Origin of the sequence: Caballeronia sp. AZ7_KS35 (assembly GCF_023631045.1) — a bacterium.
Classification (GTDB): domain Bacteria; phylum Pseudomonadota; class Gammaproteobacteria; order Burkholderiales; family Burkholderiaceae; genus Caballeronia; species Caballeronia zhejiangensis.
Map to the genome: position 1 here is coordinate 1 of NZ_JALQDV010000002.1, position 57,474 is coordinate 57,474.

At 63.8% G+C, this 57,474-nt stretch carries 49 protein-coding genes, 1 tRNA gene and 1 riboswitch (1 of these 51 only partly in view); of the genes, 18 read left to right on the forward strand and 32 right to left on the reverse strand.

Going from position 1 to position 57,474, the window contains the following annotated elements; all coding sequences use genetic code 11:
- Positions 1-262 precede the first annotated feature (262 nt).
- The 6 genes from NCT05_RS05640 to NCT05_RS05665 all read right to left on the reverse strand — a co-directional run bounded on the left by NCT05_RS05640 (position 263) and on the right by NCT05_RS05665 (position 10,844).
- Positions 263-3,598: an efflux RND transporter permease subunit gene (locus tag NCT05_RS05640; RefSeq protein ID WP_250456494.1), complete on the reverse strand. Its 3,336-nt coding sequence runs from the start codon at positions 3,596-3,598 to the stop codon at positions 263-265.
- Positions 3,599-3,601: 3 nt separating this feature from the next.
- Entirely contained in the window at positions 3,602-6,721 is a 3,120-nt protein-coding gene (locus NCT05_RS05645; RefSeq protein ID WP_008350610.1) for an MdtB/MuxB family multidrug efflux RND transporter permease subunit, read from the reverse strand.
- A gap of 15 nt (positions 6,722-6,736) precedes the next feature.
- On the reverse strand, positions 6,737-8,092 hold the full coding sequence (locus tag NCT05_RS05650) for an MdtA/MuxA family multidrug efflux RND transporter periplasmic adaptor subunit (RefSeq protein ID WP_250456493.1): 1,356 nt from the start codon (positions 8,090-8,092) through the stop codon (positions 6,737-6,739).
- Between the two features lie 321 nt (positions 8,093-8,413).
- Complete coding sequence (locus NCT05_RS05655; RefSeq protein WP_008350606.1) at positions 8,414-9,247, reverse strand: IclR family transcriptional regulator; 834 nt, start codon at positions 9,245-9,247, stop codon at positions 8,414-8,416.
- A gap of 512 nt (positions 9,248-9,759) precedes the next feature.
- A complete protein-coding gene (locus NCT05_RS05660; RefSeq protein WP_144403775.1) occupies positions 9,760-10,068 on the reverse strand; it encodes a hypothetical protein in 309 nt (102 codons plus the stop codon).
- Positions 10,069-10,262: 194 nt separating this feature from the next.
- Positions 10,263-10,844 carry a DJ-1/PfpI family protein gene (locus tag NCT05_RS05665; RefSeq protein ID WP_250501876.1) on the reverse strand — a complete coding sequence of 194 codons (582 nt, stop codon included), beginning with the start codon at positions 10,842-10,844 and terminating at the stop codon, positions 10,263-10,265.
- Positions 10,845-11,021: 177 nt separating this feature from the next.
- Between NCT05_RS05665 and NCT05_RS05670 the strand changes: the two genes are divergently transcribed.
- Positions 11,022-11,495: a BCAL1086 family glycoprotein gene (locus NCT05_RS05670; RefSeq protein ID WP_051079045.1), complete on the forward strand. Its 474-nt coding sequence runs from the start codon at positions 11,022-11,024 to the stop codon at positions 11,493-11,495.
- 115 nt (positions 11,496-11,610) lie between these two features.
- The gene (locus NCT05_RS05675) at positions 11,611-14,283 is read left to right on the forward strand and encodes a mechanosensitive ion channel family protein (protein ID WP_250501877.1); all 2,673 of its coding nucleotides are present in this window, start codon (positions 11,611-11,613) and stop codon (positions 14,281-14,283) included.
- A gap of 7 nt (positions 14,284-14,290) precedes the next feature.
- Here NCT05_RS05675 and NCT05_RS05680 read toward each other — a convergent pair whose 3' ends face one another.
- Entirely contained in the window at positions 14,291-14,899 is a 609-nt protein-coding gene (locus NCT05_RS05680) for a cysteine dioxygenase family protein (protein ID WP_051079032.1), read from the reverse strand.
- A 127-nt stretch (positions 14,900-15,026) separates the two neighbouring features.
- Between NCT05_RS05680 and NCT05_RS05685 the strand changes: the two genes are divergently transcribed.
- Both NCT05_RS05685 and NCT05_RS05690 read left to right on the forward strand, forming a co-directional pair.
- The gene (locus NCT05_RS05685) at positions 15,027-15,500 is read left to right on the forward strand and encodes an Lrp/AsnC family transcriptional regulator (RefSeq protein WP_033536869.1); all 474 of its coding nucleotides are present in this window, start codon (positions 15,027-15,029) and stop codon (positions 15,498-15,500) included.
- 281 nt (positions 15,501-15,781) lie between these two features.
- On the forward strand, positions 15,782-16,003 hold the full coding sequence (locus NCT05_RS05690; protein ID WP_008350594.1) for a hypothetical protein: 222 nt from the start codon (positions 15,782-15,784) through the stop codon (positions 16,001-16,003).
- 7 nt (positions 16,004-16,010) lie between these two features.
- Here the strand turns inward: NCT05_RS05690 and NCT05_RS05695 are convergent, their stop codons facing one another.
- A complete protein-coding gene (locus tag NCT05_RS05695; RefSeq protein WP_250501878.1) occupies positions 16,011-18,557 on the reverse strand; it encodes an FUSC family membrane protein in 2,547 nt (848 codons plus the stop codon).
- A 203-nt stretch (positions 18,558-18,760) separates the two neighbouring features.
- Here NCT05_RS05695 and recC point away from each other — a divergent pair, with 203 nt between their 5' ends.
- The 4 genes from recC to arfB are packed head-to-tail and all read left to right on the forward strand — an operon-like array spanning position 18,761 to position 28,219.
- A complete protein-coding gene (gene recC, locus NCT05_RS05700) occupies positions 18,761-22,159 on the forward strand; it encodes an exodeoxyribonuclease V subunit gamma (RefSeq protein ID WP_250501879.1) in 3,399 nt (1,132 codons plus the stop codon).
- A complete protein-coding gene (recB, locus tag NCT05_RS05705) occupies positions 22,156-25,860 on the forward strand; it encodes an exodeoxyribonuclease V subunit beta (protein WP_250501880.1) in 3,705 nt (1,234 codons plus the stop codon). The genes recC and recB overlap by 4 nt, the downstream gene beginning before the upstream one ends.
- Positions 25,857-27,809, forward strand: coding sequence for an exodeoxyribonuclease V subunit alpha (gene recD / locus NCT05_RS05710; protein WP_250501881.1), 1,953 nt, complete (start codon positions 25,857-25,859; stop codon positions 27,807-27,809). The genes recB and recD overlap by 4 nt, the downstream gene beginning before the upstream one ends.
- Positions 27,806-28,219, forward strand: a complete 414-nt coding sequence (gene arfB, locus NCT05_RS05715; RefSeq protein ID WP_034474228.1) for an alternative ribosome rescue aminoacyl-tRNA hydrolase ArfB — start codon at positions 27,806-27,808, stop codon at positions 28,217-28,219. Before recD ends, arfB begins: the two co-directional genes overlap by 4 nt.
- Before the next feature lies 1 nt (position 28,220).
- Here the strand turns inward: arfB and NCT05_RS05720 are convergent, their stop codons facing one another.
- From NCT05_RS05720 to thiC, 7 genes are all read right to left on the reverse strand, one after another.
- Positions 28,221-28,745, reverse strand: a complete 525-nt coding sequence (locus tag NCT05_RS05720; RefSeq protein WP_008350584.1) for a hypothetical protein — start codon at positions 28,743-28,745, stop codon at positions 28,221-28,223.
- A gap of 124 nt (positions 28,746-28,869) precedes the next feature.
- Positions 28,870-29,802, reverse strand: a complete 933-nt coding sequence (locus NCT05_RS05725; protein WP_175979897.1) for a DMT family transporter — start codon at positions 29,800-29,802, stop codon at positions 28,870-28,872.
- A 119-nt stretch (positions 29,803-29,921) separates the two neighbouring features.
- On the reverse strand, positions 29,922-31,523 hold the full coding sequence (locus NCT05_RS05730; RefSeq protein WP_034474233.1) for an L-lactate permease: 1,602 nt from the start codon (positions 31,521-31,523) through the stop codon (positions 29,922-29,924).
- Between the two features lie 257 nt (positions 31,524-31,780).
- Positions 31,781-31,909, reverse strand: a complete 129-nt coding sequence (locus NCT05_RS36745; protein WP_268811669.1) for a hypothetical protein — start codon at positions 31,907-31,909, stop codon at positions 31,781-31,783.
- 260 nt (positions 31,910-32,169) lie between these two features.
- The gene (locus NCT05_RS05735) at positions 32,170-32,694 is read right to left on the reverse strand and encodes a hypothetical protein (protein WP_051996818.1); all 525 of its coding nucleotides are present in this window, start codon (positions 32,692-32,694) and stop codon (positions 32,170-32,172) included.
- A gap of 204 nt (positions 32,695-32,898) precedes the next feature.
- Complete coding sequence (locus tag NCT05_RS05740; RefSeq protein WP_372492622.1) at positions 32,899-33,078, reverse strand: YMGG-like glycine zipper-containing protein; 180 nt, start codon at positions 33,076-33,078, stop codon at positions 32,899-32,901.
- Between the two features lie 240 nt (positions 33,079-33,318).
- Positions 33,319-35,250, reverse strand: a complete 1,932-nt coding sequence (gene thiC / locus NCT05_RS05745) for a phosphomethylpyrimidine synthase ThiC (RefSeq protein ID WP_008350573.1) — start codon at positions 35,248-35,250, stop codon at positions 33,319-33,321.
- A 129-nt stretch (positions 35,251-35,379) separates the two neighbouring features.
- A riboswitch (TPP riboswitch) is annotated at positions 35,380-35,520 on the reverse strand.
- A gap of 220 nt (positions 35,521-35,740) precedes the next feature.
- Here thiC and NCT05_RS05750 point away from each other — a divergent pair.
- Together NCT05_RS05750 and NCT05_RS05755 are read left to right on the forward strand one after the other, a co-directional pair.
- Positions 35,741-36,682, forward strand: coding sequence for an EamA family transporter (locus NCT05_RS05750; protein ID WP_008350571.1), 942 nt, complete (start codon positions 35,741-35,743; stop codon positions 36,680-36,682).
- Between the two features lie 350 nt (positions 36,683-37,032).
- The gene (locus tag NCT05_RS05755; protein WP_008350569.1) at positions 37,033-37,815 is read left to right on the forward strand and encodes a DUF4397 domain-containing protein; all 783 of its coding nucleotides are present in this window, start codon (positions 37,033-37,035) and stop codon (positions 37,813-37,815) included.
- A gap of 59 nt (positions 37,816-37,874) precedes the next feature.
- Here NCT05_RS05755 and NCT05_RS05760 read toward each other — a convergent pair whose 3' ends face one another.
- The 3 genes from NCT05_RS05760 to NCT05_RS05770 form a co-directional block, all read right to left on the reverse strand.
- On the reverse strand, positions 37,875-38,516 hold the full coding sequence (locus NCT05_RS05760) for a dihydrofolate reductase family protein (protein WP_250501882.1): 642 nt from the start codon (positions 38,514-38,516) through the stop codon (positions 37,875-37,877).
- Between the two features lie 293 nt (positions 38,517-38,809).
- Positions 38,810-38,944: an entericidin A/B family lipoprotein gene (locus NCT05_RS05765; protein ID WP_008350566.1), complete on the reverse strand. Its 135-nt coding sequence runs from the start codon at positions 38,942-38,944 to the stop codon at positions 38,810-38,812.
- Positions 38,945-39,132: 188 nt separating this feature from the next.
- On the reverse strand, positions 39,133-40,596 hold the full coding sequence (locus tag NCT05_RS05770; protein WP_250456477.1) for a sensor histidine kinase: 1,464 nt from the start codon (positions 40,594-40,596) through the stop codon (positions 39,133-39,135).
- 149 nt (positions 40,597-40,745) lie between these two features.
- On the opposite strand from NCT05_RS05770, the gene NCT05_RS05775 reads away from it, so the two are divergent.
- From NCT05_RS05775 to NCT05_RS05795, 5 genes are all read left to right on the forward strand, one after another.
- On the forward strand, positions 40,746-40,922 hold the full coding sequence (locus NCT05_RS05775) for a DUF1328 domain-containing protein (protein ID WP_250501883.1): 177 nt from the start codon (positions 40,746-40,748) through the stop codon (positions 40,920-40,922).
- A gap of 54 nt (positions 40,923-40,976) precedes the next feature.
- Positions 40,977-41,138 carry a DUF1328 family protein gene (locus NCT05_RS05780; RefSeq protein ID WP_008350559.1) on the forward strand — a complete coding sequence of 54 codons (162 nt, stop codon included), beginning with the start codon at positions 40,977-40,979 and terminating at the stop codon, positions 41,136-41,138.
- A 195-nt stretch (positions 41,139-41,333) separates the two neighbouring features.
- Positions 41,334-41,909, forward strand: a complete 576-nt coding sequence (locus tag NCT05_RS05785) for a ferritin-like domain-containing protein (protein WP_008350558.1) — start codon at positions 41,334-41,336, stop codon at positions 41,907-41,909.
- Positions 41,910-42,003: 94 nt separating this feature from the next.
- A complete protein-coding gene (locus NCT05_RS05790) occupies positions 42,004-42,636 on the forward strand; it encodes a response regulator (RefSeq protein WP_008350556.1) in 633 nt (210 codons plus the stop codon).
- Between the two features lie 49 nt (positions 42,637-42,685).
- Entirely contained in the window at positions 42,686-43,126 is a 441-nt protein-coding gene (locus NCT05_RS05795; protein WP_239295414.1) for a response regulator, read from the forward strand.
- Between the two features lie 9 nt (positions 43,127-43,135).
- Here NCT05_RS05795 and NCT05_RS05800 read toward each other — a convergent pair whose 3' ends face one another.
- Together NCT05_RS05800 and NCT05_RS05805 are read right to left on the reverse strand one after the other, a co-directional pair.
- Positions 43,136-43,936 (reverse strand): phosphodiesterase, encoded by an 801-nt coding sequence (locus NCT05_RS05800; RefSeq protein ID WP_008350552.1) that lies wholly within the window; start codon positions 43,934-43,936, stop codon positions 43,136-43,138.
- A 59-nt stretch (positions 43,937-43,995) separates the two neighbouring features.
- Positions 43,996-44,352 carry a hypothetical protein gene (locus NCT05_RS05805; RefSeq protein WP_008350549.1) on the reverse strand — a complete coding sequence of 119 codons (357 nt, stop codon included), beginning with the start codon at positions 44,350-44,352 and terminating at the stop codon, positions 43,996-43,998.
- A 199-nt stretch (positions 44,353-44,551) separates the two neighbouring features.
- Between NCT05_RS05805 and NCT05_RS05810 the strand changes: the two genes are divergently transcribed.
- Complete coding sequence (locus NCT05_RS05810) at positions 44,552-44,836, forward strand: hypothetical protein (RefSeq protein WP_008350548.1); 285 nt, start codon at positions 44,552-44,554, stop codon at positions 44,834-44,836.
- Positions 44,837-44,947: 111 nt separating this feature from the next.
- A complete protein-coding gene (locus NCT05_RS05815) occupies positions 44,948-45,160 on the forward strand; it encodes a hypothetical protein (RefSeq protein WP_008350546.1) in 213 nt (70 codons plus the stop codon).
- Positions 45,161-45,503: 343 nt separating this feature from the next.
- On the opposite strand, the gene NCT05_RS05820 is transcribed toward NCT05_RS05815, so the two are convergent.
- The 12 genes from NCT05_RS05820 to NCT05_RS05875 all read right to left on the reverse strand — a co-directional run bounded on the left by NCT05_RS05820 (position 45,504) and on the right by NCT05_RS05875 (position 56,937).
- Entirely contained in the window at positions 45,504-46,175 is a 672-nt protein-coding gene (locus NCT05_RS05820; RefSeq protein WP_250501884.1) for a hypothetical protein, read from the reverse strand.
- 659 nt (positions 46,176-46,834) lie between these two features.
- A complete protein-coding gene (locus NCT05_RS05825) occupies positions 46,835-47,347 on the reverse strand; it encodes a hypothetical protein (RefSeq protein ID WP_250501885.1) in 513 nt (170 codons plus the stop codon).
- Positions 47,348-47,647: 300 nt separating this feature from the next.
- Positions 47,648-48,076: a hypothetical protein gene (locus tag NCT05_RS05830; RefSeq protein WP_250501886.1), complete on the reverse strand. Its 429-nt coding sequence runs from the start codon at positions 48,074-48,076 to the stop codon at positions 47,648-47,650.
- 301 nt (positions 48,077-48,377) lie between these two features.
- Positions 48,378-48,551, reverse strand: coding sequence for a hypothetical protein (locus NCT05_RS05835; RefSeq protein ID WP_250501887.1), 174 nt, complete (start codon positions 48,549-48,551; stop codon positions 48,378-48,380).
- A 52-nt stretch (positions 48,552-48,603) separates the two neighbouring features.
- Entirely contained in the window at positions 48,604-48,894 is a 291-nt protein-coding gene (locus NCT05_RS05840; protein WP_250501888.1) for a hypothetical protein, read from the reverse strand.
- Positions 48,895-49,060: 166 nt separating this feature from the next.
- Positions 49,061-49,504 (reverse strand): hypothetical protein, encoded by a 444-nt coding sequence (locus NCT05_RS05845; protein ID WP_250501889.1) that lies wholly within the window; start codon positions 49,502-49,504, stop codon positions 49,061-49,063.
- A gap of 53 nt (positions 49,505-49,557) precedes the next feature.
- Positions 49,558-50,643: a hypothetical protein gene (locus tag NCT05_RS05850; RefSeq protein ID WP_250501890.1), complete on the reverse strand. Its 1,086-nt coding sequence runs from the start codon at positions 50,641-50,643 to the stop codon at positions 49,558-49,560.
- A gap of 424 nt (positions 50,644-51,067) precedes the next feature.
- Positions 51,068-51,361 carry a hypothetical protein gene (locus NCT05_RS05855; RefSeq protein WP_250501891.1) on the reverse strand — a complete coding sequence of 98 codons (294 nt, stop codon included), beginning with the start codon at positions 51,359-51,361 and terminating at the stop codon, positions 51,068-51,070.
- Between the two features lie 11 nt (positions 51,362-51,372).
- Entirely contained in the window at positions 51,373-54,153 is a 2,781-nt protein-coding gene (locus NCT05_RS05860; protein ID WP_250501892.1) for a phage tail length tape measure family protein, read from the reverse strand.
- 1,058 nt (positions 54,154-55,211) lie between these two features.
- Positions 55,212-55,589, reverse strand: a complete 378-nt coding sequence (locus NCT05_RS05865) for a hypothetical protein (protein WP_250501893.1) — start codon at positions 55,587-55,589, stop codon at positions 55,212-55,214.
- 53 nt (positions 55,590-55,642) lie between these two features.
- Positions 55,643-56,689 (reverse strand): site-specific integrase, encoded by a 1,047-nt coding sequence (locus NCT05_RS05870; protein WP_250501894.1) that lies wholly within the window; start codon positions 56,687-56,689, stop codon positions 55,643-55,645.
- A 163-nt stretch (positions 56,690-56,852) separates the two neighbouring features.
- Positions 56,853-56,937 (reverse strand) — tRNA-Leu (locus tag NCT05_RS05875).
- Between the two features lie 203 nt (positions 56,938-57,140).
- On the opposite strand from NCT05_RS05875, the gene NCT05_RS05880 reads away from it, so the two are divergent.
- Positions 57,141-57,474: the 5' portion of a metallophosphoesterase family protein gene (locus NCT05_RS05880; protein ID WP_175979903.1), read on the forward strand. Its footprint extends 119 nt past the window's final position; the window shows 334 of its 453 coding nt (coding positions 1-334); it begins with the start codon at positions 57,141-57,143; its stop codon lies beyond the right edge, outside the window.

Consider the following 57,474-nt stretch of genomic DNA (forward strand, 5'->3'; position numbering starts at 1 on the left):
CCCAAAACCATGATCCTTACCAACTCAACCCTTGACGCTCAATACAGTTGCTTTCTTTGCAGCAGCAAAGAAAGTGACTGCCGCCCCGCACAGGGGCAGTGCTAATAGACCGACGCGAAAGCGGGATCCGGCGAAGGAGCAAGAACAAATGCCCACTTCGGGATCCGGCGACGGACCAAGAACAAACGCCCACTCCGGGATCCGGCGAAGGACCAACAACAAACGCCCACTCCGCGATCCGGAGAAAACAAAGAGCAAAACCTCACTCCGCCGCGCCAGCCGGCCCCGCCCCGCGCTGCCGCCGAGCGCGCCGTTCTTCCGCGCGAATCCGAAACCGATCCATATAAAGATAGACCACAGGCGTCGTATAGAGCGTGAGCATTTGACTCACGATCAACCCGCCAACGATCGCGATCCCGAGCGGCGCACGCATCTCCGAACCTTCGCCGCTGCCGAACGCCAGCGGCAGCGCACCGAGCAGGGCGGCGGCGGTCGTCATCATGATCGGGCGAAAGCGCAACAGACACGCCTCGCGGATCGCGTCCTGCGGCGTCTGCGCGCCGTGGCGCGTCGCCTCGATCGCGAAATCGACCATCATGATCGCGTTCTTCTTCACGATGCCGATCAGCAAAATAACCGCGATCAGCGCGATGATGCTGAACTCCGTCTTGAACAACAGCAACGCGAGCAGCGCACCTATGCCCGCCGACGGCAAAGTAGAAAGAATCGTGATCGGATGGATGTAGCTCTCGTACAGAATCCCGAGCACGATGTAAACCGCTGCGAGCGCCGCCAGAATAAGGAGCGGCTGGTCGTTGAGCGATTGCTGGAACGCCTGCGCCGTGCCCTGGAAGCTGCCGTGAATGGTCTGCGGCACGCCGATCGTGGCCATGGTCTCGTAGATCGCCGCGGTCGCGTCGGAGAGCGACTTGCCCGGCGGCAAATTGAACGAGATCGTCGATGCGACGAACTGGCTCTGGTGATTCACCGAAAGCGGCGTGTTGCCCGGCCCGAACTTCGCAATCGCGGAAAGCGGCACCATCGTTTCCTTCGATGTCGACACCGCCGCGCCCGACGACGACCCGTTCTTGCCCGTCGCGGCGATCGCGTTGGTCGCCGAGTTCTTCACGGCGGCCAGCGCAAGGGCAGCGGTTGTGTCGGACGTGCTCGTCGAGGAACCGCCCGCGCCCGTCGATCCCGTCGCCGAAGTGGACGCGGTCGTCGTCGTGCCGGACGTGGTCGTCGATTGCGTCGATGCCGAACCGCTCGCCGTGCCGCCCGACGTGCTGATGTAAATCTGCTTGAGCATCTCCGGGTCCTGCCAGTATTTCGGCGCGAGCTCCATCACGACGTGATACTGCGACAGCGGGTTGTAGATGGTCGATACCTGCCGCTGGCCGAATGCGTCGTAGAGCGTGTTGTCGATCTGCGCGGGCTTGATGCCGAGGCGCGCGGCCGTCGCGCGGTCGAACGTGACCATCGCTTCGAGGCCGCCTTGCTGCTGGTCGGAATTGACATCGGCGAGTTCGGGGCGCTTTTGCAGCGCCTCGGTGAGAAGCGGCCCCCACTTGTACAAGTCCGCCGTGGAGTCGGACAGCAGCGTGAACTGATATTGCGCGTTCGATTGCCGCCCGCCCACGCGAATGTCCTGCACCGCCTGAAGGAAGGTGCGCGCGCCGGCGACCTCCGCGAGCGGCTTGCGCAGGCGGTTGATGACCTGATCGGCGGACACCTTGCGCACGCTCTTCGGTTTGAGCGAGATGAACATGAAGCCCGAATTGGTCGAGCGCCCTCCCGTGAAGCCCGCGACGCTGTCGACGGCCGGGTCCGCTTCGACGATCTTCATCATCTCGGCGAACTTGAGTTTCATCGCCTGGAACGACGTGCTCTGGTCCGCCTGAATGCCGCCGATGATGCGGCCCGTGTCCTGCTGCGGGAAAAAGCCCTTCGGCACGATGACGTACAGATAAACGTTCAGCCCGATGGTCGCCAGCAGGATCAGGAGAATCGTGCGCGGATGCGTGAGCGCCCAGCCGAGCGTGCGCGCATAGCCGCGCTGCATGCGATCGAACTGGCGCTCCAGCCAGCGCGCGACGCGGCCTTCCTGCTTGCGCTCGTGCGGCTCTTCGAGCAGGCGCGAGCACATCATTGGCGTGACGGTCAGCGAGACGACGAGCGACACCGCGATCGCGAGCGACAGCGTGAGCGCGAATTCGCGGAACAGCCGCCCGACGATGCCGCCCATCAGCAAAATGGGCAGGAACACGGCGACGAGCGACACGCTGATCGACAGCACCGTAAAGCCGACTTCGCGCGCGCCGAGTATGGCGGCCTGCATCCGCGGCACGCCTTTTTCCACATGCCGAGTGATGTTCTCGAGCACGACGATCGCGTCGTCGACGACGAAGCCCGTCGCGATGGTCAGCGCCATCAGCGAGAGATTGTCGAGCGAGAAGCCGAGCAGATACATCGCCGCGAACGTGCCGATGATCGAGATCGGCACGGCGACGCTCGGTATCAGCGTCGCGCGCCAGTTGCGCAGGAACAGGAACACGACCATCACGACGAGCGCCACGGCGATCACGAGCGTGAGCTCGGTATCGTGCAGCGATGCGCGGATGGTCGTGGAGCGGTCGGCGGTCGGCGTGATCTGCACGTCGGCGGGAAGCGCGGCCTGCAACTGCGGCAGCATCGACTTCACGCGGTCGATCGTCTCGATGATGTTCGCGCCCGGCTGGCGATACAGGATCACGAGCACCGCGCGCTTGTTGTTGATGAGGCCGAGATTGCGCAAGTCTTCGACGGAATCGACCACTTCGCCGACATCCGAAAGCTTCACCGCCGCGCCGTTGCGGTACGCGACCACGAGGTCCTTGTACTGCGCGGCCTTGCTCGCCTGATCGTTGGTGTAGAGCTGGACGCGCGTGCCCTTGAACTCGATCGCGCCCTTCGGACTGTTCGCGTTCGCCGACGCCAGCGCGGCGCGCACGTCCTCCAGCCCGATGCCGTAGTGAAAGAGCGCACCCGGCTCGAGCTCGACGCGCACGGCCGGATTCGCCGAGCCGCTCACGTCCACTTCGCCGACGCCCGGCACGGTCGAGAGCGTCTGCTGCAGCACGGTCGCCGCGGAATCGTAGAGCGAGCCCGCCGTGCGCGTGGGCGAGGAGAGCGCGAGCACGAGAATCGGCGCGTCGGCGGGGTTGACCTTGTGGTACGTCGGATTCTGGCGCAGCGCGGTCGGCAGGTCGGCGCGCGCGGCGTTGATCGCGGCCTGCACGTCGCGCGCGGCGCCGTCGATATCGCGATTCAGGCCGAATTGCAGCGTGATGCGCGTCGTGCCGACAGAGCTCATCGAGGTCATTTCGCTGACATCGGCGATGGTGCCCAGATGTCGCTCCAGCGGACTCGCGACGCTCGTCGCCACCGTCTCCGGACTCGCGCCGGGCAAGGACGCCTGCACGGAGATGGTCGGAAAATCGACTTGCGGCAACGGCGCCACCGGCAAGCGCACGAACGCGAACATGCCCGCGAGCGCGATGCCGACCGCGAGCAGCGTCGTGGCGACGGGCCGGGCGATGAAGATGCGCGACAGGTTCATGACTCAGCGGCCCTCGCTGGCCGGGGCCGGCGGCGCGTCGCGATGAAAGCGCGCGCGCAGCTTGCGGGCGAGCGAATCGAAGCCGAGATAGATGACGGGCGTCGTGAACAGCGTGAGCAACTGCGACACGATCAGGCCGCCGACGATCGCCACGCCGAGCGGACGCCGCAGCTCCGAGCCCGCGCCCCAACCGAGCATCAGCGGCAGTGCGCCGAGGAGCGCGGCCATCGTGGTCATCAGAATCGGGCGGAAGCGCAGCAGACACGCCTGGAAGATCGCTTCGCGCGGGGGCTTGCCCTGATCGCGCTCCGCTTCGAGCGCGAAGTCGATCATCATGATCGCGTTTTTCTTCACGATGCCGATCAGAAGCACGATGCCGATGATGCCGATGATGTCCAGATCGTGCCCGGTGATCATCAGCGAGAGCAAGGCGCCGACGCCTGCGGACGGCAGCGTCGAGAGAATCGTGATCGGATGGATGAAGCTCTCGTACAGCACGCCGAGCACGATATACATCGTGACGATGGCCGCGAGAATCAGGAATAGCTCGTTCGACAGCGACGCCTGGAACGCGAGCGCGGCGCCCTGATAGCGGATCTGGAACGACGCGGGCAAGCCGATTTCCTCCTTGGCCTGCTCGATTGCTTTCACGGCCTCGCCGAGCGACGCGCCCTTCGCGAGATTGAAGGAAACGGTCGTCGCCGGGAACTGGCCGAGGTGCGTGACGAGCAAGGGCGCCGCGCGTTCGTGGAACTTCGCGATGGCCGAGAGCGGCACCTGACCGTTGGTCGCGGTGGAAGAGGGCAGATAGATGCCGTTCAGCGTTTCGCTGTAATGCGCGTCGGACGGTTCGGCTTCGAGAATCACTCGGTACTGGTTCGATTGCGTGAAAATCGTCGAGATGATGCGCTGGCCGAATGCATCGTAGAGCGCATTGTCGACGGTCGCGGGCGTGATGCCGAAGCGCGCGGCTGTCTCGCGGTCGATCTCGATATAAACCGACTGGCCGTTCTGCTGCAGATCGGTGGCGACGTCCGTCAGCACGGACGTGTGTTGCAGCCGCTCGACGAGCTTTGGCACCCATTCCGCGAACTCCGACGCGTTCGGGTCCGTCAGCATGAACTGATACTGCGTCGGGCTGACGGTCGAATCGATCGTCAAATCCTGCACCGGCTGCATGTACAGCTTGATGCCGGGAATATCGGCGACTTCGCTCTGAATCTCGCGGATGACATCGCTCGACGTATTGCTGCGGTCGTCGCGCGGCTTCAGGTTGATGAGCATGCGCCCGCTGTTCAGCGTGATGTTCGAGCCGTCCACGCCGACGAACGAGGTGAGGCTTTCGACGTCCGGGTTCTGCAGAATCTTCTTCGCGAGCGCCTGCTGCTGGTCCGCGACAGCCTGATACGACGCGGCCTGCGGCGCCTGCGTAATCGCCTGGATCACGCCGGTGTCCTGCGTCGGGAAAAAGCCCTTCGGAATGTACACGTACAGCACGGCGGTCAGAATGAGCGTGAGCACGAAGACGAACAGCGTCGCGCGTTGGCGCGCGAGCACCCATTCCAGCGCGACCGCGTAACGCCCGATCACGTAATCGATGAACTGATGCGCGCGCGCCTCGAAGCGCTTGCTTTCCTTCGGCGGCGTGTGGCGCAGGAGTTTTGCGCACATCATCGGCACGAGCGTGAGCGAGACGATTGCCGAGATGACGATGGTCACCGCGAGCGTGATCGCGAACTCGTGGAAGAGGCGGCCGACGACATCGCCCATGAAGAGCAGCGGAATCAGCACGGCGATGAGCGAGACCGTCAGCGAGATGATGGTGAAGCCGATCTGCTTCGAACCCTTCAGCGCCGCTTCGAGCGGCGGATCGCCTTCCTCGACGTAACGCGCGATGTTCTCGATCATCACGATGGCGTCGTCGACCACGAAGCCGGTCGCGATGGTCAGCGCCATCAGCGAGAGATTGTCGAGCGAGAAGCCGCACAGGTACATGATCGCGAGTGTGCCGACGAGCGACAGCGGCACCGACAAGCTCGGAATGATGGTCGCGTAGACGTTCGCGAGGAACAGATAGATGACGAGCACGACCAGCACGACGGACAGCGCGAGTTCGAACTGCACGTCGCGCACCGAAGCGCGGATGGTCGTCGTGCGGTCCGTGACGACGCGCACGTCGAGCGCGGCCGGCAGCGATTGCTGCAATTGCGGCAGGATTTTCTTGATGCCGTCGACCACCGCAATCACGTTCGCGCCCGGCTGACGCTGCACGTTCAGGATGATCGCGGGCGTCGAATCGACCCATGCGCCGAGCTTCGTGTTCTCCGGCCCCTCGACGATGCTCGCGACGTCCGTCAGCATCACCGGACGGCCGTTGCGATACGCGACGACCGCGCTCTTGTACGCGTTCGCGTCGGTGAGCTGGTCGTTCGCGTTGATGGTGTAGGCGCGCGTCGGGCCGTCGAAGTTGCCCTTCGGCGTGTTGACGTTGAGGTTCGAGATCGTCGTGCGCAGATCGTCGATGTTCAGGCCATACGACGCCAGCGCGCGCGTGTTCGCGCGAATCCGCACGGCAGGGCGATTGCCGCCGCTCACCGATACGAGGCCGACGCCCGCGACCTGCGAGATCTTCTGCGCGAGACGCGTGTCGGCGAGGTCTTGCACTTGTGTCAGCGGCAAGGTTTTGGAGCTGACCGCGAGCGTCATGATCGGCGCGTCGGCGGGGTTCACCTTTGCGTAGATCGGGGGCGCGGGCAGGTCGGACGGCAGCAGGTTGCCCGCTGCGTTGATCGCCGCCTGCACTTCCTGTTCGGCGATATCGAGCGGCAAATCAAGGCTGAACTGCAGCGTGATGACCGATGCGCCCGCCGAGCTTTGCGACGACATCTGGTTCAGGCTCGCCATCTGCCCGAACTGCTTTTCGAGCGGCGCCGTGACGCTCGACGTCATCACGTCGGGCGACGCGCCCGGATAGAACGTCTGGACCTGGATCGTCGGATAGTCGACGGCGGGCAGCGCCGAGAGCGGCAAAAAGCGCAACGCGACGAGGCCGACCAGCATGATCGCCGCCATCAGGAGCGCCGTGCCGACCGGACGCAGAATAAAAATGCGGGATGGATTCATGCTTTCGAATTGCGCTTACTGCTGCGATTGCTGACGCCGATGACCGCCGTGGCGCGCACCCGACGCCGCCGAAGCCGGCGCCGCAGCCGACGCGCCCGATGCACCCGACGCGCCCGATGCCGCTTTCGCCTTTTCAGCCGGAATCGTGATTTTCGCGCCTTCCTTCAGGCGGTCCGAGCCGTCGATGACCACGCGCTCGCCGACTTGCAGTCCGGATTTGATGCTGGTGCGCTCGCCGTCGACCGGGCCGGTTTTCACGTTGCGCACGGTGACGGTGTTGTCCGGCTTCACGACGTACACGAACGCGCCCGACGAACCGTTGAGCACCGCCGGCGTCGGCACGATGGTCGCGTTCTTGATGACATCGACGAGCAGCTTCGTGTTCACGAACTGATTCGGGAAAAGCATGCCTTCCTTGTTGTCGAAGGTAGCGCGCAGCTTGACGGTGCCGGTCGTCGTGTCGATCTGGTTGTCGACGGTCTCGAGATAGCCCGCTTCGAGCGACGTGGTATTGGCGCGGTCATACGCCGTGACCGACATCTTCGTGCCCGCGTGCAGCGGCTTGAGAATCGCGGCGAGATTGTCTTCGGACGTGGTGAAGATCACGCTGATCGGCTGCAACTGCGTGATGACGACGAGGCCGTTCGTGTCGCCCGTCGTCACGTAGTTGCCCGGATCGACCTGACGCAAGCCGACGCGCCCCGACACCGGCGCCGTGATGCGCGCGTAGGTCAGATCGAGCTTGTAGGTATCGACGTTGGCCTGATCCGACTTCACCGCGCCTTCGTACTGCTTGACGAGCGACGCCTGCGTGTCGACCTGCTGTTTCGCGATGGAATCCTGCGAGAGCAGCGTCTGATAGCGCTGCAGGTCGAGGCGCGCGGTCTGCAGCAGCGCCTGGTCTTTCGCGAGCGTGCCCTCGGCGTTGCGCAGCGAGATTTCATACGGACGCGGATCGATCTGCGCGAGCACGTCGCCCTTCTTGACCATCTGGCCTTCCTTGAACGCGACATCGACGAGCGTGCCGTTCAACTGCGTCTTGACCGTGACGTTCGCGAGCGGCGTCACGGTGCCGAGCGAATTGATGACCACGGGCATTTCGCCTTGGGTGACGGTCGCGACATGCACCGGCTGCGGCTGATTCATCGGATTCGGCATGCCGCGCCTTCCGCCTTGACGGGCTTCCGGCGCGCCGCTCGTGCCGCCGCTCTCGCCGCGATTCCACGGATGCCACCACGCAACTGCGCCGGCGACGATCAGGATCGCGACGATGAGCGGCACGACCCGGCGCCGCCGCGGCGCGGGTTCGATGGCGGCAGGCGTCGGAGGCGTCGGGCGCGAGTGCCCTGGGGGATTCTTTTGGTCGTCCATCGGTTCGGAGGCTGGTCTTTCAAATCTGTTCGGAGCGCGGACGGGCGGCGGTCACGGTTCAAGCGCCAGACGATGCGCCGCGCGCATGAACCGAGACCGAAGCGGAGGCCGTGAATGACGCGGGGCCGTTGAAAGCGGCTGGAAAGGCTGCCTGTCGAGCCAGGCGAGCGATCCGGCGCGACCCCGGTGCGCGCGAAGCATGATGCTACGTCCCGCACCCGAGGGCGTCCACCGGCCTTTCTTTCTGTTGATTACGAGTGTTACACGCGCAACCGGCCGCGCTTTCGAAGGCGTTCGGCCGCGCAGCGGCCGTCGCGTAGTCTAACTGGCGGCGCGCAATAGGTTCGGGGCGTGCGTTCCGCCGATCTCGCGTGTGATCTGCTCGACGCAATCGAGCAGGGCGGGCGCGACCTCGTCGATCAATATGTCGCGCGGACACTGATGCGCGGCGCCGCCGCAATTGACCGAATAGCGTTCTTCGGACGGCCCGACGAAGCCCGCCGCGACCGCATTCAATCCGTGATGCCATTCGCCGATGGAGATCGCGAAGCCGAGGCGCAACGCATCGTCGAGGCCGCGTTGCAAGCCGCCCGCGATGGCCGGCCAGTCGTCGCCGGATGCGATCTGCAAGCTGCCGATCAGCGCACGCCGATCCGCGTCGGACAACACCGCGAGATACGCGCGTCCGACAGCGGTGCGGCTCAGGTCCATCCTGCCGCCGACTTCCAGCCGCGACACCAGGACAGCGGACCGTGGCCGAATGGCATCGATTACAACCATCTCCAAACGATCGCGCACGGCGAGGTGCACCGAGAGACCAGTGCGCTCGGCGAGACGGATAAGAAACGGGCGCGCTCGAGCGCGAATATCGAAATTACGTAAGAATCCGTTGCTCAGTTCGAGAACGGACGCCGTCAGCACGAAGCGCTCGCTGTCGGGCAAGCGGTGCAGCAATCCGGCGCCGACGAGCGTCGCGGTGATCCGGGATATCGTGGGCTTCGGAATTCCCGTCCAGTCGGTCAGTTCGCGATTGCTCACCGGCGCGTCCGCGGCGGCGATCCGGCGCAGCACATCGAGCCCGCGGGCGAGCGCGGTGACTTCCTCGCCGTCCTTCTCCCGGGCGCGTTCGCGGCCCACCGACGGTTCGTTTTGCATAGGCATTCGTTAAGTGAAACATCGTTTTGTTTGATGACCTGGCGCAATTCTACAAGGCCAGCACGAGAAACTTGCAAACGATGCAAACCTTCAGAATAAGCTGTACCCGCAATGAAACTTTTATGTGTTTCGGTGCATGTTGAACGAAACTTGGGCAGTTGCCCGGACCGCGAGATTTTGCTTGACTTGAGCAGCGATCCCGGAAAAAATGGAACCGAATTTCGAAACCCGGGGTGACGTGCGCTTCAGCGCTTACCGCCCGAGCTTCGGAGACAGGCTCTCAGGTTCTAGCACGGCCCTCGGAATGGCTAGAACTTTTAAGGCGCTACGGAAACGTAGCGCCTTTTTTTTCGTCCGTGCGTTCGTCGAAAGTCTTGGCGCGAATATACCGGAAAGCGCGGGGGAGCCGGGTCTCGTCGTTCGGACGTCGAAAGGAAATGATGGGGAGAGAAGCGGCAGTCATCTTCGCTGCCGAAAGCAAAACGCGGCGCAATGTGCGCCGCGCTGGGAGATCAATACATGTTCGCAAACACGCGTGGCTGCCGAAGCAAGCGTTTGCCGCGCCCGATCCAGTAGACCGCTGCGCACACCAGCAATAGCGCGACCGAGTACACGACGAGCGGCGAAATTCGTTCGGGCGCGGGCGGGCTCGTCGCGATGAGCAGAGCCGCGAAGAATGCAGCGCCCGCCTGACAGAAAGCGCGGTGAGCGAGACTGCGACGCATGCGTGGAGTGGTGAAGCGGGAGACAGGGGCGCGAGTGAACGGCTCGAAGAGCATCAACCCTGCGACAAGGGCGACGGCGACATTCATGAAGAGCATGGTGCGAGACTTCGTGGGAGGCGGGACGGCGGCAAATATATGCCAACCGTATAGGGTGCCAAAACCAGAAGTCTCCGAAATGTAGAGGGAAAATTCTATTCGCCGCTCACCGCGGGTAAATCGTTTGCGCCAGCTATATGTAAGGCTGGCGCACCCCGTTGACCAGAGGCGAGGTTCCCCTGCGATGCAAGGTTTCAAGGTTCGATTCGAGTGCCGAGCAGCGCCAGGAATTGCCCGATCCACGCCGGATGCGCGGGCCATGCGGGCGCGGTGACGAAATTCGCATCGGTGATGGCCTCATCGACGGCGATATCGGCGTAAGTCGCGCCCGCGAGCCGCACTTCGGGCGCGCACGCCGGGTACGCGGAAATGCGCCGCCCTTCGATCACGCCCGCCGCCGCGAGCAATTGCGCGCCGTGGCAGACCGCGGCGATCGGCTTGTTCGCCTGCGCGAAGTGCCGCACGAGTTCGAGCACGCGATCGTTCAGGCGCAGATATTCCGGCGCGCGGCCGCCTGCGATCGCGAGCGCGTCGTAACGGGCCGGATCGATGTCGTCGAAGCTCGCATTCAGCGTGAAGCGATGTCCCGGCTTCTCCGTATAAGTCTGATCGCCTTCGAAATCGTGGATCGCCGTCTTCACGGAGTCGCCGCGCTTTTTACCGGGGCACACCGCATCCACCGTATGGCCGACGGCCTGCAACGCCTGAAACGGAACCATCGTTTCATAGTCCTCGGCGAAATCGCCGGTGAGAAACAGAATCTTCTTGGCAGCCATCGCTAACCTCGTCAGGGAATGGGTTGTCGGATGCTCGATGCCGCGCGCCGCTCCATCGCGCTCGCGCCGCGCGGATCAGTCTACTATTCGCGCCGCGCTTCGCATGTGACAGCGCGAAGCGACGCGCACCGACAGCGTATGATGTGCGCGAGTTTCGAGACGAAGGAAGGTATCACCATGCAGATGACTCCCATGACCCGCATCGCCGTGACGCTCGCCGCGCTGGGCGTGCTGGCCGCGTGCGAGAAGCACGACGCAACCGCGGGGCAGGCCGCGAGCGCTCTCAACAATCTGGCGAGCCAGACGAGCCAGAAGTTCGACCAGGCGGCGAGCTACGTCGGCCAGAAGGTCGATGCCGCGAAACAATCGGCGCAGCAGAACATCGACAGCGCCGGATCGATGCCCGATGTCTCCGCGAGCAGCGTCGCCGCGACGGCGCGATCGAACTTCGACAGCGCGGCGAGCGCGACGAACGCCGCGATCAACAATGCCGCGAGCGCGACGGGCGCGGGCTTGCAATCGGCGGGGCGCAAGCTGCAGGAATGGTCCGCGCAGTCGGGCGGCGCGTCGAATCCGCAAGCGAGCGCGCAAGGCTCGGTCGCCGGCCCCACGTCCGAGTCCAGCGGCGCGCGCACCGAGATGGATAAATAGAGCTGTTTCGTCTGAAAAATCAACGCAGAAGCGCTTAACATTCGGTTACGTCCGCTTTGGGCGGCCTCCCTGTTATAGCCGCTAAACTGGCGGACTTTCAGAAATCGAGACCGTTATGAAGTCACGCAAGCTCGCGCCGCGAAGCGCGGCGGCGTCTGGCGCGATCTCCTGGATGGCGGCGTGCGTGCTGTTGCGCGCCGCACTCGCGCGCCACGCTGCGCGCGCGTTTTCGCTTGCAATGTCGTCGATGCTCGCCGCGCTGGCCGCGTCGATCGTGTTCGCCTCGCCTGCCGTCCAGGCCGCACAGGCCCTCACGCTGCCCACGTTCCAGGAACTGATCACGCCGGCCGCGCCCGCATCCGCACCGGATGCCGCGTCGGCGCCCGCGATGTCCGACGCCGAGATGCTGCGCTCGCTCGACAACATCATCGCCACCCTCGATAGCGACAAGCAGCGCACGGCGCTCGTCGCGCAGCTCAAGCATCTGCGCGATGCGAAGCGCGCCGCCGATTCCACCGCTCCGGCATCCGGCGCGGCGGCGGCCTCCGCGACGGCGGACACCGCCGCGAGCGGCACGGCAGCGGGCGCACAGCCGACTTCGGGAACGACGGCATCGTCGGTCGTGGCGACCATCGCGCAGAACGCGGGCTTGCTGGGCGCGATCGCGTCGGCGCTCACGAACATCGAGGCCGACGTGAAGCGCGGCAAGACGCCTATCGCCTATTGGGTCGGACGCTTCAACGCCGCCGGCAACGAGCTTTTCACGATCGTCACGAGCCAGAGCCGCGAATCGTTCGGCCGCACGCTCTTCAACTATTTCGCGACGCTCGCGGGCTGGGGCGCATGCGCGATGGCGCTCGTCTATCTGCAGCGGCGCGTGCGGGCGCGATTCGGCATCGACAGCGGCCTGCATTCGAACCCGACGACGCGCGAACTGCTGCTCTTCACGCTGCGCCGCGTCGCGCCGTACCTGTTCGCGTTCCTCGCGGCGCTCACGTTCACGCACTACATGCCGCTGTCGCTCGGCCGCACGCTCGCGATGGTCACCGCTTACGCAATCGTCGCGGGCGCGGTGTTCTCCGCAATCTGTCTCATCATGTTCTCGCTGTTCGGCTCGGCGCACCGGCGCGTCGCGGTGAACCTGCTCATCGGCCGCGCGCGGCGGCTTCTCTTTCTGATCGGCACGCTCGGCGCGCTCGGCGACGCCGCCGCGAATTACGACGTCGCGCAGCAGCTCGGCACCAATCTCTCCGCGCTGATCTCGACGTGCGCGAACATGGGCGCCGCGGCGCTCACCGCGTATTTCGCGCTCGCGTTCCAGCGGCCCGTCGCGCATCTGATCCGCAGCCGCACGTACGAGCAGCGCAACACGCGCAAGGCCGCGACCGAGACGTTCGAAGTGGTCGCGTCGCTTTGGCAGTTGCCGCTGCTCCTGCTCGCGTCGGCGTCGGTCGTGGCGACGCTCATGGGCATCGGTACGTCGGAGAACGTGCTGCAGATGGCGATCGCCACCGCGGGCCTGCTCGTCGTCGCGTTCTTTCTCTCGGCGATCGTCGTGCGTATCACGCGGCCCAAGTCGAGAAAACCGCGCCGCCAGTCGGCGTATGTGCGCAGGCTCGTCAAGTTCGTCGGCACGATGATCGTGGTCGGCGTCTGGCTCGTGTTCCTCGAATTGTCGTCGCGTTTCTGGGGATTCTCGCTCGCGCACATGGCCGAGGAGAGCGTCGCCGCGCGCGGCATCACGCACGCGGTCGGGATGATCGTGCTGACGTTCTTCGTCGTCTGGCTGATCTGGATTCTGATCGACACGGGCATTCAGGAAGCGCTCAGGCCCGACGCGGCGCGGCGCGGCGGACGCGGCCCGAGCATGCGCGCCCGCACGATGCTGCCGCTCGTGCGCAACGTGGTGTTCGTGTTCCTGCTGACGGTCGCCGCGATCGTCACCGCCGCGAATCTCGGCCTGAACGTGACGCCGCTGCTCGCGGGCGCGGGCGTGATCGGCCTCGCGGTGGGTTTCGGCGCGCAATCGCTCGTGGCGGATCTGATCACCGGGCTTTTCATCATCATCGAGGACACGATTTCGGTCGGCGATTCGATCGAGGTCGAAGGCGGTCACGCGGGCATCGTCGAAAGCCTGACGATCCGCACCGTGCGCCTGCGCGACGGCCAGGGCGCGATCCACGCGATTCCGTTCTCGCAGATCAAGACGGTGAAGAATCTGTCGCGCGATTTCGCGTACGCGGTGTTCGAGGTGCGCGTGCCGTTTTCGGCGGACGTCGACCAGGTCACGCAGATGATTCGCGAAGTCGGCGCGGATCTGCTGGACGATTTCCGCTATCGGCTCGAAATGCTCGGGCCGGTCGAAGTGTGGGGACTCGACCGCTTCGATCCGAACTGGATGGTCGTGAAAGGGCAGATCAAGACGCGCCCGTTGCAGCAATGGAGCGTCGCGCGGGCGTTCAATCTGCGTATCAAGCGCAAGATGGACGAAGCCGGCATCGAGATTCCGGTTCCGCAGATGCACGTGCAAATGACGCGCGACGCGATGTCGGGCGCCGACGCCGAAGGACGCGAGCGCGCGCGGCGCATCTGGACGGGCGAGGCGCCGGCGCCGGTGGAAGAGGAAGAAGAACTCGCGGCCGGGCCGGCCTTTGTGCGCGAGACGAAGATCGCCGCAGCCGCGGCCCGCGACGTTTCGCACGAACCCCAGCCGGCGCCGCCGCGGACCGATCAATCCGTGCAGATTCCGCCGCAGATTCCGACCGCGTCCGAGCCGGGGAAGGGCTGAGCTTTTTTCAGGCGGCGAGCAGATCGTTGACGTGTGTGGCGATCTGCTCGCCCGCGACGCCGTAGACATGCAGCGATACGGCGCGCGCGGCGGCATCGGCGGGATTGCCGAGCTGATGAATCGCGCCGCGTCCCGCATCCACATAGGACACCGCGCCCGGCGCGCGCGGATGACGCCGCGTCTCGATCGCGCGATGGGCGACTGCATCCCAGCGATAAAGCGTTTCTTCGAGCGCGCCATCGATCACCGCATAGCCGCACCATGTCCGATGACCATGCACCGGGCTCGCTTGCCCCGGCTCCCAGACGAGCGCGGCGATCGCGTAACGGTTGAGCGGGTCGGCGGCGAGCAGATGACGGCAATAGTTCCGCGGATCGCTCACGCGCTGATCGGGGCGCAGCAGACCCGGATCGGCGATCGCGCGTTGCAGCGCGAGGCGCACGCGCTCGCCGAACGACGCGCGCGAATCCGCTTCGGCGGCGGCGAATGCGGCGTCGATTTCGCGGCACAGTCGTTCGAGCGCGGGGTTTCGGAACGCGGCACAATCGGCGGCCGGGGAAGCCGCCAAAGCCGATGAAGAGGGCCGCGCCAGGCGGCTGACATGTTCGAGTCGCATAGTGGATGAGCCGTCGCGTCGTTGTTGTTCGATCCGCTCATTTATACCGGCTTGCCTCCAGAATTAGTTTCCATATAATTCCGCTCGACCATCAAGAAATAGAATAATTTCCTATAAGGGGTGCAGCATGGGAATGGACCTCATCGACCGCAAGCTGCTCGAATTGCTTCAGCAGGATGTGACGATGCCCATCGCGGAACTCGCGCAGCGCGTGAACCTTTCGCAGACGCCGTGCTGGAAACGCGTGCAGCGTCTGAAAGAGACGGGCGTGATCCGCGCGCAGGTTGCGTTGTGCGATCCGAAGAAGCTGGGCGTCGGGACGACGGTGTTCGTCGCGGTACGCACCAACCAGCACACGCAGACCTGGGCCGACGATTTCACGCGCGCCGTGCGCGATATTCCGGAAGTGGTCGAGGTGTACCGGATGAGCGGCGAGACCGATTATCTGTTGCGCGTCGTGGTGTCGGATATCGACGACTACGATCGCGTCTACAAGCAACTCATTCGCGCCGTGCCGCTGTATGACGTGAGCTCGAGTTTCGCGATGGAGCAGATCAAGTATTCGACGGCGTTGCCGGTGCGCCCCACGCTCGAACCCTGAACCGCCGACACATAAGAAAAGCCGCCCGGGCGGGCGGCTCAACACGTCCGGTCACTAGGTATCCCGGGATTGCCCCTTTAGCCCTTCCCGGGATCGGACGCGCATGGAATCGTGACTAGTATCGTCAATCGGACGGGCCGCGTTCAAGCGCGCGCGTGCAGCAGAGAATTTCGCGATGGCGGCGCGGGTTGCGAAACGACGATGGGCGCCCCGCAATCCAACTGAAACCCAACCCGAGTACCATAGCGGGTTCTTCCCGACACGCCGCCACGAATCCATTCATGAGCCACGACCCCCGCGATCCGCGCCGCCCGGACGGTACGCCGAAAAAGAATCCGACCCGCGCCGTCAGCGTGTTCATCGTCGTCGTGGTGCTGATCGTGATCGGCACGATCCTGTTCAACGCGATCCGCGAGAAGCGCGAGTTCGACGAGGAAAACGCGCAGCCATCCGCGGCGAGCGACGTGCGCCCCGCCGTGCCGGCGGTCGGCGCGTCGCAGTAGGCACGCGTCAAACCGGCAGGCGAATCTGCGCGGCGTCCTTCTCGATCAGCGATGACGCCGTCAGCATCTGCTTGCATTGATGCGCGAGCAGCTTGAGATCGTGAAGCGCATCGGCGGGCAGCGACTGCGCGCGCTCTGCATCGACGACCATCTTGTCCAGATCGCGCCGCAGTTGCTTGAGCGCGTCCGCGTGAGCGGGCGGCGCATCGGGCTTGGCGGCGCCGGGCAGTTCGCCCTCGGCCTCGGCGAGATTGTCGCGCACGATCCCGAAGGTGCGCTGCACCGGCTCGAACGGCTGACCGCCCACCTCGTTGAGCGATTGAAGCAGCGGCGCGGCGGCGGTGATCTGCGAGGCGAGCACATGGCTCTGCACGAGCAGATCGTTCAATTCGGCGGCATACCTTTGCTGCGCCTTGGGCTCCAGCATCATGCGCTGGAACGCCTGCGCGAGATTGGCGAACGCGATATGCACGTTCTTGCGCGCGAGCCGGTAGCGGAAGTCGCGGTCGAGCGCCGTGGCGGTCACCGTCGCCGCGGCGGATGCGCCCTTGCTCGCCGTGGCCGCCGTGCTCTCGCCGATGCTCACCGACGATAAACGCTGCGCCGTCGCGCTCGCGGCTTTCATCGCGGAATCGGCGGCGGGCGGCGGCGTGGCGGCCATCGGCTCGACCGGTTCGCTGACCGCTTCCGCCGTGATCGTCACCGTTTGCGCGGGCGTCGCCACGGCCGACGACGTCGCCGCCACCGCACCCGCATTCGCATCGGCGAACACGGCGCGATCGACCGGCGTTTCGGCCGCCGGCGCGTGAACCGCAGCCGCGCGCGCCTTGTCGGTCTGCGTCCCGCGCCACCACCAGCTCGCTTCGAGATAATTGCGCGTCGCGGCGAGCAGATCCTTCACGGGCTTGCCCATCAGCCGATATTCCCAGTACGGAAACAGATGACTCGCCGCGATCGCGATCGCGCAGCCGACGACGGTGTCGATCGCGCGCTCGCCGATGATCCGCATGTTGCCCGGCGCGAGCAGATGGAACATCAGCAGCACATACGACGACGTGAACACGACGCTCGCCGCATAGTTGAAAAGCAGGAGGCTGTAGCTCATCACCATCGACGCGAACATCACGACGAGCAGGATGTGCGGCTCCTTGAAGAACAGGATCAGCGCGATGGTCACCGCGCAGCCGATCGCCGTGCCGATGATCCGCTGCGTGTTGCGCTGCTTGGTGAGCGAGTAGCCGGGCTTCAGAATGATGACGGTCGTCATCACGATCCAGTACGCGTTCGTGAGCGGCAAGAGACGCCCGAGCCAGAAGCCGATACCCACGGCGATCGTCACGCGCAGCGCATGCCGGAAACTCGGCGACGACATCGTGAGGTTCGAGAATATCTGCATGAACGGCACGCGCCGGCTCGATATGAAGCGCGACAGCGCGTGGTCGATCTGCACTTCGGTTTCGGTGACGCTCGGTTCGTCGCGCGTGCGGCGGCGCATCTTGTCGATGAGACGCGTCGCGCTCCACAGACGCCTGAACACGGCGGCCGCCGCCGCGTACGCTTCGGGATTCTTCTCCGGCAGCCCGTGCTTGCGCATCAGTTCCAGTTCGTATTCGATCGCGCGCAGTTCGGCCTTCATGCTGATCTGCCGGCCGGCCGCCTTGTTCTGCAGCACCGCGAGCCCGATTTCCTCGAGATCCGCGCTCGCCTTGCGCATCAGGTCGCGATAGAAGATCAGCACGTCGGAGCCGGCGAACGTCTTTCTCACGAGCGGATAGTCCGTATGCGCGCCGACGAAGAACTCGTGCAGATCGACCACGTTGATGAACAGATTGAAGAGCCGCGCGCGCCGCGCGTTGAGCTTGCCGCTCTTCACCTTCGGCAAGTTGCGCAGCACGATGTCGCGCGCCGCTTCCTGCCGCTCGACGGCCGCAATCTGCTTTTCGATGAGCACGCGATAACACTCGTCGAGATCGGCGTCGCTGTCGTAGAACTCGGCGCGCGCGAGCAGATACTCCGCGCAACTGAAGATGCTTTCGGCCAGCGCCTGCTGCTCGATGCGATAGACGAGCAGCCGTGAGACCAGCGTCGCCCAATACGTGTACCAGAGGCCGCCCAGCAAAATCCACGATGCGTTGATGAGCGCCTGCATCGGCGTGAAATGCTCTTCCAGCGTGACGACCATCATGAAGAGCGTCGCGAAGCTGATCTGCGGCCAGCGATTGCCGTACACGACGATCAGCGACAGCACGAAGGTCAGCGGCACGATGGTCAGCCAGAGCGTGATCGGATTCGCGGTCGCGATGCCCGTTGCGAGCGCCGCAAGAAAGCCGATCACCGTGCACGCGAGCATCTCGTTGTGCTTGTGCCTGAGCGGGCCGGGCATGTCGACGACGCACGCACCGAGCGCGCCGGTCGCGATCGTGAAACCAAGCTCGCGATTGTGAAAGACGGTGAGCATCAGGACGGCGGGCAGCGATACGCCGAGCGCGATGCGCAACCCGCCAAAGAAATACTGGCTGTAAATGAACTTCCTGATTTCGAACGAATAGCGCATCGACTTCCTGTTTTACGCTCGTTGACGTCATGGGGACGAAGCGAGAATCGAGTCTAACCCAACTCACCCGGGCTTCGACCCTCGGCCATTCGGCCAGGTTCTCGGCGGCACGTCCGCTTTGTTATGCTGGCGCATTAGCTGACAAAGCTTTTCAAATCGCGCGCCGGTGAAGCTTTCACAGACCGCATAGCAAGCCGCTTTCCATGCTCGAACTCTTCTATTCGAATCGTCACGAGACGCTCGCCGCAGCGCTCTTCGAAGACCTCGACGCGTTTGCGATGCGCGAGGGCGATCCCTTCGCGCGCGAGTCCGTCATCGTGCCGAGCGCGGCGTTGCGGCGCCGGCTCGAACTCGATATGGCGGAGCGCTTCGGCATCTGCGCGAACGTCGACTTCTGTTATCTCGCGCAATGGCTGTGGGCGCAGATCGGGCGCGTGCTGCCGGTGCCCGCGCATTCGCCGTTTTCGCCGGACCGGCTCGCGTGGCGTTGCTATCGGCTCTTCGAAGATCCATCGTTCGGCGATTCGGCGCGGCTATCGACGTATCTGAACGCCGCCGACGATTCCATGCGCTACGAACTCGCGCGGCGCATCGCGACAGTCTTCGATCACTATCTGACGTATCGGCCCGAGTGGCTCACGCATTGGCAGGCGGGCGGCTCGATTCTCACGGGAAGCAATGCCGAAATCGACGCGCGCGGCCCGCGTCTTTCTGGCGCGAACGACATCCAGCGCGAGGACGAGCGCTGGCAACGAGCGCTCTGGCGCGCACTGCTCGAAGACCTGTCCCGCGATGAGAACGGCGACGAGAAAGACCCGACGCCGCCCGCATACCGCTTCCTCGCCGGTTCCCCCGGCTTCGATCTCGATACGGTGATGCGCGCGCAATGGCCGAGCCGCATCAGCGTGTTCGCCTTGCCGACGATGCCGCCGCTGCACATCGCGCTCTTGCGCGAGCTGTCGCGCTGGATCGACGTGCGCGTCTACGCGCAGAATCCTTGCCGCGAGTTCTGGTTCGACATCGTGAGCGAGGCGCGCGTCGAGCAACTCGAATTGAAGGGCGAGGCGGACTATCAGGAAGTCGGTCATCCGCTGCTCGCGGAGTGGGGCCGGCAGACGCAGGCGCAACTGCACATGCTGCACGAATTGACCGAGAGCGCGGCGTCGAGCGAGCGGCAACTGTACGAGAACAATCCCGCGCCTACGTGGCTCGCGCGTCTGCAAAACGGCATCCTCGCGCTCGATGAAGACAGCGCCGAGCCGCAGCCCGAGGACATCGTCGAGAACGGCATCGAAGTGCATGTTTGTCACAGCCTGTCGCGCCAGCTCGAAGTGCTGCACGATCGCTTGCTCGACTGGTTCGACGATATCGAAGGGCTGGAGCCTTCGGACGTGCTCGTCGCGTTTCCGGATCTCGCGGTCGCCGGGCCGCTCATCGACGGCATCTTCGGCACCGCGCCCGCGGGCGCGAGCAACGAGCGCCGGCGCATTCCGTATCGGATTACCGGCCTGCCGCCGTCGCAGGCGAATCCCGTCGCGCGCGCGCTCATCGACTGGCTCGCGCTCACCGAACGTAGCGTCGGCGCGCCCGAGCTCGTCGAATGGCTGCGCGTGGATGCGATCGCGGCGCGCTACGGCATCGACGCCGCCGCGCTCGAAACGGCGCAGGCGTGGCTCGCGGCGGCAGGCGCGCGGCGCGGCCTGCGTCCCGACGACGTGACGGCGGACGACGTGCCCGCCGCGCGTCACACATTCGCCGATGCGCTCACGCGGCTCTATCTCGGCTATGCGCTGCCGGGCGGCGGCGCGCCGGTCGCGGATTGGCTGCCGATCGAAGGGGCGAACGGGTCGGAGGCCGAATTGCTCGGCCGTCTCACGCGCTTCGTCGACGACATCGACGCGTTCGCCGAACGCATCGCGAGAGCGCGCACCGCGCGCGCCTGGGGCGATCTGCTGCTCGACGCGCTGGAGCGTTTTTTCGATGCGGGCGTCGCGTTCGCCGACGCCGTCGGCGACGTGCGCCGCGCGATCGATTCGCTGATCGCCGCAATGGACGAGGGCGCGGGCGAGACCGAAGTATCGGCCGCCGTGATCCGCACCGCGCTCACCGATACGCTCGACGATCCAGCGCGCGGCGGCGTGCCCTGGGGCGGCGTCACGTTCTCGTCGCTGACGAGCTTGCGCGGGCTGCCGTATCGCGTCGTGTGTCTGCTCGGCATGGACGACGGCATGCTGCCGAGCCTCGCGCGCGCCGACGAGTTCGATCTGATGGCGCGCTTCGGCAAGCTCGGCGACCGTCAGCGCCGCGACGACGAGCGCAATCTGTTTCTCGATCTCACGCTCGCGGCGCGCGACCGGCTGATGATCGCGTACACGGGCCGCAGCATCCGCGACAACGCCGTGCTGCCGCCCGCCGCGCTCATCGACGAACTGCTCGACTACCTCGCGCAGTCCGTCGCGGGCAAGCACGCGGCGCCGGACGAACTCGCGAACGCGCGCGCGCGCTTCGTGTTCGAGCATCCGCTGCAGCCGTATGCGTCCGAGTATTTTCGCGACGATGGCAGGCTCTTCACTTACGAACCCGAGCGCGCCGAACTCGCTCGCGCTTTGGAGTCGGGCAAGTCGCAGCCCGTCGCGCGATTCTTCAGCGCGCCGTTGCCGCCGGAAGACGACGCGCAGACCGTCGCGTTCGACGACTTCGTGCGCTTCTGGCGGCATCCGGCGCGCTCGCTGTTGCGCGACCGCCTGGGCATTGCGCTCGTCGATGCCGAGTCCGAACTCGACGACACCGAGCCGTTCGAGCTCGGCTTCGCGGGCCGCGATGCGCTCGCCGCGCGCGTGCTGCCCGCGCTGCTCGACGCCGCCGACGATGGCGAGCGCGCCGCGCGGGAACTCGCAAGACGCGTCGCGCGCGCGAGTCCCGAAATGCCGGGTGGCGCGACGGGCGGCGTGTGGCAGGCGCGCGAACTGCACGCGCTCGGGCAACTGGCGGAGCGCGTGCGGGCATCGACGTCGGCGGGCGTCGAACGTCTGCCGTTCTCGCTGGACGTGAGGCCACGCTGGCCCGACACCGCGGGCATCGCGCTATTCGGCGCGCACGACGATTCGCTCGTCGACGTCCGTCCGATGGCGCTCGTCGGCACGTTGAACGCGCTGACGCCGCAAGGCCAGGTGATCTATCGCTACGACGCGCCGCGCGCGCGCGATTATCTGTCCGCGTGGCTCGCGCATCTCGCGTACTGCGCGGCGCTGCCCGACGGACCGCGCCGCACGATCTGGCACGGGCGCGGCGCACAATCGGCGGATTTCGAACTGATGCCCGTCGCCGATCCGCTCGCGCATCTCGCCGCGCTCGCGTCGCTCTATCGCGCGGGACGCCGCATGCCGCTGCGCTTCTTTCCGAAGAGCGCGTGGCTCAAGGTGAAGGAGGGCGATTCGAAAGCGCAGGCGGCGTGGGAATCCGAGCGCACGCACGCCGAATCCGACGATCCGGTGTTTCGCATCGCCTTTCGCGGCGCGGACCTCGCACTCGACGACGCCTTCGCCGCGCTCGCGCGCATCGTGTTCGAACCGCTCGTGCAACATCTGCGGAGCGGCGCATGACCAACCTGACTTCATCTCTGGACAACATCGGCGTGCAGGAACTCGACGTCTTCTCTTGCGCGCTCGACGGCGTCAATCAGATCGAGGCTTCCGCCGGCACCGGCAAGACCTGGAACATCTGCGCGCTCTACGTGCGGCTGCTGCTCGAAAAGCGCCTGTCCGTCGAGCAGATTCTCGTCGTCACGTTCACGAAGGCGGCGACCGCCGAGCTGCACGAGCGCATCCGCTCGCGGCTCGCGGGCGTTGCCCATGCGATCGAAAACGGCGATGCGGCGGGCGATCCGTTCATCGAGCAACTGTTCGACACGACGCTCGCCGGCATCGACGCAGACGAAGCCGCGAAGCGCCTGCGCATCGCGGTGTCGACCTTCGATCAGGCCGCGATCCACACGATTCACGCGTTCTGCCAGCGCGCGCTGCAGGAAGCGCCGTTCGCCGCGGCGATGCCGTTCGCGTTCGAAATGGAAGCCGACGACAGCGCGTTGCGCTTCGAACTCGCCGCCGACTTCTGGCGCGAGCGCGTCGAGCCGGTGGCGGCGCGCGTGCCGTCTTTCGCGTCGTGGCTCGTCGCGAAGGGCGCGGGTCCGGCATCGCTCGATGCGCAACTCGCGCGGCGTCTGAAGAAGCCGCTCGCGGCGCTGCGTTTCGGTGACTTCGGCGCCGCGCAAACCGCCGACATGCAGGCGCTCTTCGACCAAGCCTGCACGTTGTGGCACGCCGAGCGCGACGGCATCGTCAAGCTGCTCTCCGACGCGAAGGATGCGCTGAAAGCGAACAGCTACAGCACGAAGATCGTCGGCGAGGCCATCGAGGCATGGAGCGCCTACTTCGCGGAAGGCGATTGCCACGCGCCGCCGCCCGAGCGGGCGCTCAAGCTCACGGCGACCGCGCTCGCCAAGGGCACCAAGGTCAAGAACACGCCGCCCGCGCACGCCTTCTTCGATCAGGCCGATGTGCTCGCCGCGTCCGCCGCCGCCGCCGAGGCATCGCAGCGCGCGATGTGGCTCGACATCGTGCGTGAATGGCTCGATCACGCGCCTTCGGAACTCGCCGCGCGCAAGCGCGCGCGCCGCGTCGTGTCGTTCGACGATCTGCTGTCGAACCTGCATCACGCGCTCGTGAAGCACGCGTGGCTCGCCGAGGCGTTGCGCGCGCGTTATCCAGCCGCGCTCATCGACGAATTTCAGGACACGGACCCGCTGCAGTTCGCGATCTTCGATCGCGTATTCGCGCCGCACGGGCCGCTCTTTCTCGTCGGCGACCCGAAGCAGGCGATCTACAGCTTCCGCGCCGCCGACCTGCACACGTATCTCGCCGCGCGCGACGGCGCGAGCGCGCGCTACACGCTCGCGGTCAACCAGCGCTCCACGCCGCCGATCATCGAGGCGTGCAACCGTTTGTTCGAGGCGAATCCGTCGGCGTTCATCCTGGATGGGCTCGACTATCAGCCGGTGCGCGCGGGCACGCGCCAGCGCGGACCGTTCGTCGACAACACGCCTGCCGCCGCGTATTCGGACATCGCGGATTTCTGCGTGTGGATGCTGCCGCACGGCGAATCGGTGCTTGTGAAAGCGAATGCGCAGCGCGATGCCGCAGAGGCCTGCGCCGCCGAGATCGCGCGGCTGTTGCGCGGTGCGCAGCGCGGCGAAGTGACCATCGGGAAAGCGCCGCTGTCGGCGGGCGATATCGCCGTGCTCGTGCGGACGCATCGGCAGGGCAGTCTCGTGAAGCGCGTGCTCGCGGCATGGGGCATCGGCAGCGTGGAGCTCGCGCAGGCGTCCGTGTTCGGCTCGCTCGATGCCGAGCAGATCGAGCGCGTGCTCGCCGCCATCGACACGCCGGGCGATCTGCGCCGCCTGCGCGCCGCGCTCGCTACCGACTGGTTCGGGCTCGACGCCGCCGCGCTCTGGCGGCTCGAACACGCGGACGCCGCCGATCCGCACGGCGAGCCGATCGATTCGACGAGCTGGGTCGAGCGCTTCTCGCGCTATCGCACGATCTGGCACGAGCGCGGCTTCGCGGTGATGTGGCGCACGCTCGCGCGCGAGCTGTCGATCGCGACGCGTCTCGTCGCACGGCCCGACGGCGAGCGCCGGCTCACGAACGTGAATCATCTGGCGGAGCTGCTGCAGGCGCGCTCGGCCGAACAGCCCGGCATCGCGCCGACGCTGCGCTGGCTCGCGGCGCAACGCGAACAGCAGGGCGGCGGCGAGGAAGCGCAACTGCGTCTCGAATCGGACCGCAATCTCGTGCAGATCGTGACCGTGCACAAGTCGAAAGGGCTTGAGTATGCGGTCGTGTTCTGTCCGTTCCTGAACGACGGCGCGTCGCGCGAGGCGTCGAAATCCGGTTTGCCCGATGCGCGCGAGTATCACGACGACGCGGGCGTGGCGGTGCTGCATTACGGCATGGAAGGCGACGAAGACGATCTCGCGAGTGCGGCCATTGCGCGCGAGCAGGCGGCCGAGAGCGCGCGTCTCGTGTATGTCGCGCTGACGCGCGCGGTGTTCCGCTGCTATGTCGTCGCGGGTTCTTATCTGTCGAGCCGGTCGACGAAGGAGTCGCGCCGAAGCGTCCTCAACTGGCTCGTCGCGGGTGGCGGAAAAGACTTCGATGCGTTCTGCGATGCGCCGCCCGAGGAAGCGGAAATCGTCGCGGCGTGGCATGCGGTTGCGGCGCGGTCGCAGGGCGCGATCGGCGTCGCGCCGCTGCCGGTGATCGACACGCGCGAGCCGCTCGAAGCCGACGCGTCCCACGAACACGACATCGCCGCGCGCACGAACCGGCGCATCCTGCGCGATCGCTGGCGCATGGCGAGCTTCAGTTCGCTGATCGCGGCGGGCGCGCGCGACGAGGCGAATCAGGCGCAGCCGGTGGAAGCGCGTCCGGATCACGACGAACTCGCCGCGCTCGATGACACCGCGCGCACGGACGCCGCTTCAAGTGACGAATCGCCGCTCGATCCCGACGACATTCTCGCGTTTCCGCGCGGCGCGGCGGCGGGCGAATGCCTGCATCGCATGTTCGAGCTGGCGGATTTCACCGATGAGTCGAGCTGGCCGGCCGCCGTCGAGCGCGCGCTGCACGAGCATCCGACGCCCGCGCCGGAAGCGCTCGCGCCGCGCCTGCGTCCGATGATGCTGCGTCTCATCGGCGACACCGTGAGGAGCGAAATCGCGCCCGGCATGCGGCTCGCGACCATCCCGACGACGCGCCGCATGAACGAACTGGAGTTCCTGTTCCCGGCGGATTCGCTCGATTTCAGCGCGTTGCGGCGTCTGCTCGCGGCGCACGGTTTTCCCGACGTCGCGCTGGAGGCGGGCGCGTTGCGCGGATTCATCAAGGGTTTCATCGACATGATCGTCGAGCACGAAGGCCGTTTCTGGATCATCGACTGGAAGTCGAATCACCTGGGCGATGCCGCTTCCGACTACGCCGCCGCGCCGCTCGCCACGGCAATGGCGGAGCACGCGTATCACCTTCAGGCGCTCATTTACGTGGTCGCGCTGCATCGATATTTGCGCGCGCGGCTCGCGGGCTATGCGTACGACACGCATGTCGGCGGCTATCTGTATCTGTTCGTGCGCGGCGTGCGCCCGGACTGGCGCGACGGTGAAGAAGCGTGCGGCGTGCATCGCGGACGGCCGTCGCTGGAACTGGTCGAGGCGCTCGATCGTTTGATGTCGGGAGGCGCGGCATGAGCACGCTCGATGCAGTGCAGGCGACGCGCCCCGTGCCCGCGCCCGCCGATGAAAGCGCGGCGCTCGCCGAAGGTTTCGCGCGGCGCATGAGCGCGCTCGCGGCGCGCCTGAACGCAGACGAACGCAGCGTGCTGTGGGCCGAACGCGCCGCGCTCGCGATGAGCCGCGCGACCGCGCAAGGCCACGTGTGCCTGCCGCTCGCCGCGCTCGCGCGCCGTCACGACGCGCGTTTCGACGAGGCGCGCGACGCGCTGCTTGCAAGCGGTGTCGCGTGCCTCGTGCGCGGCGGCGCGCGCGCGGACGCGGCCGACCTGCTGCCGCTCGTCATCGACGAGGACGGGCGGCTTTATCTCGCGCGCTACTTCGACTACGAGCGCAGGCTCGCGTGCTCGCTCGTCGAACGTTCGCGCGATACGCGCATGACCGCTTCGCGAGAGGACATCGCGCGACAGGCCGAACGCATCGCGCGCTATTTCGGCCCGCGCGCGGATGACGACATCGACTGGCAGCGGGTCGCGGCGTTCGTCGCGCTGGCGGGACGGCTGACGATCGTGAGCGGCGGGCCGGGCACCGGCAAGACGACGACCGTCGTCGGCGTGCTCGCGTGTCTGCTCGACGCGGATCCGGACTTGCGGATCGCGCTCGCCGCGCCGACCGGCAAGGCGGCGCAGCGCATGCAGGAGGCGCTCATCGAACGCGCGGACAAGCTGCCGCCCGAACTCGCCGAACGCCTGCCGCGCACGTCGTTCACGTTGCAGCGATTGCTCGGCGTGCAGTCGGACGGGCGCTTCCGGCATCATCGCGACAATCCGTTGCCGTATGACGTGATCGTCGTCGACGAAGCCTCGATGATCGACGTCGCGCTCGCCGCCCATCTGCTCGAAGCCGTCGCGCCGGCGAGCCGTCTCGTGATGCTCGGCGACAAGGATCAACTGTCGGCGGTGGAAGCGGGCGCGGTGTTCGCGGAACTGAGCGCGGAGCCGTCGTTCAGCCATGCGGGCGTGGCGCGCATCGCGGCGGCGCTTTCGGTCGATGCGAAGCGCCTCGAAGCCGCATTGCCGAACGCCGCGCCCATCGACGATTCCGAGGGCTACGGCGATCTCTTCGACGCGAAGGCCGAGCCCGCGCTCACCGATTGCGTCGTGTGGCTGCAGAAGAACTATCGCTTCGGGCTCGATTCGGACATCGGGCGTCTGTCGATCGCAATCCGCAATGGCGACGAACGGGCCGCGCTCGATGCGCTCGATCCATCGGGCGAGCGCGCGGCCGTGCTCTTCGACGATGGCGACGCGACGCTGTCCGAGCGCACCCTCGCGCGTCTCGCGAAAGGCTTCGCGCCGTACGCGGACGCGCTATCGGCCGTGCTCGACGGCGAGCAAGCGGATCACGCCCGACTCTTCGATGCGCTGAATCGCTTCCGCGTGCTGTGCGCGACGCGCAAGGGGCCGCGCGGCGTCGACGAAGTGAACGCGCGCATCGCGGCGGAAGTGCGCGAGCAAGCGGGCATTGCGCTTGCACTCGGTGCACAGTGGTTCGCCGGACGGCCGGTGATCGTCACGCGCAACGACTACGCGCTCGGGCTTTTCAACGGCGATATCGGCATCGCGCTGCCGGGCGCCGACGGCCTGTTGCGCGTCGCGTTCCGCCTGGCCGATGGCGCGCTGCGCTACGTGTCGCCCGCTGCGCTGCCGCCGCACGACACCGCGTTCGCGCTCACCGTGCACAAGTCGCAAGGCTCGGAGTTCGAGCACGCGGCGCTCGTGTTGCCCGGCGCGTTCGTGCGCGTGTTGTCGCGCGAGCTGGTGTACACGGCGATCACGCGGGCGAAGCGCAGAGTCGAAGTGATCGGCTCGGCGGCGATCTTCGCGCAAGCCGTCCGGGAGCCGACGCGCCGCGACTCCGGGCTGGCCGCGAGAATGCGGCGCCTATCCAGGGAATTCGACCGATGACCATCACCGACAGCCTCGCCGTCCCGCCCAACGAAATCGAGCTGACGGCCGTGCGCGCGCAAGGCGCGGGCGGTCAGAACGTCAACAAGGTGTCGAGCGCGATCCATCTGCGCTTCGACATCCGCGGGTCTTCGTTGCCGGAGCACATCAAGGCGCGTCTGCTCGCGCTTTCCGACAGCCGCGTCACGCGCGAGGGCGTGATCGTCATCAAGGCGCAGGAGCATCGCACGCAGGACATGAATCGCGCGGCGGCGCTCGCGCGTCTCGACGAACTCATCCGCAGCGTGTCAATCACGCGCCGCAAGCGAATCGCGACGAAGCCGACGCGCGCATCGCAGTTGCGGCGCGTCGAAGGCAAGGTGAAACGCGGCGCGATCAAGGCGGGACGCGGGCCGGTGCGCGGCGAATGACTCAGCTTTGCCACTTCGGCGGCATGTCGACGCGCGGCCCGAAGAACCACGACTTGAGCACGTCGCGTCCGATCACGCGGCCCAGTTCGGCGAACGCACAGTAGTTGCCGATCATCAGCACGAGAAGGATCTGGACGGCCCAGAACTGCGGCCAGTTGATATGCGCGATGAGCGCCTGATTCGCGGCAGCAAGGCCGTGGGTCTCCTTCCAGAAGTCCAGCAGCCGCTCGAGATAGTGCAGGATGCCAGCGATGGCCGTGTAGATCAGCGTTTTCCAGGCGGCGTTCCAGACCAGCGGACGGTCCGGATAGCGGTTGATGAACGGCAGCATGTTGGCGATCAGCACGGACTTGCCGAGAATCAGCGAAGCGACGAGCACCGACATCGACGAGGTCAGCGAAATGCCGGTGCCCATTACCATCAACGCGCGCACGATGGCGACGGCATGCAGGAGGATGAAAAAGAAAACGGTCGGCGGGACCATTTTCATCATTTCGTGCTTGAGCTTGGCGAACAGATCGTGCATGACGGCTCCCGGCAAAAGCGCGAAGGATGACGCGGCGCCGCACGGCGTGCAACGGCATCCAAACAATTTCACCCTTGCGGACGATGCCGCCCGCACACCGCCGCTTTTCCCGAAAGCAGTATAGTCAGCGCGCGAATTTTCGCCGTCCGACGAACGGCACGCGTTTCACAACGCCCGTCGCGAGCGCGGTGCCCGCGAGCACGATCGCGCAGCCCGCCATCATGACGAGCGAGACGTGCTCGCCGAGAAAGAGCGCGCCCCACAGAATGCCGAACAGCGGAATCACGAACGTGACGGTCATCGCGCGCGCCGGGCCCGCGACCGCGACCAGATGGAAGTAGATGAAATACGCGATCCCCGTGCAGCCGATGCCGAGCGCGAGCACCGCGCCCCATGCGTGCGCGGAAACCGGCGCGGCGGGCCACGTAAAGAGCGCGATCGGTGCGAGCGTGAGCGTTGCGCCGATCATGCTGCCGGCCGCGTTGGTCATCGCGTCGACGTCCATCAGATACTTTTTCGCGAAGTTGCCCGCGACGCCGTAAAGCGCCGACGCCGCCAGCGCCGCCGCCGCCGCGAGCATGCCTTGCACCGGCAGCGCGGCGGCTTGCCCGGCGTGCTCCGGCGCGATCTGGTTCCACACCAGCACGAGCACGCCCGCGAAGCCGATCGCCATGCCGATCGTGCGCGCGGTCGTCAGGCGATCCTTGAGCCACAGGAAAGCGACGAGCGCGCCGAACAGCGGCGTCGTCGCGTTGATGACGGACGTGGCCCCGGCCGAAAGCGTCAATTCGGCATACGCGAAGAGACAAAACGGCGCGGCCGAGTTGAGAATGCCGACGGCGAGCAACTGAAGCCAGCGTTTCTTCAGCGTCGCGGCGGTTTGGGCGAGCGGCCGCCGCGAAAGCAGCATCGCGATCAGGAACACGGCGCCGATGCCCACGCGCACGGCCATCAGCGGCGCGACGCCGAACTCGGCGACGCCCACGCGGATGAAGAGAAACGACGCGCCCCACAGGGCGGCGAGGACGATCAGTTGCAGCAGATTGGCGGGTGACATGGCGGGCGGACTTCGCAAGGCTCATCGAAAGTCCGCGCATGTTAGCACCGCGTTCGTCTCAGAAATGGTCCGCCGGACGAAAGCGCAAGAAGCGGGAGAAACAGGAGAAGCGCGAAAGCTCAATGCGGCGGGATCATCCACGTCAGCACGTTTTGCTGCAGCCACACGAGCACGCCGAGCAGGATCGTCAGCAAGATCGAATGCTTGAACGTGCGCGCGAACACGAGGCCTTCCTTGCCTTTGAGCTCGGTGGTCGCGACGCCGGTCGAGATGTTTTGCGGCGAGATCATCTTGCCCATCACGCCGCCCGACGAATTGGTCGCCGCCATCAGCACCGGATTGAGGTTGAGCTGGTTCGCCGCGACGACCTGCAGATTGCCGAAGAGCGCGTTGCCCGACGTGTCGCTGCCGGAGAGGAACACCGCGACCCACCCGAGGAACGCGGACACGAGCGGGAAGAACGGCCCGACCGACGCCACGCCCAGACCGAGCGTGTAGTTCATGCCCGAGTAGTTCATCAGATACGCGAGGCCGACGATCGTCGCGACCGTCAGGATGGCGATGCGCGTCTGCACCCACGTATCGCCGATCGCCGCGACGTATTCGCGCGCGGGCAGCTTCACCATCAACGCGGTGATGATCGACGCGACCAGGATCGCCGTGCCCGTCGCGAGTGGCTGGAAGTCCCAGATCGCGCCGTAAGGCTGCTTGTAGAGCGTGATGTAGACCGCCTTGTCGAGGCCCGGCCACGCGATTTTCACGTCGCCGATCATGAAGATCTTGAGCACCGTCCACACGATCACGACCACCGAGACCACGATCCACGGCACCCAGCCCTGGCCGCCCGGAATCGCCGAACGCGTCGCGCCGGCGCGCTCGACGTTCACCGCGAAGCGCTCGTCCGCGACCGGCTTCCAGACGCGCAGGAACGCGATCGTCACGATCAGCGAGACGAGCGACGAAAGCACGTCGGTGAGCGCATAGCTGATGTAGTTCGACGTCACGAACTGCGTCAATGCGAACACGCCGCCCGAGACGAGCAGCACGGGCCAGATACGCATCATGTTGCGAAAGCCCGCGTAGATACCGATCACATAGAAGGGCAGAAAGAGCGCGAAGAACGGCAACTGGCGACCGACCATTTTGGCGAGCGCATCGGTGGGCAGGTGCGTGACTGCGCCTAGCACGGTGATCGGCACGCCGAGCGCGCCGAACGCGACCGGCGCCGTGTTGAAGATCAACGTGAAGGTCAGCGCTTCGAGTGTCGGGAAGCCGAGCAGGATCAAGAGCGAACTCGTGATCGCGATCGGCGTGCCGAAGCCCGAAATCCCTTCGAGCAGCGCGCCGAACGAGAAGCCGATCACGACGAGCACGATGCGCCGGTCGTTCGGCAGGTTATCGACCATCCACATGCGAAACGCTTCGAAGCGCCCCGAGCGCTGCGCGACGTTGTAGAGCAGGATCGCGGCGAAGACGATCCACATGACGGGCCACAGCGCGAACACGGCGCCGGCCGCGACCGAATCGAGCGCGAGCCCGACCGGAAAATGCCAGCCCGCGATGGCGATGACGAGCGCAAGGACCAGCCCCGCGAGCGACGCCTGCCACGCGGGACGGCGCGCCCAGCCGAGCAGCACGAGCACGAGGATGATCGGCAGCGCGGCGACGATGAAGGATGCGAACAGGGAATTGGCGATCGGGGTGAGTAGCTGGTGGAACATCGGGTCTCCTTCGTTCTGTCATGAACCGAAGCGGCGCCAACGCGAAGCCGCGATGCGCGTGGAGTTCGATGTCCGGTCGCCGGCTTAAGCAACCGCATAACGCGCACACTAAGAATAGGGCGCGAAGGGCATGCGTCAAGGCGTGAATGCCCGTCCATTCCGGCCACGGCGTGGCGCGCAGAGGTGAATGGACGTGAAGGGACGCGCCGCTTGCGGGCGCGTCATCGATGCGGACGGAGAAGCACGGACGAGCGCGATCAGCCCTCGGCGACGGCGCTCGGCGCGCTCTCGTCGCGACCGGCCGATGGCGTCTGGCGGAAGACCCACACGGTCAGAAGGCCGAGCGAGGCGAAAATCCACAGCAGGAAAAACACGAAGGCCATCATGTCCGATCCCCCGATACGGAAAAGTGCGCGGAACAACGGTTATCGCCGTTGCGACTCGATGCAGGGAAGCTATGTAGCCAAAACCGTGCCAATCATCTGGCGAATAGTGGCGAAGCCTTGTCGGATAAGGAAAGTGCGCCGGCGCACGATGAAGCGCGTCGTGCGCGCGAGCCCGTGTCGAAAGGAAAATGTTGCAGCAGTGTTACGCGGCAAGGCGACAAACGGCTTTTTGTCTCACCTGGCGTATCGCGGCGCGGCGATCAGTGTCCGCGGCCGCCGCCTCCGCCGCCATGCCAACTGCCGCCGCCGCCGTGCCAGCCGCCGCCCCCATGCCACCCGCCGCCGCCGTGCCATCCGCCACCGTGGTAGCCGCCGCGATAGCCATGTCCCCAGCAGCATCCGCTGCCGCCCCAGTAGCCGAAGCTGAACGAAACCGCCGGATAACCGTAGCCGTAGCCGTAGTACGCCGGATAGCCGTAGTACGGGTAAGCCGCATACGGCGGGTAATACGGATAGGGATACGTCCGGTAGTAGTCGGAGTACGACGAGCCGACGGCGTATTCGTACTGTGGCGGCAAGGTCGCGGATGACGTCGGCGTGGCCGCCGTGCCGGACGCGGGCAACGCAAATTCCCGCTGCGTGTAGGTCGCGCCGACGACAGGCGCGGGCGGATAAGCTGGATAAGCCGGATAACCGTAAGGGTAATAACATCCGCCGAGAAGAAGCCCGGCGGCGAGCGCTGCGGCGGCCGTCCTGGGTCCGGACATGCTGCGGGCGGAAATCATGGCACTGCTCCTTGCGTTACGGCTTGCGGGACGTGGGATCGAATGAAATTGGCCCCTTAAGAAGCAGCTTAGTCGAACGACAACCGGGAGGCGCGCCGCGTGATGTGAAAAAGCATTGCGGCGCGCCTTTATGTAACAGAAATGAAACAGCGGGTCGTTGATGGCGGCGAAACGCGTCCGTTGCGTCGTAGGACGATGTTCGCGCTACTTCCCGACCTGATTGCCGATAATCCCGCCGACCGCCGCGCCGCCGAGCGTCGAAAGCGCGCTGCCGCCGATCACCGCGCCGCCCGCCGCACCGACGCCGGCGCCGATAGCCGTATCCCGTTGACGCGTGGTCATGTCGCCGCAAGCGGTCAGTCCTCCCAGAAACCCAACAATCATTGCAGCGGCGCCGATCTGTTTGATGATTTTCATGTCGACTCTCCAATTCGAAGATGAGATGAATCGGCTGCGGCTCGGCCGCATTTGCGCCGGTTCACGCACTCGACCAGCAGAAAAGATGCCCGAATCGTCGGATGAACCGCTCATTCAGGCCCGACAAGGCTTTGCGCCCGGCGCACACATAAAAAACGGCCTGCCGCACGCGCTGTGCGACAGGCCGTTGTCAGCGAGTCAGAAGCTTCAGGTCGGCTGATAGATTTCCGAGCCCTTTTTCACGAACTCGATCGCCTTCGTCTCCATGCCCTTGGCGAGCGCCTCGCTTTCGCTGACACCTTGCTTCGCCGCGAAATCGCGCACGTCCTGCGTGATCTTCATCGAGCAGAAGTGCGGGCCGCACATCGAGCAGAAATGCGCGACCTTCGCGGAATCCTTCGGCAGCGTTTCGTCGTGGAATTCGCGCGCCTTGTCCGGATCGAGACCGAGATTGAACTGGTCTTCCCAGCGGAATTCGAAGCGTGCCTTCGACAGCGCGTTGTCCCGCACCTGCGCGCCCGGATGACCCTTCGCGAGATCGGCCGCGTGCGCCGCGAGCTTGTACGTGATGATGCCTTCCTTCACGTCGTCCTTGTTCGGCAGCCCCAGGTGTTCCTTGGGCGTGACGTAGCAGAGCATCGCGGTGCCGAACCAGCCGATCATCGCAGCGCCGATGCCCGACGTGATGTGGTCGTAACCCGGCGCGATGTCGGTCGTTAGCGGCCCGAGCGTGTAGAAGGGCGCTTCGTCGCACCATTCCAGTTGCAGGTCCATGTTTTCCTTGATGAGCTGCATCGGAACGTGGCCGGGGCCTTCGATCATCACCTGCACGTCGTGCTTCCACGCGATCTGCGTCAGTTCGCCGAGCGTCTTCAGTTCGCCGAGCTGGGCTTCGTCATTGGCGTCGTAGATCGAGCCGGGGCGCAGGCCGTCGCCGAGGGAGAACGAGACATCGTATTGCTTCATGATTTCGCAGATGTCTTCGAAGTGCTCGTAAATGAAGCTTTCCTTGTGATGCGCGAGGCACCACTTCGCCATGATCGAGCCGCCGCGCGACACGATGCCCGTCATGCGGTTCGCGGTCAGCGGCACGTATTGCAGGCGCACGCCGGCGTGAATCGTGAAGTAATCGACGCCTTGCTCCGCCTGCTCGATGAGCGTGTCGCGGAAGATTTCCCACGTCAGGTCTTCGGCCTTGCCGTTCACCTTTTCGAGCGCCTGATAGATCGGCACCGTGCCGATCGGCACCGGCGAATTGCGGATGATCCACTCGCGCGTTTCGTGGATGTGCTTGCCGGTCGACAGATCCATGACCGTGTCGCCGCCCCAGCGAATTGCCCACGTCATCTTGTCGACTTCCTCGCCGATCGACGACGTGACCGCCGAATTGCCGATGTTCGCGTTGATCTTCACGAGGAAGTTGCGGCCGATAATCATCGGCTCGCTTTCCGGGTGATTGATGTTCGCGGGGATGATCGCGCGGCCGCGCGCCACTTCCTCGCGCACGAATTCAGGCGTGATTTCCTTCGCCGCGTCCTTGCCGAACGCCGCCGCGCCGAAGGCTTGTCCGGCGTGCTGGCGGCCCATCATCTTCGCGAGCTTTTCGCCGTTGGGGCCGCTCGTGCGCAGGCTTTCGAGATACTCCGCGCGACGCTGGTTCTCGCGAATCGCGATGTACTCCATCTCCGGCGTGATGATGCCTTGGCGCGCGTAGTGCATCTGCGAGACGTTCTTGCCGGCGAGCGCGCGGCGCGGATGACGGTGCAAACCCGGAAAGCGCAGTTCGGCCGTTTTCGGATCGGCGGCGCGCTCGCGGCCGAACTCGCTCGACAGGCCGCTCAGTTCCTCGGTGTCGCCGCGCTTTTCGATCCACGCGCCGCGCAGCGCGGGCAGACCGCTGCGAATGTCGATCTGCGCGTCGGGATCGGTGTACGGGCCCGACGTGTCGTACACGTAGACGGGCGGATTCTTCTCGCCGCCGAAGCCGTCGGGCGTGTCGGATTGCGTGATCTCGCGCATCGGCACGCGGATGTCGGGCGTCGAACCTTCGACATAGACCTTGCGCGAGTTCGGCAGCGGCGCGATGGCGGCGGCATCGACGACGGCGTTTTCCGAGAGGAACTTCGGGTTGGCATTCATGTGCTTGATCTCCTAAGGGACGATTTTTTTCAGCACGAGCGATGTCGTAGCTCGTGGTGACTCAGGAGCTAAACAGGGAGGAACGAGATGGAAAGGTACGGGTCCGGTTGAAGTGGCGTGGACTGCGGCCTATGGAACCCGAACGCTTCCCTGCGCTGGCATTATCCAGATCAGGTTCAAAGGGTATTTCTCACCCACGCCACACGAAGCGCTTCGTCGATGAAACCGCACGAAACCGCGATGTGCAACGCAGGACCCCCGCGTTAGCAGCCGACACGTTACACCGCGGCGTGGCGTCTTGGCAACCATCCCGAAAATGAGCCGATGGATGCGAGCGCTTACTGCATAATGTCGGGCGCCGCGGATTTCCGGGTTTTCCCGAAGGTCGCGCGGTCCTTCCTCGCGCCATTCCCCTTTGCTTTACGCCATGTCGTTCTGTCTGGTTTTGCCCGTTTTTCTCCGGCGCGCAGCCGTCGCCGCGGAGTGATGCATGTCCGCTCTGCCTCCGCCGCGCCTGCCGTTCAGCTTCCCTGACCGTTTTCCGTTTCGCGCGCCGCGCTCTTTCAAGGGGCAGGTCGCGCTTGCGCTGACGGTCGTCTATCTCGTTTGGGGATCGACGTATCTCGGCATCCATCTCGCGCTCGAATCTTTTCCGCCGTTGATGCTCGGCGGGCTGCGCAATCTGTTCGCGGGCATCGGGCTATTCTTGATCGCGGTGCATCGCAAGTCGGTGTGGCCCAGCGCGCGGGAAGTGCGCAACGCGGCGATCGTCGGCACGTTGCTGGAAGGTCTGTCGAGCGGGATGATGGCTTACGGCATGCGGACCGTGGGGACCGGCACGGCCGCCGTGATGGTCGCGACGGTGCCGCTTTTCGCGACGATCTTCACCGCGCTCAGCGGACGCGGCGTCGCGAAAGGCGAGTGGTTCGCGGTGGCGCTGGGTCTGCTCGGGATCGTGCTGCTGAATCACGGCGATCCCTCGCCGAGTTCGACGGTCGGCACGCTGGCGATTCTGTGCGCCGCGATCTTCTGGGCGGGCGGCGCGCATCTGGCGACGCGCCTGCCGCAGCCTTCCGATTTGCTGATGTCGACGGCGCTGCAGATCGGTTTGGGCGGATTGATCGCGACGGCGATCGCGTTCGCATCGGGCGAGCGGTTGGCGAGCGTCGGCGTCGGCGCGGGGTTCTCGTTTTTGTATCTCGTCGTGATCGGTTCGATGGCCGCTTATGTCGCGTATAACTTTCTGATCCGCAATACGAGCACGATTGTCGCGACGAGTTGTCTTTATGTGAATCCGGTGGTGGCGGTTGGTTTGGGCGCGCTGCTGCTCGGGGAAATCGTCACGCAGTGGACCGTGATTGCGACCGTTGTGATTCTGCTTTCCGTTGGGCTGTCGTTCTGGTTTGATCAGCGGCGGCGGGGACTTCTCTGAACGCACCATCCTTGTAAAAACCGCTTCTCGTCACGCGGCGACGCTGCATTGATCGATGCAGCACCGCGCGGGGTCTTCGCGCATCCCGAGCAATTCCACTAACGAATCCGAAACCCTTTCCGGACGGGCCTCAGCGGCCGATACACGCCATCGTCGCACCGTCTCGGGGCATGCTCATTGCTCAACGCATGCGCCACTTCGACGGCAAATCTGATCGGTCGAAATGGCAAGAGGGAAACCCGAATCGGGCCCGGCGAGCGAGCGCGCAAAGTCCTGCGGATGCCTAATCGTCCGGACCCGGATGACGATGTGGCCGATCAAATCAAATCAAAACAAAGGAAGGTGAAACCATGAAGCTCATCCGCACCGCTGCCGCGCTTGCCGCCGTCGCCGCTTTGCTCTCCGCTTGCGGCGGAAGCTCCGATGACGTCGGCAAGGAAATCGGCGTCACTCAGCCGCAAGTCCATTTCATCCACGCGATCCCGAGCGGCCCGAACGTCGACTTCTACGACAACAGCAAGATCCTGCAGCCGAATCTCGCGTACAAGGCGGTGACGAACTTCGCGAACATCGACACGGGCCAGCACAACTTTTCCTACGCCGCCGTCAACACGACGACGCAACTCGCGACCGACACGACCATCTCGAACGCGGCGAAAGGGCACGAATACACGGTGATCGCGCTGCCGGACGCGGGCTTCGTGCCGTCGATCGCGGTGATCGACGATCCGTTCGACAAGGGCCTGCTATCGAGCAGCGCACGCGTGCGCGCGTTCAACGCATCGACGAACGCGCCGAACCTCGACATCTATCTCGTCGCGCCGGGCACGAACATCTCGACCGTCAGCCCGACGATGGCGGGCGTGGCCTACAAGAACGCCGTACCGGCGACGACGCAAGACTCGATCTACGTCTCCGGCGGCACGTATCAACTGATCGCGACGCTGCCGGGCTCGAAGACGCCGGTCTATAAATCGGCGTCGTTCGATCTCGTCAACAACGCGGACTGGCTCGTGACGACGCTGCCTTCGGGAAATGCAGCCACGCAACTCGTGCCCGAGAAGATTCGCGTGCTCGTCGCGCAGGGCGGCAACACGCAGCAGCCGGCGCTCGAACTGCCCGACACGCAATAAGGCATGAACCGCACAGCCCGGCCGGAAGAATCGGCCGGGCTTTTTCGTATCGCGCGCAGCTACTTCGCAAGAACGATGTGCGTGGCCCGCTCCGTCGGAACGTGCTCGACCGTCCGATATCCCAAAGCGCGCAAATCCAGACCGTCGAAGAGCGATTCCCCTTGCCCGAGCGCCACCGGCGCGAAAGCGAGGTGGATTTCATCCACATGGCCGGCCTGAATGTATTGCTTGACCGTGGCCGCTCCGCCGCCGATCTTGATGTCCTTCGCGCCGGCCGCTTCGCGTGCCTTTTGCAGCGCGACCTCGATGCCGTCCGAGACGAAGTGAAACGTCGTCCCGCCTTGCATCCGAATCGGCGGACGCGGGTAATGGGTCAGCACGAAAGTCGGCGCATGATAGGGCGGATCCTCACCCCACCATCCTTTCCATTGTTCATCCGGCCATTCGCCGCGAATCGGCCCGAACATGTTGCGCCCGAGGATGAACGCGCCGAATCCGTCCATCGCGCGCCGGGCGAAGTCGTCATCGACACCGGTTTCGCCGTCGTCTTTTCCCTGCATCCGCCGAAACGTCTGCGTCGGGAAAAACCACTGAAAGAGCTCCGGGCCCCGCACCCCGAGCGGATGTTCCAGACTCTGAGCGGTTCCCGCGGCGAAGCCATCGAGCGAAACGCCGAACCCGGCTACTTTTACTTTGGCCATTCGTGTCTCCGTTTGCGCTGTGAATCCCGATGTCTGAAGCCAGGCATCATCGCTCAGGAAGGCATCGAGATGAGCGAACTCTATCGCAGCGAAGGGGATCTGGGTCATCGGCGTCATTGTGCAGAGAATGACGCGTGACCCGTGGGACGCCGCGAGCGGCCTGGACGACACACGAACGGCTCCAAAGACAAAAAAAATCCCGCCACGCGAAGGTGGCGGGAAGAGAGAGAACTACGTCAACGCTATGGAACGCCTGAGCGGGAACGCCGCAGCGAAGCGGCGCGCCTCGTGAATTACTTGTGCTGCTCCGCGGAGTTCGAGATGGCCTGGCCGCCCTTCGAGATGTCCTGACCGGCTCCCGAAACGGTGTTGCAGCCTGCGAGAGCCGCGCTGCCGGCGATGAGGAGTAGAGCGATGAGTCGAGTCATGTGTATTCCCCTTGGAGTTGAAATGCGTGACAGGAAAAACGGTTCGCGCATCGTGTGTGGTCGACGGGCGCCTGGCTGACGTCCTGTCTTACCGGTGTGATCAATCATAAAAAAGCGCATCGTTCGCGGATGTAGGCACGCATGCGATTCTGGTGTCGGCGTCGTCCGCATTTCGTGTCGGCGCCGTCCTACGTGGATGCCGCCACGACCGGCGCATCGGCGCTGCGCTCGCGCGGCATCGACACGCTGATCGCCGTGCCGCGCGGCGTCGCGCGCTCGATCTCGAAGCGTCCGCCGCGCGCCGACACGCGCTGCCGCATGCCGACGAGCCCATGCGTCTGCGTGCGCTTCAAATCCTGCGGCCGAATGCCGATGCCGTCGTCGGTGATCGAGAGCGACACGTTCGCTTCATCGACCGTCAGCGCCACGCGGATACGGCTCGCGTGCGCGTACTTCGCCGCGTTCGTGAGCGTCTCCTGCGCGACGCGGAAAAGCGCGATTTCGATCGCCTCGCCGAGCTTCACGTCCTCGCCCGGCAGATCGAATTCGACGTTCCAGCCGTTGCGCTGCGCGGCTTCATCGGCGAGCGAGCGCAGCGCCGTGACGAGACCGAAGTTGGCGAGCACCGTCGGGCGCATGTCCTCGATGATGCGGCGCTTCAACGCGATGCCCTGATCCAGATTGCCGAGCGCGCGCGCGAGTTTTTCGGCCATCGCGGGCTCGCTGTCCTTCAGCTTGCCGCGCACCCACGCGACATCCATCTTGCTCGCGGTGAGGATCGAGCCGAGTTCGTCGTGCAGTTCGCGCGCGAGCTCCGTCTTCTCGTTTTCGCTGACGGACTGCAAGTGCCACGCGAGCGCCTCGAGCTGACGCGTGCGCGCGAACACGAGCTGATCGAGCTCTTCCTGCTGCGTGATGAGCGCCTTCTGCACGCGCGCCTGCTTGTCGAGCTGAATGCCGAGATTACGAAACAGCAGGATGAATAGCACGATGTTGAGGGCGCACAACGCGCCCACGCACAGCGTCGAGATGCGCTGGTCGGCGCGGCTCGCGTCGAGCGCGTGTTGCGCGCGCTGCTCTTCGTTCAGGCGCAACAGCGACAGCGCCGCATCGAGCGTGGCGCTCGCGTCGGGTGGCGGCAGCGCACGCGTGGCATCGGGCGAATCGGCGATGCGCGCGGTGCCTTGCGCGATTTCATCGTCGGCGGCGGCGCGGATCTGCGCGAAGCTCGCGAGCGCGGTGTCGTCACCGATGCGCCGGTAATACGCATCGAGCCACGCCAGCGTGCGCCGCACGCGTCCGGCCGCGTCGCGGAAATGCGCCTGATACGCGTCGTCGGCCTGTAGCGCGAAGCCGCGTTCGTCGGCGGTGAGCGCGGCGATATCGGCGGCGAGCATCGAAAGCTGCGCGGTCGCGCCTTTCGCTTCGAGCGCGGTCTCGTATTCCGACGCGATCCGCATGCGCCCCGATTCCAGAATGATCAGCCCGCCGACCGTGATGACGATCGCCACCGTCATCGCGACCGCCCAGCTATAGCGGCGCATCCAGTCGTTGAAGCGCGTGGCGCGGCGCGCGATGCCTTCCGGCGCGGGCGGCGGCGTGTCCTCGGGCAAGATCGTCGTCGGTATCGCGGTGGGCGGTACGTGGCTCATGGCGTGGGTCGTCCGGCGTTTCACTTGGAGCAGCCGATTTGAAAGCAAGTGTCGGTGGATTCCCACAGCAAAAAAGGAGCCTGCCCGAATGCGCGGCGCGCATCGCGTGGCTACGATAGTTCCGTCATCCACTCCTACGGGGAACGATCATGCTGAAGTGGGCCTTGTTTTTCGCGATCGTAGCCGTGATCGCCGGCGTGCTGGGGTTCACCGGCGTCGCTGCCGGAGCGGCCGCCATCGCCAAGTTCCTGTTCGTGCTGTTCCTGATCCTGTGCGTCGCGTTTCTCGTGCTGGGCTTCGTCGTCACGAAAAAAGCGATCGATTAGCGGCGTTCCGGACGTATCGACAAAAGGTAATCAAAAACTCAGGAAGGAGGTCACATGCTTCATTACGCTGCAGTCTTCTTCGTCATCGCCCTCATCGCGGCCGTGTTCGGTTTCACGGGCATCGCGGCCGGCGCGGCGGAAATCGCGAAGATCCTTTTCTTCATTTTTCTCGTCGTGTTCGTGGTCACTTTGCTGCTCGGCGTGTTCCGAACGTGACGCCCGCTTAGCTAAAAGCCACGAGCCATCAAGCCGCGCGCGGGTTTCATCACCGTCGCGCGGTTTCTTCGACAGATCAGGCATGGTGTGTGCATCGGAGTATCGGATTGGATAGCAGGGCGCTATGGAAACCCTGGCGCCGAAGCCTGCTCCAGCGAACAACGTCAACTCACCTGTCAAAGAGGAGCGAACCAAATGTCCAAATCGTCTGCGGTAAACGCCGAGCCGAGCCAATCCACCGACGCCTTCGTTCTCGATGTCGAGAAGATCCGCGCCGATGCCCGGCAGCACATGGACGAAGGCGCGGTGACGACCGGCTACGGCGCCGATCGCGAGACCGTGCTGAAGCTGCTTAACGATTCGCTCGCCACGGAAATCGTCTGCACGCTGCGCTACAAGCGCCACTATTTCATGGCGAAGGGCATCCACTCGGAAGCCGTCGCACAGGAGTTTCTCGAGCACGCGAACGAGGAACAGCAGCACGCCGACACGCTCGCCGAGCGCATCGTGCAACTCGGCGGCGCGCCGAATTTCGCGCCCGACGGCCTCTCGTCGCGCTCGCATTCGCAGTACAGCGAAGGTAAGGATCTGATCGACATGATCCGCGAGAATCTGATCGCGGAGCGCATCGCAATCGACACGTATCGCGAGATCATCCGCTATCTCGGCGACAAGGACGTCACGACGCGTCGCATCTTCGAGGACATTCTCGCCGTCGAGGAAGAGCACGCCGACGACATGGCCGATCTGCTGGAAGGCCGCAACGGATGAGGACGAGGTCGCCGGGGACGCGTCGCGCGCCCGGCGCCCGCATGACATGGCCGATCCACTGGTAGCAGACCGTCCGGCAGCACGGACCACGCGAATGATTCGAGTCTTGATAGCCGACGACCACGCCATCGTGCGCAGCGGGTTCAGGCAGTTCGTCGCCGACGAACCCGACATGGAAGTCGGCGCGGAAGCCGCCACCGGCGACGAGGCCATCGCGCTCGTGCGCGCGCAGGCGTTCGATGTCGTGCTGCTCGACATCGCGATGCCCGACAAGAACGGCGTCGATACCTTGCGCGTCATCAAGCAGATCCGCCCGGAGCAGGGCGTGCTGATGCTTTCGGGCTTCCCCGAAAGCCAGTACGCAATCAACCTGCTGAAGGCGGGCGCGAACGGCTATCTGAACAAGGATGCCGCGCCCGACGAAATCGTGCGCGCGATCCGCACGGTGGCACGCGGGCATCGTTATCTGTCGGAGTTCATCGCGGATGCGCTCGCCGACAAGCTCGACAAGCCCGCCGCCGAGCGCCCGCACGAACTGCTGTCGGAACGCGAGTTTCAGATTTTCTGCAAGCTCGCGGGCGGCCAGTTGCCGACGGAAATCGCGCAGGAACTGCATCTGTCGGTGAAGACGGTGAGCACGTATCGCGCGCGCGTGCTCGAAAAAATGCGGCTTTCCAATAACGCCGACCTCACGTATTACGCGATCAAGAACGGCCTGATCGAATAGCGGCGCATCGTTCGAACATCCGCGAGAGCACTGCCGGAGGACGCCCGCCGTGGGCAATCACATCGACACTGACGACCGAATGGAGCAGCCGGGCGCGCGGCGGCCGCCGCTCGCGGCGTTGCTGATCGAGGATTCGCCGCTTATCCGCCGCAGCCTGACCGAGGCGATCGACGCGCTCGGGCCGTGGCGCGTGACCGCGTTCGCCGATGCGCCCGACGAGGCCATCGCGCTGCTGTCGTCGCGGACTTTCGATGCGATCATCGTCGATCTGCAACTGAAGCGCGGCTCGGGCATCGACGTGCTCGCCTGGCTCAAGGAGGGCGGCGCGCCGCGCTCGGAAACCGCGTTCATCGCGGTGCTCACGAATCACGCGCTGCCGACGTATCGCGAGCGTTGCCTGCAATACGGCGTGCGTCACTTCTTCGACAAATCGCTCGAGTTCGATCGCGTGCTCGACGCGCTCGACGACTACGCGCGCGAGCGCACCTGAAGGCTCGGCTCAGAAAGGCTGCGGCCCGCCACCTTGTTCGACGCTCATGCAATGCGTGACGAGGCCGACGCCGGCGCGCCACAGATGCAGCCCGAATGCGGGCGGCTCCATCACGAAGGCTTCTGGACCATCGGATTTCAATTGCAGCGCGACCTGATGCGCCGTCGACGGGGCGCACCACACGATCGTGCCGCCGAAGCGCGCGCTGATCGCGCGGTGCACGTGGCCGCATACGATGCGCTCGACGTTCGGATGACGCCGCACGAGTGCGTCGAGCGCGCGGCTGTCGTCGGGCGCGAGGCGGATGTCGTCCATGAAGCCGATGCCGCATTCGATCGGCGGATGATGCATGCCGATCAGCACCGGCCGGTCGCGCGAAGCGTCGAGCTGCGCTTCGAGCCAGGCAAGGCGCGTGGCGCACAGGCGTCCCGCGCCGGAGCCGGGATCGAGGGTGTCGAGCGCGATCACGCGGACTTCGCCGACCTCGAACGCGTACTGCAGGAAACCGTCGTGACCCGCGAGCTCGGGGAGATCGCCGAAGACGGCGCGCAGATTCGCGCGGTCGTCGTGATTGCCGGCGATGACGCGCCACGGAATGGCGAGCCGGTCGAGGAGCGTGCGCAGATGCCGGTATTCGTCGATGCCGCCCGCATCGACGAGATCGCCGGTAACAAGCACGGCGTCGGCGCGCGGATCGAGCGCGTTGAGGACGTCGATCGCGCGGGCGAGATACGCGGCGGTATCGACGCGGCCGTAGGCGAGCGTGCCCGGCGGCGTGATGTGCAGATCGCTGATCTGGGCGAGCAGCATGCGCGAATCTCCTCGTCGCGGACGGTTTCGGGCTGGGTCGTCGGATTCAGCCGTCGGATTCAGTCGTCGGATTCGGCGACCGGCGGCTTGGGCGCGAGCTTCGCGGGGACGAGCCACTGGAAGCCGGTCATCGACGTTTCGCTGAACGTGCATTCGGCGGCTGCGGGCACCGATGAAGACTTCGTGGCCGGCGGCTTCGGCGGATTCTGGATCGTGCCGTGCACGACGACCCGCGAGCCATGATAACTCGCGCCGGAACCGGTGATTTTGAGCGGCGCGCTCGCGGCGTCGGGATAGTCGGCCCGCACCTTCTCCTTGCAGGTCTCGACGTTCTTGTAATAGGACGTGCAGCCGCCGAGACAGGCGAGCGAAGTCGTGAGCAGGACGGGCAGCAGGTGACGGATGCGATGGTTCATCGATGAATTCGGTCGGTGCCCGATGCGGCGAGACGCGCCGGGGCGTGATGAGTGTCGGGCGGAGCTTTATAACACGCGTGCCGCAGTGCATCACTGTAGTGCATCGCGGCGCGTGACCGCTTGTTTTGTGCAGCGATGCGGTAGCACAATCGGCACTGACGTTCGACGAGCGCGTTCCTCACCGATGGAGACGACCGCCATGCAGAAGGACATCGAAGTAGGCGATTACCTGCTCGCCATGCAGGCCGTGCCGAAGCCGCTCGCGGCCGATGGCGACGAGGATGCGGCGCCGTCCGAAGGTTACGCGATCCGCGTGCGCGTGACGCGCCTCGACCAGAAGCCGCTGCACGGTTCGAAACTCGCCGACGACTCCGGCGAAATGACCGGCGACCGCGGCCCGTTCGAGACCGTCGCCGAGGCGATCGCGCACGGCGAGGCGTGGGGACGGCACTACGTCGCGCGTGTGCTGGGGCATGCGGTGTAGGCAGCGAAGGCAGCGAAAGAGGGGATCGGTTTCCCCGCGTGCGGCGGGTTCAGCGAGATGGTGCGTGCGGCTAGACTCGGGTTCATCGACCGGACCATCGCGGAGCCCGCCATGACGCCCGTTGCGCTCTACATCACCCCGAACTACATCGCTTCCGTGAAGAGCGGCAAGGCGCGCGACTGCTTCGGCGGTACGGTGCGCTTCGTCGGCGTGGATGCGTTGCCGTTCGATATCGAGCATGTGTGCCTGCTCGAACGCGATACGGCGATCGAAGCGCTGCTCGATGCAGTGAGGGATGCGGAGCGGTTGTTGAACGCGGTGTGAGGGTGCGGCGCGCTGCCCTTCATACTGCTTGGTGCCGGGGACCGGAAACGTGCGGCCTTGCGTGACAAGGCTTTAGCGGGCCGTGTGCACATTATGTGCGGTCCGTCATGTGCGAGACACCAATAGCCGGTCTATCGCTTCAATGGGAATCGAACCTAGGGCGTTGATGCGTAGGCCGTTGGCTACGAGGTGACTACGTACGGTCTGTCTACTGCGCCCGAGCATTTCCGCCGCTTGGGTAATGGTGACATGCGCCGGTCGGGGATGGCGGGCCGCATAGAGGGCAACCGCCTTAACCGCGATGTCGAGTGCTTCTTGTTCTGTCATGTTCTCCGCAGGTGCGTTAGGAATGTCGGAGCTTGGCGCGTGCTGCCAATTGCCCCGCAGTAGCCCGCCTGTGTGCTGCCTCGTCCAGGCCGATGAATTGGTTGATGCCAATATCGCGCATAGCCAATACGTTCTTAAGCTGGATCAAATCGCGGGCAAACCGGATGCCAAGGTAATACCACGGGCTGTCAGTCTCGTAAGTAACAACCCGCTCGTATGGATACCACTTACCACCAAGCCATACTCCGTCTACCTCAAAGCGCGTATTAATCATGTGCTCGCCCGTGCTATCCGCACGCAGGCCCGACCTGATAATGTCCCGTATATCTATGGCCTTCTCTAGGCCCAGAGTGTTATATCCGTGTTCGTTCATGATGGCAGTAACTAGGCTCTTGGCCTTTGTGCTAAGTGCTCGGCTTAATCTCGTAGCAACGAAGGGTTTAGGTAGACCTAGCAGAGTAGTGATAAGCGCGGCCATATCCTCCCGTGTACCGTTAGCCAATGTAGGCGATTCACAGAGAGCCTTAGCTAGTTCCGTGGCGAAGTCCTTTGAGCCGTCGCTCTTATAGACCTGTGTCTTAATGTGGACGCCAACACCTATATGCGCTGCGGCTAACTCTTGTTCCTTGGCCTTGGTTCTCATATTCAGGCCAACACCGGCTAATACGTCATCTGTATATGCAGTCATATACTCCTTGGTAGGTAGGTTCCATAGGTTCCAACTTTTTGAGGTGGTACCCCTGAGATTTGAGGCAACGGTGTTATGCGGGTCTGCGGGTGAAAAGGTTCCGAATGTTCCAAGTTTTGCACTACCCCATACCTGCATCGCGTACGCACCGCACCGTTTGCGTACATCCTCATATTCCCCTTTGCATACGCGGCAGTAGTACGATAGCCATACACAGAGGAGAGGATATGAATTCGTTACCCGGGGTGAGAGCACAGCGTCTATTCCAACTGGAGGCCAGTATCGGCAAGACCCGAGACCTGATAGCAGACCACGAGGCCCGTCTATCGAGGATGAATAGTCCGTACACGTCTGTCTCTGAGGCGTCGCTCTCTGCTCTCCGCTTGAGCTTAGCTAATCTCATTGAGTTACGCCGGGTCGTCTTAATGGGTACCGATGCGCGGAATCGAGGATGAATACCGGGGGTATGCTCAAATGTTAGGCAATTTCGGCGTGACACCGACGGGACCGTCACAGAACATCGACAAATATCAAAATAAAACTTTTTGAAACGGGCCAGAGGGGCTAAATACCGGAATTTATGCTTTATATCGGCTATTACGCTGCTAACTCGCATTAAGTAGCCTAAGGATACGCTGCACTTTTCTGCACCTTTAATGCTAGACAGGCAAGTTAGCTCTAATGCTGTCAACGAGGTAAAGCTCGGCATTTAGCTTACTCGTATATGCCTCACGGGCCTGTTCCGGTATGTCCTCCACGGTAAGGCCGTGGGCGGCTACGCCCGCAGCGTATCCCGGAATTAAGTCTAACAACTCTAGGAAATGCGCTGCGTCGTCTTTCCATGAGGCAATGATATTAAGGGCGTTTTTATGCCGCTTAACCTTTACCCCGGCCTGCTCATTACGCTTAACCGAGAGGCGGTCTAGGCCGAGGTCATTACGGAGACGTCTAACCGTACTCTCAATCCTATCTAGGGCAACGTACTCCGGACTGCGCTTACTGCCACCGTTTGGCGTAGCTACGGTAATTGGCGCGTTCTTGGCCTCGCGCTGCGCCTTGCGGAGGAGGTCCTCGGATGCGAGTAACTCCCCAATACGTGTGTCCTCCCGGTTAAGGGAGGGGTTATTCCGCATTACTTCGTTAATCCGGTCACTTCTACTCTTTCTGCCCATACTCTAATAATCTCCTAATCCGGCGTTCAACATCGGACATAAATACGTCTTGGATACGTTGGAGAGCGGCCATATCCGCAAGGCGGTCAACTATTCTGGACATTTCCTTATTCCAACGTGCTCGGGCCTCGGCCTGCTCCTGTTCCAGCGGTCTAGGCGGCCCGATTTCCGCTACCGCCTTGGCCCGGGCCGCCGTCGCCTCAAGGTCCCGGACTAGATTCCGGGCTATCTCCTCGCCACTCTTGCCGTCATTGCTGCGCTGTCTCATGAGTGCCTCCCGTGGAAAGCCCCATGGTATGTCTAGGTGCTGCGCTCGGCCTCATGCTTGGCCTGATACTCCCGAGCAAGGGCGTAGAACTCACTGGCGGCCTGCAAGCGGGACATAACGTAGGCGTATGGCCTCCCGTTGGCGTGCGCTGCCACTGCTCCCGCCTTGGCCCACTTTCCGGCCTTGATAAGGGCCTGCGCTGCTGCGAGGTTGAACCCGTTCCGCATTTGCATCGTGTCCACCATACGGGCCAAGCTACGGTCCATGTCCGCCGCGTTCATGCCTCCGGTGCAATCTCCCCACTGCGGCCCGAGGCAGGTATCGTGAATCGCTACGCGTACCTCGTCGTTGCCGAGCGGTACCCGCCGTTTCCCGTTGTGGCGGAATAGCGAGAGGTCTAGCTGCTTGGCGAGCTTGCTAAGGTGTCGGCGCTGGAGGCCCCAATCGCGTAGGTAGCTCATGCGGACAGTTTCGGCTCAAACGTGGCGCACGCCACAAGCTCGCCCGCCGCCGCCTCGGGTACGCCCAAGTCTCGGCAAAGTTGGCGCAGGCCGTTGAGCACCTTGTAATGCAAGCCAACGTCCACGCGGTAGCAGAGGTCGCCTCCAGAGAGGTTGAAAGTTGGGTTAGCGATTCGCGTGAGTTGGCTTGCGATGATCCGGAAGTAGCGAGGGACCGGTATTCCGGCCCGCTTTGCGTTATCCCGGAGGCGTGCAACGGCGGCGTTGCTCAAATAGAACGCCGTATCGTCATACCGCGCGCTCATTCGCGCTCTGCCTCGGCAATCTCGCGGCCCAAAAGTGCGAGCTTTGCCATGTCGCGGATTTGTTCCAACTGCGCCACCGCCTTACGGTAGTCGATGATTTGCGCCTCGGCGGCGGAGACCATCGCGTTAAGGTTCTCGGTGGAGGCGTTCGGGTCGATGATGAAATCCATTGTGATTCCTTATTAGTTGGGGCGGCGCAGGCCGCCCGTTACTGTGTATGGCTTATTCCGCGCTCGCGACAGACCACGCTGCGCCCGGGTGCGGAGCACAGCTAAAGCCGGGAGTAACGCTGATAATCGCTACAACGGTGTCACTGTCCACGGCGGAGGTCGGAGCCGACTCAATGCGGACGGTCTCGGTACTGCCGTTCGGGAGAGTTACTGTGAAGTCCACGCCGTCCACGAACTGTTCACGCGTGATTGCGAGGGCCTTATCCAAAACAACGGCGTTGGGGCCGTACGCTTCGCGGAGAACGCCGAATTGTGCAGCGATAGGGGATGCGAGTTTGGTCATTTTGATTCCTTCGTTTAGTTAGGGGAGTGGCCGCGAGCGGTAAGCTCACGTTGGATTTCTTCGTAACGGCGGGCGTACGTGCTGCCGTCTGCTCGGGTTGCTACTGCTGCGAGGAAAAGCTCGCGCACTTGCTCAAGCTCGGTCTGGAGTTCGGACAGGCTCTTCGTCACGCAATCTCCTGCAAGATGCGGTCAATCTCGGCTTGCGCCGCGTCCGCCGCGTTCCGCTTCTGTAACTCCTCATGCAACGCCCGCCACACAACGGCGCGGGTCTCGCGTTCGCGTGCGAGTTGCTCAACCTCGGAAATGTCGATCAACCCGGCCACGCACTGCGCGCGCTTCTTATCCAGCGTTTTGGATAGCTCAGCGGATTCCGGTGCGCGCCGCTCAATATCTGCTTGGATTGCGCTCGCGCGCCTCGCGCCCGCCGCCGCTGCAACCGTGGCCCGGAGGCTCGCCAACTCCCGCTGAACCCGTGTAATAGCTGCCTCTAGACCAACGACAGGCGCGGGCGTGGACGACAGCGGCTTATCGCTGGCGAAGTGGAATTGCAGGCGTGCGCTTGCGGGAGGAGCCTTAGGTGCTCGGGGTCGAAAAAGCTTGCTAATCATTCATTTTCCTTTTGTATCCGGGGCCTCCCGGGATTGAGAGGCCCCAAGCGGGCTTACGCCGAGACCGAGACCGCCACAGGCGCGGTCATAAGGTGCAGGTCCGCGTACTTGCTCACCCGGAACGCCGTTTTGTTCTCGCTAAACAAGTTCGTAGGCTTGAGGGCGCTGCTAGCCGGGTCCGAATCCAGCACCACGGACGCGTCATCGCTGCGGAGAATCTCCGTGGGGCCGTCATAGACCGCCGTGCGGGTCGCGTCCATCAGGAACAGGGTGTTAGACGGGGCCGCGAGCACAGGCAACGCGGGCAGGCCGTAATAGCTGCCGCCGCGCGGGGAAACGTCGCGCTCTTGCGCGCTGCGGAGCTTGCCGAGCGTGTCAGGGGAACCAACCCAAACCGCCGTGCGGAGGTCGAATTGGGCCGCATCAAACGCGGCATTAACGCTATCTTTTGCCTCGCCCGCCGCTGCCACCATCGCGTTAATCGCTGCCGTATCCACAGCGTTATTAGCCGCGTTGTTGAGCACTGCCTCCACGAACGCAATAACCTCGTCCCCGCCGAAATGCAGGAGTTCATTGTTGAAAACCACCAGCAAACCGAATCGGCGGATACCGCTCAACACGAAGTCCGTACCCGGTGCCGCGCCCGGGACCGGTGCGCCTTCTGGGAGTTCCACGGCGCTAAGGTTGGCGGGTTGCGTAAGTGCGCGGGTTTGCGGGGGCAGGGCAGGCGCGCCGTAGTCCTTCAACATCGCAATGAGGCTACGGCTTACCTGCGGCGCGAGCGTCGTAATGCCTGCTTGCTGGCCTGGGTACACGAGTACGCCGTTCCCCGCAGCGGTAATCGGAGCGACCGCCGCCTTGATAACGCCCGTCTTGGTGTACGCCTCCAGCGTGGAGTTGTCCCCGGCCTGTACTGCTGCGGCAAGCGCCTTGACCTCGGCGGCCTTGGAGCGGCCATCATTGATAGCGCGCTGTACCGCGTCCACCGTCGCATCGCGGCGGCCCTCCGCGATCTGTCGCACATAGCGGAGGTCCATGTACTTCTCCGCCGCCGCCTCTTGAGGCATACCCGCCGAGATAGCAAAGCGGATTTGATCGGTAGTGCTAAGGGCCTTGGCAATGATTTCGTGATTCTGCATGCTATGTTCCTATTTGGAAAGATTTAAGGGTAACGATCCGGGAAAGTACCGGCTAGGGCCAATGGATCAGGTGACGGCCCGCCTACGGATAAGGGCCGTTAGGCCGTGGGTTCTGCGGCTACGATTTCCCCGCCTGCAAGGGCGTAGCGATTGCCGCCTGCGGGCGTGTCGTCGGGTGCGGCCTGGACAAGCTGTAATTCGGCCCACGCGAGCGGGTCTTGGTCTGTCGGCGGGAGCACGCCCTCCAATCGGACCTCCTGCATATAGAGCGGGAACAACCCCTCGCTAAATGCCTCTTGCGAGAGATAGGAGGCAATGAGGACCGTGGTTCGCGTACCCGCCGCGTAGTCCAACGTTAAGCGTTGGATAACGTGCGCGCTCGATTCTGCGCCGGTGTTCGGCGCGGTGAATGGTGCAAGGATCATTAATAGGCCCCGTAGAAAAGAGTTCCGGTCTGGTACTCGTCATACTGCGCGCTGTGCTTGGCCGAGTAAGTCCAACTGAGCGTGCCGTTATTGAAAGAGAATTGCGGGTGAATGGTCCCGCCCGAAAGGTAGCCGATATAACGGTCGGGTTGGAACGAGACAAACCCGCCGCTAACCATTCGCGGATCGGAGCGGCTACCGTTAGAACCATCTAGCACCACAGAATCGATAATCCGCATAGAGCGGTGGGAAGCGTCGAGAACAAGATTTCCCGATGCGTCGAATATCTGCAAACCCGCCGCCATCAGATTTGCCCATGTCTAATCTGATACGCATATCCCCCCTGCGAACGCATATTGACCGCCATGCGCTTGTCAATGAGGGCTTGGATAGCAGGGGCGAGGGCCACGAGGTCCTCTTGGGTCAATCCGCCGCCGTTGCCCGAGAGTTGGAGGGTAAGGTTAGTTACGCTACCGCCCGACCCCGCAGGCGCAGACCCGACTACACCGCCCGAGGCAAAGTGTTGGGCCTGTCCCGAGTTGATAGCCTCCAGGAGAGAGCGGTGCTTACTAACCGCAGAGGCCTTAATGACCATTTCCCCGTTGCTCAACATCGCGGGAATGGAGTCACTAGTTCCCGTGCCGGGGCCGCTGATATACCCACCTGTGGCAAAGCCCGGGAGGCTAAGACCCATAGACGAACCAATAGCGCGGAACGCCTGCATTTCGGCCATGTGCAAGGCAATTTTCGCCATGTCCGCGAGCACCGAGGAGGTGAACGAGGAGAAACTAAACTTGCCCTTAGTCACAAAGTCATCCAACTGAGAGCTAGCCGTAGACCACACGGACCCGAAACCCTCGGCCACAACCTGCGCGGCGGTCTTGCCGTTACCGCTCAACTGCACGAGTTGGAGGCCCATTTGCGCGTTGAAGTCCTCGCGTAGGGCTTGCTCCTTAGCCAAGTGATCCCGCAGTAATGAGAGTTGCGCGTTATAACCGTCCGAGGCAATCGCCAACTTCTGGTTAAACGTCTCTTGGTCGCCGGGGCCGTCGCCGTACTCCTCCTTGAGACTCGCCACGGCTTGATAGAACGACTCACGGAGCCGGAGTGCAGCATCGAACGCCGCCGCTTGGTCCGAGGTCATAAACCGCGTAGCGTCCTGCGCCTCGTACGCCGAGGAGACACGCTGCACTGCCGCCGCTTGCTGCGTCCGATACTTCTCTACCTGCTCCTGCCGCTTCTTGAACTGCTCGGCAATGGCGCGGGTGTAGTCGTTCTCGGCCTTGAGCCGCTCGGCCTGGAGCTTTTGCAACTCGCCCAATGCGGACTGGCGGGCGGCAAGCTCGGTCTTACCTGCGGCAAGCTGCACGCGCTTTTGCTGGATTGCGATTTCTTCGTCGTACGCCTTGACGTTAATATCGCGCACCTTGGCGTAGTAATCCTGATACTGGAGCCGCCCGGTATCAAAGTCCGCCTTAGCTTGCGCCAACGCGTCCCGGCGTGCTGACTCAATAGCCGTCATACGGTTCTTTTCCTCGGCAAGTGCGCCGTTGATAGCCGTATTCGGGTTACTGTGGTGGCCGCGCGTGGACTTGGCGTAGTCCTCGTTGATTTTGGCTACGTTGTCGTAATGGCGTTTCAGGGCCGCTTGATAATCCGCGCTGTCCTTGTTGAGGCCGGTAATCGCCTTTTTAAAGGCCGCATCCTCGGTCGCAAGCTCGTTCGTGTGCTTCTGTCCCGGGCTTGCATACTTGTCGGACGTGAGATAGGAGGTAACGGCTAACTTAGAGTCGCCACCCTTGGCCGCCGCTTCACGAGCACGTTGGGTCTTGAACTCCTCGGCCTGTTGATTGCGGAGTACGTCTAGCTTTTGCTTTTCGACCGCGAGTTGCTTTTCCGCTGCCGTAGCCGCTGCAAGATTACCCATACGCCGTTGGTCATTGATACTCCGCTGTACGGCCTCCACCGTGGCGAGTTGGTCCCCAACCTGCTTAGTGATACCGTCCGGTACGCCGATATTCATAATCGCGTTTTTCACGCGCCCGATGATATTGGCCCAATCCGTCCACCACTTTTGTACCGCGCCCATGTGCTTATCCGCGTCCGCCTGGATAGCCTCGTGAGCACCGACGAGGCCGCGCATAATGACGCCCGTAGCGCCTGCGGTGTCCCCGAGCTTAACGAACCCCTCAATTTCCTCAATCTGCGCCGCGTTGAACGTATGGTGCGCTTTCTGGTACTCCTCAACCCACTTGAGTACGCCGTCTTGAATCTTGGAGAGGGACTCCGCCGCCTTGTCCGTACCAACGCCAATATCCGAGGACATGGCGAGAGCGGCTTGGGTTGCGAGTTGGAGGTTCTCCGCCGTAAATGCGCCCGTGGCCGCTACCTGCGCGAGGGCCTCTCGTGACTGCACGAGGTCCGCGTAAGTCCTGCCGAGGCCGTTAGACATTGCCACGAGTTGCTCAGTAGAGAGACCGAGGTAGCCGCCCGTGGCTGCGATAGCCTTATTGAACGCCTCCGCCTGCTCGTGGCCTTGGTGGATTTTCTCAAAGAACAAATAGGCCGCGCCCGCGCCCGCAGTAAGGGATAAACCGAGCGGGGACATAATGAGACGCATAATGTCCATTTGCTCGCCGAGAACCATTAACGAGCCGCCGAACCGGGTCCAACTACCTTGCGAGGCCTCATGCGCCAAAACCATAAGCTCGCGGCGAGAGGCGGTGGTGTTTAGATTGAACTCGTGCGTGTGCTCGCTAGCTTTCTGGATTGCGGAGATATAACCCGAGACCGAATCCGTAACTCCTAGCTGTGCCGCTTTCATTTGCAGCATTTGGGCCTGTGTCTGACCCGCCGCCGCTGCGGTGCGCTGCAACTGGCTAACAAAGGAGTTAATCGCACGGGCCGAGGCGTTAGAGCCATTAGTGGCCGCTTCTGCGATTGCCTCCTGAGCAACCTTAATGCGCTGTGCTGCTTGGTCTTGCGTTTGTTGAAAGGCTTGCGCGGACTTTCGGGCGCGGTCTAATTCGGCGGTATATCCTGAAGCATCGGCCGAAATTTTGACGGTTGTACGATTATCGGCCATTAGTGGGCGACGCCCTTAATGTACGTCTCCAACGCGGCCTTAACGATAACGGACACGGCGCAATCTTTCTTGGCCGCAACCTCGCGGAGTTGCTTGTGCACCTCCGGCGCGACACGCGTGCTGATTACCCGGCTGTCCGCGTACGGAACCTCCGGAACAAGTGTTTTACTCATGGATTAATACGTCCCTGTTGTAGACAACGACAAAAGAAAACACCCGCCGCAACGCATCCGAGGACACGCCGTAGGCGGGTGGTGCTTACTAGGCTCGCGCCTAGATTCGGGGAGGGGTGCTCGTTCTTCCTAGTCTCCGTACCAACTTGTCACACGTTACCGTAGTACTTTCTGTACCCGTCTCAGTGCATAACGTATAGGGACGCCGAGGTATTAGCGAGGGCCTCATGTGCACGCGGTTCCTCTCCACCGTCCGGGTGGTAGGCGTCCGCAATGATGGTCATTACGCCGTCCGTGATCCCTGCGTGGTAGCGGTGAAGCTCCAAGCCCCTGCGGTTCAGGGCAACGCGCATGGCGTTCCAGTTTGCGCGGGAGGTATCGGCGGTGCGGATAATAAGGCGCGTGCTCATGGTCTGTCCTCGGTATGGACTACTAACGTTCTTGTTCGGTTAGGTAAGACGACTCAACGAGAATCGCCTTGCGTAACCGTGGTTACGGCCTCCAAGCGGAGGCAGTTGGGTTGTTTGATTTACTTGGCGCGTTCGGGGAGACTTGAGTCCCGCTTGCGATACTCGCCAAGGCTCGGTCCTTTCCGGCTGAGGAGTCCGTACTCGTCCTTGCTGCCATCTAGTTTCCCTTAGGCTCACATTCCCCTTGGGCGTCTAACGTAGCTTGCTGCTTACTCAACCATAACTTAAAGCCTCTGGCGGTCGGCTTGCTACTGATAGCGTTTTGTGCTGCGAGCCCTGCTTTTTACGCCTCCGGCTGTCGGCGGTGCTGCTATGGGAGGGATATTACGCACAACAGACCCGCCTAGCAACTGTCACTACACTAAAAAGTTGAAAATTCTATTGTGTCGATCGATGGAGGAGAATTTTGTTCGTGTCACTTCTCTTTCTTGGCGTCCTGTTCCGCTTTGAACTTTGCGACCGCACGGCGTCCGCCCTCGGCCCAATCGAGAGCTTGGCGGATAGTCTCGTCCTCGCGCTTCTCTAGAATGTAGTCCGCGATCAGGAGGCGGAGGATTGCGCTAATGTTGGTGCGCTCCATGCCGCTGATAACCTTAAGGTCGTCAATCTGGCTCTGGAGGATGCGGATTTGCGTAGGGACGGTCTTTTTATCCGGCGTGATGCCGTGCTTGATCTCGTCCGCAATGCGCTTTGCCTCCGCCTTGCGCGCCCGTTCTTGGTCCTCCGCTTCAACGGCCTCGTCCTCGCGCCGCACCTCGGCCTCTAGCTCTAGAACCTCTTTGCTTTTACGCATTGCCATACGTCCCTGTGAGTGTGGTGTGAGTTGCTTGTAGTATAACAATGGGCCTAAATTCGGGCCGCGATGTCCTCGGCGGTCTCGCGGTAATAGGTGTTCTGAAGTATCGAGAGGTCCTTGTGGCCGCTGATCTTGGCGAGCGTCATAACGTCCACCTTGCGTGAGAGTCGCGTAAGGGCCTCGGCCCGGGAATCATGAAAATGAATCTCCCGGAGGGCAGGGCGGCCCACGGCAAGTTGGTCCCGAGCTTTGCGAAAGAGGGTATCTAACGAGGCAGAGGACACGGTAAAGCATTTTTCCCGGTTCGCAACCGGGCGGAGCAACCGGGCGGCATGCCGCGTGAGCGGAATAGAGCGCATACGGCCCGTTAGGTACTGCATCTTGTGTTCTACCGTGACAACGCGCTTGGCTAGGTCTACGTTGGCCGCACCCAGGCTAAGTATCTCCCCGGCGCGCATCGCGGAGCGCAGGGCGATGAGGAACGCGAGGGCTACCTCTTGGCTCTTGGTCTCCGGGGCTACGCCCGTGCGATAACCAAGATGACGTACGAGGGGGCGGACCTCGGAGAACGGGGATATACGGCGTTCCCGTGGCGGTGGTTCCTGCGGCATACGGAGGCCCGTGAACGGGTTGTGCTCTAACCAATGCCACTCCTGGCGCGCGATAGTGAACGCGTTCCGCAACCAATTAAGGTCTCGCAAGACCGAGGCCGCCGAGACCGGGGCTACCCTGGTCCCGTCCTCAAGTGTGAAGCCAGCTAGCCTAGCGTCTCTCCACGCTGCAATATCCGGTGTACGAACCGTTGCAAGCGTCTTGTCCGAGAGAGCAGGGAAGTTGCGGAGGAACGCCGTAATCCGCATTTGCTCCGACCGTGCGCCCTCTTTCTTAGAGGACACGTCCCGGCTGTACTGCTTGAGCATATCCCGGACGGTGTGGCGGGACGCCTCGGGCTTGTCCGCCTCCTTGCGCATACCAACCTCAGTATGAGCTACCCATTCTTGCGCCTCGCGCTTCTTAGCAAAGGTCTTGGTCTTTCTCTTGCCGTTGACAGTGACAAAGGCCCGGTAGCCGCCCTTGTACTCTGTGATGGATGCCATGTGCAGACCCGTGTGCAGTTCGTGTGCACGAGAGTCTACCAGCACTGCACATTGGACGTTCAGTCTTGGAATGTGCGCTTGCTATCAAAGCCACGCAAGCCGCTGTTTCTTATCGATATTTAGCGGTTGGCGAACAACTTTGGAAAGTCTCGCTTTCCGTGACTGGTGCCGGGGACCGGACTCGAACCGGCAAGCCGTGAGGCGGCGGATTTTAAGTCCGCTATGTTTACCAATTTCATCACCCCGGCAGGGCGGACGCGATTCTACCATTGCATGCGACCGCGCCAAAGCCGCGCCGCTCGTCGTATACAAGCCGTTCGACAAGGTTTCGGCCGTCCCGCATAATCGCCGGCACCGATTCAGTCGCGAGGACACGATGATGGTGCCGGAACCGAACGTGGCGCACGGCGAGGACTTCGGCGTGCGCGCGAACGAAGAAGCGTGACGCCTCATGCGTATTGCCCTTATCTCCGATACCCATAACCTCGTGCGCCCCGAAGCGCTCGACGCCTTGCGCGGCTCCGCGCACATCATCCACGCGGGCGATATCTGCAGACGCGACGTGCTCGATGCGCTCGCGTCGCTCGCGCCGCTCACTGTCGTGCGCGGCAACAACGATATCGCCGATGACCTCGCGCGGCTGCCCGAACACGCGCGCATCGAACTGGGCGGCGCGACGATTCACGTCGTCCACGATATCGCCGATGTGCCGAAGCAGCTCGACGGCATCGATGTCGTCGTGACCGGTCATTCGCACAAGCCGCTCATCGAGCGGCGCGGCGACG

Coding starts and splice junctions, on each gene's coding strand:
- recB (WP_250501880.1), top strand. CDS start 22,156: ATGACCAACCTGACTTCATCTCTGGACAACATCGGCGTGCAGGAACTC.
- NCT05_RS05850 (WP_250501890.1), bottom strand. CDS start 50,643: ATGCAGAATCACGAAATCATTGCCAAGGCCCTTAGCACTACCGATCAA.
- NCT05_RS36745 (WP_268811669.1), bottom strand. CDS start 31,909: ATGATGGCCTTCGTGTTTTTCCTGCTGTGGATTTTCGCCTCGCTCGGC.
- NCT05_RS05765 (WP_008350566.1), bottom strand. CDS start 38,944: ATGACTCGACTCATCGCTCTACTCCTCATCGCCGGCAGCGCGGCTCTC.
- NCT05_RS05815 (WP_008350546.1), top strand. CDS start 44,948: ATGACGCCCGTTGCGCTCTACATCACCCCGAACTACATCGCTTCCGTG.
- NCT05_RS05680 (WP_051079032.1), bottom strand. CDS start 14,899: ATGCGACTCGAACATGTCAGCCGCCTGGCGCGGCCCTCTTCATCGGCT.
- thiC (WP_008350573.1), bottom strand. CDS start 35,250: ATGAATGCCAACCCGAAGTTCCTCTCGGAAAACGCCGTCGTCGATGCC.
- NCT05_RS05665 (WP_250501876.1), bottom strand. CDS start 10,844: ATGGCTGCCAAGAAGATTCTGTTTCTCACCGGCGATTTCGCCGAGGAC.
- NCT05_RS05780 (WP_008350559.1), top strand. CDS start 40,977: ATGCTTCATTACGCTGCAGTCTTCTTCGTCATCGCCCTCATCGCGGCC.
- NCT05_RS05675 (WP_250501877.1), top strand. CDS start 11,611: ATGAAGTCACGCAAGCTCGCGCCGCGAAGCGCGGCGGCGTCTGGCGCG.
- NCT05_RS05695 (WP_250501878.1), bottom strand. CDS start 18,557: ATGCGCTATTCGTTCGAAATCAGGAAGTTCATTTACAGCCAGTATTTC.
- NCT05_RS05740 (WP_372492622.1), bottom strand. CDS start 33,078: ATGATTGTTGGGTTTCTGGGAGGACTGACCGCTTGCGGCGACATGACC.
- NCT05_RS05840 (WP_250501888.1), bottom strand. CDS start 48,894: ATGACCAAACTCGCATCCCCTATCGCTGCACAATTCGGCGTTCTCCGC.
- NCT05_RS05770 (WP_250456477.1), bottom strand. CDS start 40,596: ATGAGCCACGTACCGCCCACCGCGATACCGACGACGATCTTGCCCGAG.
- recC (WP_250501879.1), top strand. CDS start 18,761: ATGCTCGAACTCTTCTATTCGAATCGTCACGAGACGCTCGCCGCAGCG.
- NCT05_RS05640 (WP_250456494.1), bottom strand. CDS start 3,598: ATGAACCTGTCGCGCATCTTCATCGCCCGGCCCGTCGCCACGACGCTG.
- NCT05_RS05730 (WP_034474233.1), bottom strand. CDS start 31,523: ATGTTCCACCAGCTACTCACCCCGATCGCCAATTCCCTGTTCGCATCC.
- NCT05_RS05785 (WP_008350558.1), top strand. CDS start 41,334: ATGTCCAAATCGTCTGCGGTAAACGCCGAGCCGAGCCAATCCACCGAC.
- NCT05_RS05845 (WP_250501889.1), bottom strand. CDS start 49,504: ATGATTAGCAAGCTTTTTCGACCCCGAGCACCTAAGGCTCCTCCCGCA.
- NCT05_RS05825 (WP_250501885.1), bottom strand. CDS start 47,347: ATGGGCAGAAAGAGTAGAAGTGACCGGATTAACGAAGTAATGCGGAAT.
- NCT05_RS05760 (WP_250501882.1), bottom strand. CDS start 38,516: ATGGCCAAAGTAAAAGTAGCCGGGTTCGGCGTTTCGCTCGATGGCTTC.
- NCT05_RS05750 (WP_008350571.1), top strand. CDS start 35,741: ATGTCCGCTCTGCCTCCGCCGCGCCTGCCGTTCAGCTTCCCTGACCGT.
- NCT05_RS05725 (WP_175979897.1), bottom strand. CDS start 29,802: ATGTCACCCGCCAATCTGCTGCAACTGATCGTCCTCGCCGCCCTGTGG.
- NCT05_RS05800 (WP_008350552.1), bottom strand. CDS start 43,936: ATGCTGCTCGCCCAGATCAGCGATCTGCACATCACGCCGCCGGGCACG.
- NCT05_RS05655 (WP_008350606.1), bottom strand. CDS start 9,247: ATGCAAAACGAACCGTCGGTGGGCCGCGAACGCGCCCGGGAGAAGGAC.
- NCT05_RS05830 (WP_250501886.1), bottom strand. CDS start 48,076: ATGAGCTACCTACGCGATTGGGGCCTCCAGCGCCGACACCTTAGCAAG.
- NCT05_RS05820 (WP_250501884.1), bottom strand. CDS start 46,175: ATGACTGCATATACAGATGACGTATTAGCCGGTGTTGGCCTGAATATG.
- NCT05_RS05860 (WP_250501892.1), bottom strand. CDS start 54,153: ATGGCCGATAATCGTACAACCGTCAAAATTTCGGCCGATGCTTCAGGA.
- NCT05_RS05835 (WP_250501887.1), bottom strand. CDS start 48,551: ATGGATTTCATCATCGACCCGAACGCCTCCACCGAGAACCTTAACGCG.
- recD (WP_250501881.1), top strand. CDS start 25,857: ATGAGCACGCTCGATGCAGTGCAGGCGACGCGCCCCGTGCCCGCGCCC.
- NCT05_RS05805 (WP_008350549.1), bottom strand. CDS start 44,352: ATGAACCATCGCATCCGTCACCTGCTGCCCGTCCTGCTCACGACTTCG.
- NCT05_RS05645 (WP_008350610.1), bottom strand. CDS start 6,721: ATGAATCCATCCCGCATTTTTATTCTGCGTCCGGTCGGCACGGCGCTC.
- NCT05_RS05865 (WP_250501893.1), bottom strand. CDS start 55,589: ATGCGTAAAAGCAAAGAGGTTCTAGAGCTAGAGGCCGAGGTGCGGCGC.
- NCT05_RS05775 (WP_250501883.1), top strand. CDS start 40,746: ATGCTGAAGTGGGCCTTGTTTTTCGCGATCGTAGCCGTGATCGCCGGC.
- NCT05_RS05690 (WP_008350594.1), top strand. CDS start 15,782: ATGAGCCACGACCCCCGCGATCCGCGCCGCCCGGACGGTACGCCGAAA.
- NCT05_RS05810 (WP_008350548.1), top strand. CDS start 44,552: ATGCAGAAGGACATCGAAGTAGGCGATTACCTGCTCGCCATGCAGGCC.
- NCT05_RS05650 (WP_250456493.1), bottom strand. CDS start 8,092: ATGGACGACCAAAAGAATCCCCCAGGGCACTCGCGCCCGACGCCTCCG.
- NCT05_RS05660 (WP_144403775.1), bottom strand. CDS start 10,068: ATGCTCTTCATGAATGTCGCCGTCGCCCTTGTCGCAGGGTTGATGCTC.
- NCT05_RS05735 (WP_051996818.1), bottom strand. CDS start 32,694: ATGATTTCCGCCCGCAGCATGTCCGGACCCAGGACGGCCGCCGCAGCG.
- arfB (WP_034474228.1), top strand. CDS start 27,806: ATGACCATCACCGACAGCCTCGCCGTCCCGCCCAACGAAATCGAGCTG.
- NCT05_RS05720 (WP_008350584.1), bottom strand. CDS start 28,745: ATGCACGATCTGTTCGCCAAGCTCAAGCACGAAATGATGAAAATGGTC.
- NCT05_RS05790 (WP_008350556.1), top strand. CDS start 42,004: ATGATTCGAGTCTTGATAGCCGACGACCACGCCATCGTGCGCAGCGGG.
- NCT05_RS05670 (WP_051079045.1), top strand. CDS start 11,022: ATGCAGATGACTCCCATGACCCGCATCGCCGTGACGCTCGCCGCGCTG.
- NCT05_RS05870 (WP_250501894.1), bottom strand. CDS start 56,689: ATGGCATCCATCACAGAGTACAAGGGCGGCTACCGGGCCTTTGTCACT.
- NCT05_RS05755 (WP_008350569.1), top strand. CDS start 37,033: ATGAAGCTCATCCGCACCGCTGCCGCGCTTGCCGCCGTCGCCGCTTTG.
- NCT05_RS05685 (WP_033536869.1), top strand. CDS start 15,027: ATGGGAATGGACCTCATCGACCGCAAGCTGCTCGAATTGCTTCAGCAG.